The sequence below is a fragment of the Paenibacillus sp. B46(2026) genome (genome assembly GCF_056786355.1).
In genome coordinates, this window is the sequence record NZ_CM165907.1 from 5,594,133 (window position 1) to 5,651,803 (window position 57,671).

Here is a 57,671-nt window from a genome sequence, read left to right on the forward strand (position 1 = left end):
TATTTCTCTCATTATTTCATCAAAATAGCCATCCCAGATTCTTAATATATACTTATCTCCATTAGAGAGATGCCTTATAAACTGTATCTCTCCTTCGCCCTCATAGCCTTCATAGTATTTACTGTTTATAATTTCCATAATCAGTCTCCTTGTTATGGCGCTGGCCAGTGTCCATTTTCCAACAACTTATTTTGTTCTGCTGTTGCACTGCCATTCTTTCTAGCGTTAATAGCAGTCTGCCATTCATATCTCGGAGTCCATTGATTATCACCAGTTAAAATATGAAACGTCTTCTGCTGTCCAGTAGTATTTCCTGGTGTGGTTCGTTCAACAACCCAGGTATTACCTTGATTTTGAGGCGCTCCAGGTGTGCGCGTATGCCAACGTCCTTCATACTTGTAATCCCCGTCTGACCATTTAAACTGTATCTGCTCATATCCAGTCTTTGACTGTATTTTTACTGATGCAGTAGGAGGAATGCTTATAGGCGCAGATTGAGAGAGATTTGAGCGTATTCTCGCTTCTCTGTCCTGCGCTTTCCAATCATCACGTGTTGTTGTTCTTTCATCAGGTTGCGGTTTATACCCTCTATTTTCGAGACCTTGTCCCGTCCCTTCACACTTCATCAACCCTAACGGATCGATATAACTCACCGGATTACCATTCACATACACATATCGGTTAAACGTCTGCCCATCCTGAATTTCTCCACGAATTACGTCTCGATTCAGGAACCGCTTCAGCTTCGGATCATAGTACCGTGCTCGCATGTAATACAGTCCGTTCGCATCGGTCATGACCCCATCTCGACCATTATACGCAAATGGCTGCTGGGTTAATCCTTCATGTTGCTCCAGTTCGCCATATAATCCATACGTATAGCGGTCCGTCACCCGGTTCTGTTCATCCGTCAGCAACGTCGTACTGCCACGTAGATCGTAGTGGTAACTCAGATACGTTCCGTCGGCATCTTCGCGTCCGATGAGTCCCAGACCATAGATGTAACGGGATTTCACATTCCCTTCCCCATCCATCTCCATCAGCACCCGGCTCAGTTCATGTGCATCGTCAATGACATAGCGAGTCACTTGCCCTCGCTGCGCGAGTTCAATTCGGTCCCCCTGCGGGTTGTAGCGATACTTCAGCTTGCCTGCCTTCACCAGACGATTTCGGGCATCGTATTCGTAGGCCGAAGCGGTGCTGCCATCCGTTGCATACAGCAGATTACCGTTGGCATCGATCTCGACGGGATAGTCCCCTACCCGCTGAAGCCGGTTATCCCAGGTATAGTGCAGATGCTGCGTGGGTGAAGTACTCGTGAATTCCGTTTCAGAGGCCCCTACTTGTTCGGTTGTCAGGTTCCCCGATGGGTCATACGTGTAGTGTACAACACGACCTGGCTCGGCGCCACTGCGCAGGCGTTTCAAGGTATCGTACGTGTACTGTTTGTTTTCTTCCTTCAGCAGCAAGCCGCTTGGGCTGTATGCGTACTTGAATTGCTGTAAACGAATGCCTTGTCCGCTCGTATCCGTCAGGCGAGTCAGTTGGCCTGCGGCATCGTATTCCCGTTGCTCTTGGCTACCGTTCGGGCGCTGCGTGTCGATGAGCTTCCCGCTTGCATCATAACGGTACCGGGTCAGGCGACCGTTCCAGTCCTTCACTTCAACCAGTTCACCCGTGGCTTGGTAGCGATACTGCACCACTTTGCCATCCGGATAGGTCAGTGCCGTCATCCGGCCCGCCGCATCATACGCATATTGCAGCAAATGCCCGAATCCATCGGTTCGCGTGAGCAGGCGTCCTGCCGCATCATAGGTTCGTTCCTCATGCTGCTCGGCTTCGAGTACACGCGCCACTTGTCCATCGGGCGTGTAGGTCAGCACAATTTCGCCCGCTTCATCGGTTGCCCGGGTCAAGCGGCCCGCGGCATCATACGTGTAGCGGGTTTCCTGTCCCTTGGCATCCAGCTTAGCACTTAGCCAGCCACGATTATCATAAGTATACGCCGTCCTTGCACCTGCCGCATTCATTTCCTGCAACAAGCGACCACTGCGGTCATACGTTAGACGGGTCTCGTTTCCACTGGCATCGGTGTAGCTCGTATTCCGATCTTCCCCATCCCATGTCTGGCGATAGGTCACTTCATCTGCGCCTTCGCCTTGAATGACTTCGGTCAGACGGTGCGCGGCATCGTAGCGATAATGGCGGGTATGACCATCTGCGTCGGTATCTTCGACGCGTTGATGGAGGGCATTAAACCGCAGCCGCGTCATGTGGCCGAGTCCATCCTGCCAGGCAGTTGGGCGACCAGCCGCATCATAGGTCAACTGCTGTACCGTCCGGCCTTCGCCATCGACGACGGAGACCAGACGACCTGCACCATCATAGTGATACTTCGTGATGTGTCCCAACGCATCGGTCACGGACTGCAAACGACCTGCGGCGTCATAAGAAAGTTGAGTCGCTTCGCCGAGCACATTCGTCTCGGCGATCAGGCGGTTTTCGGCATCATAGGTATACTGCCGAGTGTGACCGAGCGCATCGGTGATGGTCGCGACTTCACCATTCGGCGTATACGTATACTGCATGGAGGCTCCAGACGGACGGGTCTCCCGAATGCGCTGCCCGCTGGCATCATACACAGTCTGCCACGTGAGGCCTAGCGGGTCGGTGATGGATGTCAGGCGATCTGCACCATCGTAGCTCCGGCGACTTACACTTCCTGCGGCATCCTTCAGTTCGACCAGTCGGCCTGCTTCATCCCAGCCAATCTGTAAACGTCGACCTTCCGGATCCAGCGTATGTTGCAGCTCGCCTGTCTCGCTGTAGGCATAGGTCCAGATGGCTCCCGTGAAGTCCTGGTACGTAGCCGTTTGTCCGGTTTCGGTGTAGGTCCACTTCGCTGTACTACCATCTGGAAGGCTCACTTCGGTCAGTCGTTGTTGTTCATCGTACTGGTAGCGGGTTACGCCACCTTCGGCATCCGTTTCACGCTCAACTTGGTGGTGCGCAGTATAGTGATATTCCGTTTCATGACCTAACGGGTCGATTTCGCGGATCAGATGCCCATCCTCATCATAGACATACGTCGTGGTTTCTCCCAGCGGATTCGTCGCACTGGCCATCTGTCCTCGTGGCGTGTAGGTATAACGAGTCATACCGCCATCTTCGGCATGCACTTCGAGAAGCTGTAAGGCGTCATCATGCACGAGGGTACGTGTTTGACCCAGCCGATTGGTCACAGTGGTCCACGTCTGACCCGGATGACTCTCGGTATCATACTGGAACTGGAATTGGCTTCCTGCCGCATCCGTCTGCTCCACAATTCGGTAAGATGCATCAAAGGTGTTCGTAAACTGGAGGATGCCACTCTCCGTCAGGGAGATCAACCGTCCATCCTCATCCGAAACCAAGTCGGTTACTACACCCCCCGGCTCGATCATGCGAACCAATACGCCCTTCGGGCTATATTCAAATGTTACACGCCGCAGGGCATCCTTCACTTCTTTCAGTTCGCCTGTCGAGGTATAGTCCAAATGTAGGGAACGCTGGGTTGCCCGATCGGTTAGGGTCATCAGGCGACCCGCTGCCTGATAAGCCATATCCAGCGTTAGGCCACTGGACTGCGTGTGACTGAGCAGTTGTCCTTCTTCGGTAAATCGATAGATCTCACGCGGCTCACGCGTTGTCAGTTTCCAACCATCATCTTCCCGTTCGAGCACATCCCAATACACATCGAGATCTGAACTTCGATAGGTTCCATCGGCTTGATAGATGAATTGGTTGTGACGTCCTGCTGTCCAATAGACGTCAACGGCAGGCGCGTGCTCAGCTGAATCCTGGATTGAAGAATGAACATGTAATCGCAGTCCATACTGGTGCGTCCAGGCAGGTCCCAGTTCCCCTCGTTGCAGTAGGCCTGAGTGGTAGATCAAGGTCAAGGGCCAATCGGTAGCCCCATGCAGCTTCAGGATATCATGGTTCATAAACTGATAACCGGTAGCCGCATGGATCGGATCACCCGGACAGCTTTCTTTGTTGGATTTGGTTACATTCTGCGTTTCGGTAGTTCGCCCTGTAGATGGTTGATGCGGCGAAGAATCGATATCCTTCGACTTGGGCGCCCCTGGTACCTCTGCGCCTTTCGGAGCGTTACCTCCGGGTGTCTTCTTTATCATCGAAGCGGCCGCTGCAGAGCCCGTTCCTGCCGCCGTTCCTGCTGCAGCCGCTGCTTTTTCGGCATCGGTGAGTCCCGTATCATGGCGTGTGGACCCGGCATCGCTTGGCGCATCGTCTGCTTTGCCCGTTGGTTTGTTACTGGTTATCGGCGCGTCACCCGTATCCCTGGAGCCTGCGGGGGCTTCGCCTGCCTTGGTCGACTTCGGCGTCGCTCCGGCAATATCCTCCCCGGCTTCTCGGGTCGAGTTCCCGGGCACTCCCGCCTTGTTCGGGCTGGTCGGGATCGCATCGATTGCATCATCGGCGTTACGCCCGACGGTTTTTGCTGCATCTACGGCGTCGTCCGCATGCTTCACCGCTTTCCCGGTCAGATCCATGGCTTCATCCGCATATTTAAAGAGGGAAGCCGCTTTATTGGCTCCTTTCCCCAACGGCCCCAGCACGGAGAGACCTCGTTCGTACCATGCGAGCTTCTCTCCGGTCAGCAGATCCCGACCCGTGATGGCCTCGATGATCCCTTTCACATTGCCGACGACAGGCAAGAAATCCAGCACCGTCCCCAATGCAAAGGTGAGGAAGCTCGCCAGCTTCCCCCAGTTGAATTTTTTGCCCTCCCGATCCGCTTGTTCATATTCTTCTCGTTTGCGACGGGTCAACTCCGACAACAGTTCCAGCTTGCTTTGCAAGCCGTCCAGTTCCCGCATCAGGTGGGTGAATGTACTTTGTACCCCGCCTTGACTGAGGGTTTTATAGCTTAGGCTGTTCATGGACCGATTCAGGTCCGCGCGCAGATCCCCCATCTCATCCGCGGCTCCGTTCAGACTTTTTGAGGTCCGCTTCAGGTCAGATAGGCTGACTTCCAATTTCATGGCTGTTCCTCTTTTCTATGTACAATGGATATACTTTTTCAATAGATACTTCTCATGATTTGCACCGCTTATTGTTCTAAAAAATGCGGTATACCGTAAGGCATACCGCAAATGAGTCTACAGTGTTCTCTTTAAAAATGACTTAGACTATATCATGTTATTTCTCATTTCTACATTTTAAAACTAATGCGGTACCTGCGCACTAAAATCATCCCGGCTCGAGCGATCGGCATGGTAGAAGACCACGTCTCCGTCCCGCAACGTAAAGCTGTTTCCGTAGCTATCCTTTACCTCACGCTGGAATCCTTCTAGCAACCATTGATTCATCAGCGGGGCATGGATATATTGCAGATGCGGCGCCGCCAGATTTCCTTCTCGAATGGACTCAAAGTTAAAGTTCACCACGATATACCCATCCTTCAAGAAGATTGGTGATTTAGCATCCAATCCGCCTGCGTACGTCCATACTCAGCCAAGTTTGTTCCCGCTTGCACCACATAGGGCTCGGCAGGTAGACTGTATTCCCCGTACCATTGTTGAATGGCTGCATTCGCACGCAGTACATCGGCACTGGCGGTCGTTGGAATATTGGTTTTGGGACCGATAAATGTCCGCAACTGTTCTGGCATCAAGAGTAGGCTGTATCCGCCTACTGGCGTTTTCATTTTCGTGAATTTGTCTCGATAGTACTCTTGGTACGCTCGTTCACTCATCATCCCCGGGTGGATTTCACCATATCGGTTGTATTTGTACGTCGCTGTATCTCGCAGTTGTTCGGACGGAACTTGACGAAGCCGATCATTCAGAATCACAAATCGTTTCACCTGATCCTCTGCCGAGCCGATGCGGATAAAGTTCCGCTGATTGGTCGAATAATACAAATCCACGGGCACACGGGTTTGGCCATCCTTGCTCACAAAATCAAAGGTCGGGGTCAGACGAATCCCGTCTCTCGGACCAAACATATTGCCTTTCGTTTTAAAATCAAACTTGAAGTGGTATCCCGTTTTCACCGCCACATTTTGGTATCCCTGTAGCGGATGGCTTCCCGGACGGATCGGTACGGTGAACTGCGAGAAATTGCCTCGCTTGTCCCCATCGATATCCTGCGTGCCTGTCCAGTAGCTAATCCACGTTGGGGCAATGCTGCCCTTGAAGCGCCGGAAAACAAGTTCCCAGTTGTAGTCCGCAATATCCGTGATTTCAAAGTCATACAATCGGCCAATAACCTCGACGGATACTTCATCGGATGCAACGTGGTAGTACAGATCGGTATTCGCATCTGGCTGAGCATCGACTTCTGACTGCATAGGGTACTCGGACGGTGCATTTTCCGCAATGTTGCGAAACTCGACCTGGTAATCTCCCTCATCCACCCAGACGGGTAAATAAAAGGTCGTATCCAGCACAGGAACCTCAATGTCAATCCACGTATTTCGTGGATAGAACTCTGTCCGGTCGGCACTATACACATCAAACGGGAAACGCACCTGTTTGATCCGATAATACTTCGCATAGTCCCGATCTCCGTATCCCGGATACGAGCCTGCATCCAGATGCTGGCCGCTCGTCGGGATGCGAACCGTGAACGGTCGCTCCAAAATGAGCGCGGACCGACTCATGTTCGGCACCGTTTTCTGATTATGCGGCTGATCATCCGAGACAAGCGAGTAGTTCACCACTGGGGTATGGACGGTGACGGTGTTGATCGGATCGACAGAGAACGTTTTTCCTCCACTGCCGCCTAAGGTGATTGGATGGAGGGCATATTGGATTTCCCCTGTGGACTCCGTATCCGCTTTATTCAAGAGTGTCCGGGGAATCAACAGCTGATCTTCATACAGCACCTGCTCCCCGGTATTTTTATACGAGCCGATCTTCGTTGGTGCCGGGATTTGCGTCGGATCCGGTCCATTTTCAACCACCGTGCTGCCATCCATGACGTTTGTCGTTGAACCCTCCCAGGTAAAGTCCAGCGCATCGTTCTTCACATCAGGCGGGCCCGTTTGACCCTCCGCTATACCTTTCAGTAATCCTTCATCGTTCGGGATCGGTAGCGGGGCATAACCAGAGCTCGCCAGTACATCCGGAACGTAGCTGATTTCCCCCGTTTCTTGCGGCATGACATGAATCTCCACATCTTCGTCATGCTCCATCTCCAGCTCTGGCGGTGTATATCCCTGGGGCCAGAGTGTAATCCGGCTTCCGTCAGGAAGAGCATAATTCTCCATCTTCGCCTGTTCGATCGAATACAGTTCGACGTTATTAATTTTCCAGTAGCTATAGTTTCGGTCAAAGCTGAACGTGTACTTCACATCAACCGTATCCGAATCCTCGGTATCGGGTTGCGGGATAGACGTACCATTCGGTCCTGGCAGGTTAGGCTGCTTCACTTTCCAGGTCCGGGCATACGTAAGGTCCGCGGTACAATCATAGGTAATCGTCCCTTGCTGTTTGCCAAAGGTATGCTGGAACAGATAATTCATCGCCCACGTATTGGCGTACAGGTGCTCCGAGGTCGGTATCCCCCGCGTGGCATCAAAATGAATTCCATTCGTTGGATCATCCGCCAAAATATGCCCTTGGGCACCAGGGTCCATAAACGCAGTTTCGGGTGCGGCTACCTCATTCGGTGGATTGATGGTATATGTACAGCCTGCAACTCCCCCTGGTGGGGCTGTCCCATCACCCACCGTGACTTTTAAGTATGCAATGAGATCATATTCATAGGCATCGTCACTTTTCCATTGCACAGAAATTGTTGCGATCCCGGGACTTATTCCTTTGATCTTGCCACTTGGGTTAACATCTACTACCCCACTTTGGTCTGATTTCCATGTCACACCAGAACGTGTCGATATATTTACCCAATTTCCATACCCACTAGCCCCGTTACTCATGGTGGCCACTTCACCTTTAAGATAGGCTTCTTCATCTATGGCTAATCGTTGGGTTCCCGTAAGACGAATTTTCTTTTGCTCAGTCCACTTGCCTCTCCATGTAATAGTCAGAGGAGTAAGATATAATGTACTATGTTTCATTTGCCCTTGGTTGTTCTTGCCATAATCATCAGTATACTGGGCTTCGTACAAACTTGAACTCTTTTTTCCCGTATCTGATATTAACGTCAAAGCTGTTCGGGATTCATCAAGTATCAAATTAGTAATTAACGATTTTTGCCCTTGAACTCCTGTTGTTTCAGCTTTAACGATATGAGGGTTGGGCACAGTTTCCCGAGAAACTTTTGTTCCAAATTTATCTCGATATTCATCTGGTACGTATGCTGAGTTTCCTGCCATTCGAATGTGATCTCTTACTTCTGAGACAATTGGAGCTGGTATCCCATTATAGATGACATTTGATGCTTTCACGTCTCCAAATGAGGACTCTGCAATCCACTCCAAACTGTCAATTTGATACCAATACACACCAGGATTTGCCTCTTTTATTCCTTCAAAAATTCTTACGACCTTTTGATAACCTGTTGGCCCCTTTGGTAGTGCTACAGGATCATCCAATTTAATTAATTCCATATTATCTTCCGCATCTGGACTCACAACCACTACTTTTTGGTCGGTTTGACTATTGGCCGCGTTAGCGAAACTCCCATTAATCAGAATTAACATAGCAACAATACTAACAATAAGAAAAAATACATACACTCTCGTTTTCTTCATTCGAATCATCTCAGTGGAAGGCTAAAGGAGGCGCTAGTTTTTTTATCAACGGTGAAAGACTTCCATGTTTCACTTAATGACCCATCTGTTGTTCGTTTTAAAAGAAATTGCATCCAAAATGTTCTTGGAGTTTCCTTCTTGAAGAAACCCGAATTTACATACTCTTCTACAGGTAGATTGATTATTCCAAAAGTTTCTACTTTTCCGCTTTTAAAGTTACTTACCGTTGTAAAAATACCAGCTACCGCTTGGTGGAATGCCAAATTTCTTAGATTGTCCCCAGTAGGTTTCACAGTTACTTCCAAAAAGACATCATAATATTCGTTATTCATAAAACCATAGTCTTGGTCTATAAACATCCTACCATAAAGATTTCGAATATCCGTCTTAGAATATGCATCGGCTACAATCATCCGATGCGGGATCAGGGTGCCTAAATTATTACGTAATTTAACCGTTTTACCGACAATTCGGTCAAAACTTGCACTCGTACCGTCTTCGTTTTTCAGATAAACATATGGCGTAGCAGACGTCAGATTGCTTCCCGTCAGACCTACCTCACGCATTTCATTCAAATCTCTGTAAGAATCGGCCTTACTTTCTTGCACTTGATCGTAACGGGATAAGATCACAGCCGCCTCTGCTCGTGTCGTTGTTTTTCCCGGACCAAACGTTCCATCGGGGTACCCACTCATTAACCCAGTTCCTAATACGACCGAGACGTAAGGATATAATGCTTTCTTCAAGCCACCCTTGTAGAACTCAGCTACAGGCACCAATGTGTTCTCTGTGTCCTTCAACGCTTGCTTGTAATCTTCATCCTGAGCTGCAAGTCCTGAGCTCAGCCACTTTGCCATCTCCTCTCGTGTTAAAGCCGAGCCTGGCTTAAACCCATTCGGATAATCCGAAGGCTTCAGAAAACCAAAGGATACCGCACGTTTCACTTCTGCCTCACTCCAATGCCCTGTCAAATCCTTAAACATATTAGCTCGCTCTGTTTCCGGCGTCCCTTTAGCCACTCGGGCCAGCAATACTGCAAATTCCGCGCGCGTCACTGTTGCTCCGGGCTTAAACGTGCCATCACTATATCCTTTGAAATAACCTTTTGCTACCGCTGCATCGATCGATGCTTTCGCCCAATGGCTCGTAGCCACATCTTTAAACGAGGTAACTGCTGCTTGACTCGTGTTTCCGGTGAAAGGGAATATTCCAATTACCAATACACTGCTTAATATGAGTTGTGTTACTTTTTTCAAATCTTTCACGCTCCAATTTTAAATTCTTCTCTCTTGATCTCTTGCTACTTATGTACTTTTTTAAGTCTAGATATTGAGACTTGTTTATCACCTCGATAATGTGGTTATAATTCGTTTTTATTTAAGACCCTCGTTAGTTTCAAAATGTTATCCTATGCCTAGGACATCTACAACCTAAGATCCAATCAAAAATGCCATTTATATGAATATTTTACCACTATAGACTCAAAAAATATAGGTCTATTGAATCAAATAAATCATTGATAACCCTAAGTAGGTTTTAATAAACGCTAAAATTAAAACAGAAAAACTTGAATGGAATTCATCTCCATCTAAGTTTCCATAGATCACATCTAATAATTTACTTATATTATTTGAGCCTGAGCGATCATCTGCATCTAACAAAGAACTACTTGTTTAAACGAGTTATACACCCTTATTCAACTCCACAAATATCCTGCATTCTTTTTTACATATTCATAAGATTACATCCATCTTAGTACACCACTAATTTCCCATTTTCTGGATAATACCCTTCCCATCCACATGGAAAATTGCCATTCTCGTAAACCAAGATTAAATCGAGGAAAAAATGTGGGATAGTTTTGCAATCACTATAAGCAAACTCCATAATAGCATGCAGCACATCCCATTTAACACAATCAATAAAACTATTGCCGAGATTGTATTTCTCCTCATAGCTCCATAGTTTATCTGATAATGACGATTCAATATACCCCTTCGCCTCGTTCACAATTTTATTCCATTCTGCATATTTATTTGGATATCTACTATTCAAAAATTCTGTTAACATATTTCTTGCCTCTAATGTGGTATCCTCCCATTTAGCATCTGTATACCATGTTTTGGCCTGTTCCCAATTTTCAACCTGAACAATACTTTGATTTATATTACCCGGAGCTAGTGGAGCACCACAATTCGTAAACCAATTAATTCTATCTATCCTGTCAAAGATTATTTTGTCTACTTTCAATGTAACTCACCTCTCTAAGGTGTTCGGGTTATTTTAATACTACCACTTATTAATTAAAAGGGGCTGTCCCATGTGTTGTGCAGAGTCTGTATGGGCGAACTGTCCACCATCTCCACTTCTGATGTACCTTAACGTTTGATCGTCAGGTCGTCCGGCGAATCATACGTGTAGTTGTACATCATGGTCCGGCTGGGCACCAATGCATAGGTACTTCAACTTATCATACGTGTTCTTTTAGTTCTCTTTCTGCAGTAGTAGATTCTTGGACTACTCATACTTGAATTGCTATAAAACGTATTACCGATACGTTCGTATCCGTCAGGCGAGTGAGCTGGCCCGCGGCATCGTATTCCCGCTGCTCCTGACTGCCATTCGGACGCTTCGTATCGATGAGTTTCCCGCTCGTATCATAGCGATACCGGGTCAAACGTCCGTACCAGCTTGGTAGCAATACTGCACGACTTGTCCATTCGGACAGTTCAGCGCTGTCATAATAGTATGATACCAAATTATTACCTGTAGAAGATGTAGAAGTTTAGTGGTTAAAGAAAGTCTTTTGCTGCTTTTTGTATCTCAACGTTACCCGAAATTAAACCTTTGTTGATAAATACACTAAGAAATTCCGGAATCATTCCCTTCACTAACTCTAACAATCTCAGGTACTCCCAATCGTCTTCAAAATCAATCGTTACATTGGACACCTCAAAAAATAAACTGTTAACCACACTAAAGATATTTCTTTTATTTTATTTCTTCCTAACATAATCACAGATAGGTTTTGACTCTGACAAGCATATTTCATTAATATAAAAAGTATATTTTTTCCGATCTCAATTGGGAAATTTTCAATATTTTTAATATTTTCGTATGCATTAGGTAGAACATTATCAAGAGCTTTGCTTATTTGTAACTCATAGGGATCTATTATATTACTATCTGTCATTTTTTACCTCCGTATTCCCATGGTAAAGATTTAAACAGTTTATTGAAATCATCAACAGTCATTGGGCGACTCGGGTAAATGGTATGATGCTTCCTCTTTTTATGTACTATGGAGTTGGAATGGATCCTTTATAGCTATTTCTCACAGCTTACTCCACTCATCGTTTTAAAAATGCGGTACACCATAAGGTATACCGCAATGGATCTACAATTTTCTTTGACTTGTTGGTCACATCGGTTATCATTTCTACCTCTGAAACTAATGAGGATGCGGTACCTGTGCACTAAAATCTCCCATCTGTAAGATCTGCAGGTAGAAGACCACGTCTCCGTCCCGAAATGCAACCCGATTTCCGTATTTATCTTCTACCTCACGCTCGAATCCTTCTAGCAACCATTCGTTCATCTGCGGCACATGGATACATTGCAGGTGCGGTTGAACCAAACGAATGTTTCGTCTAAACTCAGATAAGACTTTGACAAAGACTACCCACGAATATTTACATTAAAATACAATTTTTCCAAACTCATATTTACAGTAGTTTAGATTCAGAAATTTATATAACAGTTTTACAAGGGCAGGGTGAAGATCACTTCAAATGGATCTTTATCTTCGAAAAATTCATCATATAATTCCCTAACTTTAGTTGAATCTAGATCTTCTTCTTGCGTATTTATTAACTCATCCAACTTTTCTAAGGTATTCACTTCTTTTAGGGATAGTACATTTGTCTTAATAAGGGTATCTTTGTTGTTCGGGAGTAAACCTCTAGGCCAGCAATCCTCATATACGCCTTTGTATGAATCGTATAAGAAGTGGATTTTACTTATACCTGCATATTTTCTGATATGTGGATGAATCAATAATAGGAATTGAGCTATAATCGCTGAACGTTGGCTTATCTTTGAATATACCTTCGCTTCTTCAAGCCAATCTAATGTCTCTATTTCTAAATTACATGGGGCCTCCAAACTTAATCTAGAAAGTATTAATAGACAATATTCTTTATCCAACTTCTTGACCAATTTCGTCACCAACTCGTGCTCAGTGATTCCTATATGAAGAAATGAGGTTAAACAAAGGATACTATCATTTATACTAGTAGCATATTCACTCAAACACCAAATATAATCATTTAGTATTTCCTTATAGTATATTCTGTCACTTTCATACCAAAAGAAAGATTGTACAATCGCTTCTATTATCGAAGCTTTATCATACTTGTCAGTAACGTTGGGCAAGAGTTCCTTCAAATTATTAATGAACTCTTCTCCATAATATCTCATCAAACTAGGTTGATATTTAATCTTTTCTAGAATGACAAGAAAGGTTTGGTATTCTTCTGTATCCTTTTCATTCATTAAATACTTCAATAGTGCATTCATATATTCTCTTTTTTCATTCAAATTTAATCCCTCCTTCATACTAAGTTTTTAATTCATCTGTTAACACTTAATGCCATTGTACTATATTCCACTTAATCCCCTCAGAAGTTTGCTTATAAATAACACGCATGACTCCATTCTCACCATTTTCACCACGCACATAAACAGAATTCCAACCCCCATAATTTTGCCCACCTGTACTACTTCGGTTACTTAAAACATGGTCGTTCAAGGCCTGTAGGCGTTCTCTAGCACTTGCATTCCCCCGGGCTTGTGCAGCAATATCATCCAGTATTTGATTCGCTCTGTTAATTTCAAATTCATTTAAATTTCGACCTTTAGGATTCCCCCCCACTCCCGCTGTCGGTTTATCTAAAAATTGACGGTCGCCTTTAGTTTCACCCTTACACAACCCCAACGGATCAATATAACTCACTGGATTCCCGTTCACATACGCATATCGGTTAAACGTCTGACCATCCTGAAACTCTCCGCGAATTACATCCCGGTTCAGGAACCGTTTCAACTTCGGGTCATAGTACCGTGTCCGCATCAATACAGTCATAAGGATGTTAACAGTTTAATATAAGAAAACCTTGAACGGCTTAAAACAGCGCTCAAGGTTTTCTTATATATATTAATAGTAATTTAGATGCAGGCGATTCATTTATAATAGTTTACAATGGTAAGGTGAGAATCACCCAGGTTTGATTCATAATTGTAGGAACAAGCTTATAGTTAATGCAATTCTACTAATTCCTCTTAATATCCTCGCTAATTTGCCTTACCAAACAGATTTGCAATTTTATCTATTTTCGTATCTGAGTATTAATCAGAATTTTTTGATCATTTTTTTTAAATTTTTTATAAAAAATCGGAAATTTAATCCAACATTATAAATAAATCCCTCATCAAATTCATCATTTGCATCCCAGTAGAATACGCCACCATTTCCACTGATTTTTAACAAGATCTTCCCTCCTTCGGCAACTTCTCCGATAACTATAAATTTTTCTGGTATCTCTCCTTCATATTCGACTAAATTCCAATGTGCTAAATCGTATCTTTTATTTGGGTGAATTCCATAAAATGCTTCTAGAGGAATTGCTTCATTTAATTCTTCTACAATAACGAGACTTAAATGTACAATTGGGGTACCACCATTATACCGACTGAGGAAAACTCTATAATCTTCTGGTAACCTAAAACCCATCTCATTCTCCAATTTACTTATCATTTGTTCCGTAGCTGTTCCATAATCTTTTTTTAAATTTATAGAAGAATCCATTTCTATAGTTTTTAAATATTCCTCATATTCATTTATGAAATGTATCTTTTCATCGTCTGCAAGTTGATACGGACTAAACAACCACGATATATATTCGAATCGTCTACTTTTCGTCATTTCATCCCACTGAAACGGCTTATTTTTAATCATTATTGATAGAGATCTGGACCAAATCCATTCTTTTTTTTTCTCTAACCAATTTTTCCAACTTTCTATTTTGTAGGGGTCTGTTTCAGACTGTAAGCGCACTATAGTATCAAGTAAACGGGAAGCCAACTCAGCTGAAATAGGACTCGCGTTCATTCGCGAATCTGAAGAGATCAAACTGAATTTACTTTCCATTATTAAACTGTTAAGCATAAGTAACTCGGATTCTTTAACAATTGTCATCCCATGTTCTGATTCATTCATTTGAAGTCGTTCTCCTTTACTGTAAAATCAGCATGTTTTCCATTCCTAATAGAACCATTAAATATTAATTCATTATCCTGCGTTTCAACACCTATCCTATCATAAAAATCATTTTTCACTTTCACTTCTACTTCTATGTGTTATAACTACATCCGGTCTTTGACCAGCAAACAATACAGCATTAGCGTCTTTTGAAGAAACTTTCTGATCTGTAAGATAAACTTTACCATTTTTCGCACGAATAACTCCTGTATCTGAGATAATCTTAGCTCCCATCTCGTCAGTGTAATGATACAATGTATTGTCACCATCACCGCGGAGCATGCTTCCTTTGTTATCTCCAGCTGTCGGTTTATCTAAGAATTGACGATCACCTTTAGTTTCCCACTTGCTCAACCCTAACGGATCGATATAACTCACCGGGTTGCCATTCACATACGCATACCGGTTAAACGTCTGCCCGTCCTGAATCTCTCCACGGATCACATCTCGGTTCAAGAACCGCTTCAGCTTTGGATCATAGTACCGTGCACGCATATAATACAGTCCGTTGACATCCGTCATGACCCCATCTCGACCATTATATGCAAACGGCTGCTGGGTTAATCCTTCATGCTGATCCAGCTCCCCATATAATCCATACGTGTAACGGTCCGTCACCCGGTTCTGCTCGTCCGTTAGCAACGTCGTACTGCCTCGCAGGTCATAATGGTAACTAAGATACGTTCCGTCGGCATCTTCGCGTCCGATTAGACCCAGACCATAGATGTAACGGGATTTCACATTTCCTTCCCCGTCCATCTCCATCAGCACCCGGCTAAGTTCATGCGCATCGTCAATGACATAGCGGGTCACTTGCCCTCGCTGGGCGAGTTAATCCCACATCCCAATACACATCGAGATCCGCACTTCAATAGGTTCCATCCGTCTGATGGGCAAATCGGTTGTGACGTCCCGCTGTCCAGTAGACATCAACGAAAGGCGCGCATTCAACTTAAGGTTTTTGTTAGTAGCATAAAGTCCTACTACATGATCTACTTGATTTTAGGCATGCAAAAAGCTCATTCTTCCTCGTTATCCGAGTTGGAATAAGCTTTTGAATTAAAATCGTCCAGTAAAAGTAACGCCATAGGAGTTAATTCGCAGGTTAATATACAATAGAACTATCAAATCTCATGCTTTCTTGTTGACTGTATTGATAACATCAAGTAAATTGTTTTTTAAATCATCAAGCATATCTTCCACATACTGAAAGTACCCGTCTACCCCTCTATGAATTATTGCATTCATTACAGGATGGTAATCTTTACTTGTCGCTTTAATCAAATCCTCGGCAAAGTCTACTGCTTGCTTTTCACTATATTTAAACTCGTTAATTAGTAATGCAATTATCAGAGCATGTGCCTGTGGTTGATTAAAATTTCCCTTCTGAACAATAGCATTTAAAGCACCAAAACAAAATGCAGAAATAACTTGTCTCTCAACCTCTGATGTATCTTCGAACCGAATACCAATTATTTTAAATAGTTTAGATAAAAACAGTCGTAATTCGTTTGCAGCATCACTTACTTCTATCTCATCAAATTTTGAGTTTAAAAAGTCAGTCATTATTTATCCCCTTTCGCGTGTATTCTAAATAAGAATTTAGTAAATAAATAGCGTGCCTTTAGGCCATCTTCCACTCCATCCACATGGACAGTGACCGAGTTTAAACACTTCTAATAATTCACTGAAAAATTGCGGACAACCTTTAAACTCAGCAAATGTACGTTCAATACCTGCATTAAGCAACAACCAACTTAATGTACCCCCAAATTCTTCTTTAACCTGTCTATCCTCTATAACATCGATAAGATTAGCAATAGCAGTTTTATACTCAGGGGACTCTCTTACTGCAATAACAGTTGAATTGAATTCTCTAACACTATAACCTAATTTTCTCATAATAAATTCTGACAGTTGATTTCTACTATTCGAAATCACATCCTCCCATTCATCCTTCTCATCATATTCTTCTGCTTTTTCCCATCCATCAACTTGTTCTACCGAACAAACTAAATCAATTTCAATTGGTTTACCACAATTTGAAAGCCATTGAATACTTACAATCTCGTTTAATAATTCCTGACTAACTTTAATCTCTTTCATTGATCATCAGTCCTACTTTCCAATAATATTGTTAAAACTCATGGTTTATAATCTCTATAAACACCATAAATTCTACCCGGAATCTTAGGTGATCCATCTTTTCCAATCTTTAAAGGAGCGTCCATTCCACCAAGTAAACCATACTTTACTCTTTGATGAATTGCTTCTTGCAAAGTTTTCTTCACCTGATTAGGGGATAGACCAGCTGCCTCCAAGGATCTTTTTAATGCTCTAGTATATTCTAAATTTGTTGGGATTTCACCAACACGTGCACCTGCGGAATATTTTTTGGTAGCTGGTCTAAATTGATCCCAGAATTTTTCCATTTCTTGGTGAGCCTTGTAGTGTGGAGTACCGATAGGTCCACTAATGATGTTACCCTCAAGTTCAATAGTCACACCTCTATCAGTTGGAATTGATGAACCGTATGCTGCATCCTGGTTTAGATGATGCTTCTGACTTCCAGATCGATCGTTCTTCCATTCTCCATACTCTTTAACCACAATATCATCTGAACTACCTGTACTCTCAGAATTCGTTTCCTTCTTATACAATCCCAGCGGATCAATGTAACTCACCGGGTTCCCGTTCACATACGCATATCGGTTAAACGTCTGCCCGTCCTGAATCTCTCCACGAATCACATCTCGATTCAAGAACCGCTTCAGCTTCGGATCATAGTACCGCGCCCGCATGTAATACAGTCCGTTAGCATCCGTCATGACCCCATCTCGACCATTATACGCAAACGGCTGCTGGGTTAATCCTTCATGTTGCTCCAGTTCGCCATATAATCCATACGTATAGCGGTCCGTCACCTGGTTCTGCTCGTCCGTTAGCAACGTCGTACTGCCGCGCAGGTCGTAGTGGTAGCTCAGATACGTTCCGTCGGCATCTTCGCGTCCGATTAGACCCAGACCATAGATGTAACGGGATTTCACATTCCCTCCCCCGTCTATCTCCATCAGCACTCGGCTCAGTTCATGCGCATCGTCAATGACATAACGGGTCACTTGCCCTCGCTGCGCGAGTTCAATCCGGTCTCCCTGCGGGTTGTAGCGATATTTCAGCTTGCCTGCCTTCACCAGACGGTTTCGGGCATCGTATTCGTAAGCGGAAGCGGTGTTACCATCCGTTGCATACAGCAGATTACCGTTGGCATCAATCTCCACCGGATAGTCCCCTATCCGCTGAAGCCGGTTATCCCAGGTGTAGTGCAGATGCTGCGTGGGCGAAACACTCGTGGATTCCGTTTCAGAGATCCCTACTTGTTCGGTTGTCAGGTTCCCCGATGGATCATACGTGTAGTGTACAACACGGCCTGGCTCGGCGCCACTGCGTAGGCGTTTCAAGGTATCGTACGTGTACTGTTTGTTTTCTTCCTTCAGCAGCAAGCCGCTTGGGCTGTATTCGTACTTGAATTGCTGTAAACGAATGCCCTGTCCGCTCGTATCTGTCAGGCGAGTCAGTTGGCCCGCGGCATCATACTCCCGTTGCTCCTGGCTGCCGTTCGGGCGCCGAGTCTCGATGAGCTTCCCGCTTGCATCATAGCGGTACCGGGTCAGGCGGCCGTTCCAGTCCTTCACTTCAGCCAGTTCACCCGTGGCTTGGTAACGATACTCTACCACTTTGCCATCCGGATAGGTCAGTGCCGTCATCCGGCCTGCCGCATCATACGCATATTGCAGGAGATGCCCAAATCCATCGGTTCGGGTGAGCAATCGTCCTGCCGCATCGTAGGTTCGTTCCTCATGCTGCTCGGCTTCCAGCACACGGGTCACCTGTCCATCGGGCGTGTAGGTCAGTACGATTTCGCCTGCTTCATCACTTGCCCGGATAAGGCGGCCCGCGGCATCATACGTGTACCGGGTTTCCTGACCCTTGGCATCCAGCTTGGTACTTAGCCAGCCGCGATCATCATAGGTGTACGCCGTCCGTGCGCCTGCCGCATTTGTTTCCTGCAGCAAGCGACCACTGCGGTCATACGTTAGACGGGTCTCGTTTCCACTGGCATCAGTGTAGCTCGTATTCCGATCTTCCCCATCCCATGTCTGGCGATAGGCCACTTCATCTGCGCCTTCGCCTTGAATGACTTCGGTCAGGCGGTGCGCGGCATCGTAGCGATAATGGCGGGTATGCCCATCCGCATCGGTATCTTCGACGCGTTGATGGAGGGCATTGAACCGCAGCCGCGTCATGTGGCCGAGTCCATCCTGCCAGGCCACGGGACGACCAGCCGCATCATAGGTCAACTGTTGGACGGTCCGTCCTTCGCCATCGATGACGGAGACCAGACGACCTGCACCATCATAGTGATACTTCGTGATGTGTCCTAATGCATCGGTCACGGTCCGCAATCGACCTGCGGGGTCATAGGATAACTGCGTGGCTTCACCGAGCGCATTCGTTTCGGCGATCAGGCGGTTTTCGGCATCATAGGTATATTGCCGAGTGTGACCGAGCGCATCGGTGATAGTGGCGACTTCACCGTTCGGCGTATACGTATACTGCATGGAGGCTCCAGACGGACGGGTATCCCGAATGCGCTGCCCACTGGCATCATACACGGTCTGCCACGTGAGGCCCAGCGGGTCGGTGATGGATGTCAGGCGATCTGCACCATCGTAGCTCCGGCGACTCACACTTCCCGCGGCATCCTTCAGTTCGACGAGTCGGCCTGCTTCATCCAAGCCGACTTCCACACGTCGACCTTCGGGATCCAGCGTATACTGCAGCTCACCTGTCTCGCTATAGGCATAGGTCCAGATGGCTCCCGTGAAGTCCTGGTACGTGGCCGTTTGTCCTGTTTCGGTGTAGGTCCACTTGCCTGTACTGCCATCTGGACGGGTCACTTCGGCCAGACGTTGTTGATCATCGTACTGGTAGCGGGTTACGCCACCTTCGGCATCCGTTTCACGCGCAACTTGGTGGTGCGCAGTATAGTGATATTCCGTTTCATGACCCAGTGGGTCGATTTCGCGGATCAGATGCCCATCCTCATCATAGACATACGTCGTGGTTTCGCCCAGCGGATTCGTCGCACTGGCCATCTGTCCTCGTGGCGTGTAGGTATAACGAGTCATACCGCCATCTTCGGCATGCACTTCGAGAAGCTGTAAGGCGTCATCATGCACGAGGATGCGCGCCTGACCCAGCCGATTGGTCACGGTAGTCCACGTCTGACCCGGATGACTCTCGGTATCATACGCCATCTGCCCTGCTACACCGGATGGGTCGGTTTGCGCAATGATTCGGTACTTCTCGTCATAGGTATTGGTAAACTGAACAACGCCAGCTTCGCTCAGCGACATCAGACGCCCTTCGCCGTCATGGGTCATTTCCGTGATCGTACCGTCCGGTTCGGTTAGACGCACCAGGAATCCTGCGCTATCATAGCCAAATGTCGCTTCACGCAAGGCATCCCTGACTGCGGCAAGGTTTCCTTCCGCGGTGTAGTCCAGTGTCAGCACACGTCCCGTGACCCGGTCCTGCAACTGCTGGAGTTTTCCTTCTTCATCATAGACCAGATCGAGTGACAATCCGTCCTTGTTGATGTGGCGAAGTAGTACGCCATTGAGATCGAATTGGTACGTTTCGCGCGGACTACGGGCTGTATAGAGCCAACCCTGCTCGGTGTAGATCAGCTCGTCATGGTTCACATCCAGGTCATCACTGCGGTAACGGCCGTCCCCTTGGTGCGTAAATCGGTTTTTCCGTCCCGGCGTCCAGCAGACATCCACGATGGGTTGGAATGCATTACTAGCTTCGGCTTCGCTCTGAGAATCCTTCGGAGTGATGTCTAACCGCAGACCATATTGATGTGTCCAAGCTGGGCCTAGCTCTCCCCGCTGCAACAGTCCCGAATGGTAGATTAGGGTGAAGGGCCAGTCGGCTGCTCCGTGCAGCGTCAGCAGACGGTGATTCATAAACTGATGACCAGTCGCTGCGTGAATCGGATCCTCCACTTTACTTTCTGCATGTGATTTCTGAGGGTTCTGCGTTTCGGTGTTTCGACCCGTAGAGGGGGATTGCGACGAAGTTTCGATATCCTTCGACTTGGGCGTCGTGGTCGTTTCTACGCCTTTGGCGCCTCCAGTATTCGGTTTTTTGTCCAATATCTTGGCTGCAGCTGCACCCGTTGTACTTGCAACGCCAGCCATGCCTGCTTTCTCCCCATCGGTGAGTCCCGTATCGTGGCGTGTGGACCCGGCATCGCTTGGCGCATCGTCTGCTTTGCCCGTTGGTTTGTTACTGGTCATTGGCGCGTCGCCTGTATCCTTGGAACCTGCGGGGGCTTCGCCTGCCTTGGTCGACTTCGGCGTCGCTCCGGCAATATCCTCCCCGGCTTCTCGGGTCGAGTTCCCGGGTACTCCCGCCTTGTTCGGACTGGTCGGGATCGCATCGATTGCATCATCGGCGTTACGCCCGACGGTTTTTGCTGCATCTACGGCGTCGTCCGCATGCTTCACCGCTTTCCCGGTCAGATCCATGGCTTCATCCGCATATTTAAAGAGGGAAGCCGCTTTATTGGCTCCTTTCCCCAACGGCCCCAGCACGGAGAGACCTCGTTCGTACCATGCGAGCTTCTCTCCGGTCAGCAGATCCCGACCCGTGATGGCCTCGATGATCCCTTTCACATTGCCGACGACAGGCAAGAAATCCAGCACCGTCCCCAATGCAAAGGTGAGGAAGCTCGCCAGCTTCCCCCAGTTGAATTTTTTGCCCTCCCGATCCGCTTGTTCATATTCTTCTCGTTTGCGACGGGTCAACTCCGACAACAGTTCCAGCTTGCTTTGCAAGCCGTCCAGTTCCCGCATCAGGTGGGTGAATGTGCTTTGTACCCCACCTTGGCTGAGGGTTTTATAGCTTAGGCTGTTCATGGACCGATTCAGGTCCGCACGTAGATCCCCCATCTCATCCGCGGCTCCGTTCAGACTTTTTGAGGTCCGCTTCAGGTCAGATAGGCTGACTTCCAATTTCACATTGCTTCCCCCTTATTTCTTCTTCGCAGCAGCTGCGGCTGCCGCTGCGGCCGCTCGTTGTCTTTCGCGTTCCTGACGCTCACGTTCCTGGCGTTCTCTCTCTCTGCGCTCTTCTTCAAGATCTTCCTGCATGAACTGATTGGCTAACGCTTCCAGTCGTCGTGCGAATTGTTCCATTTCATCCGCTGTCTGCCTCATCCGTTGAGTTGTGTCCCTGAAATCGTCCATAAAGTGTTGATACACTCTACCCTTCCAGATCATGGACTGTACATTACTATTAATACTGGAGCGTTCATTCTCCAGCTTGTTGCTGTTGTTGCGTAATTTGGAGGCAATGCTCCGCAGTTTACCGACGTCAGGCCGAATTGGCATATGTACATCTCCTTACTTTATTGAATCTGCCTTACTGAATCTCTCGGAAATGGCTTTAAGCTCGTCCCCTACATCCTTCAGTACAGTTGATACACTTTCCAGCTGAACATGGGCATCTTTGTAAGAGGAATAGAAACGCTCTTGAGATTTCCCCTCCCATTCCCCTGTAATTCCATCGATCAATGACTTCAGCTCTCTGGACAAAGCAATACTTTCCTGACTGCTGGCCAGAAATCGGGTAGCAATCTCCTTAATACGTTCAGGTTCAATTTTGATACGGTCTGCCATTTATTTGACCCCTTTCCCATCCAGTTTTTCGATTTGATCCGCAAATCGTAATAATGCTTTTTTCAATATGGCCGGCTTGTATGGCTGGAATTGAAGTGTACCCTCCGTCAATTCAACCGCCAAATACAACTTGTCTCCCCATTGCGCATAGTGGTAATCCTCCTGATGCCACATCAGTCCATGCCTCTTCATAAACATCATAGAGCCTGAGCGCTCCCCATTACTGAAGATGTCTAACGCAAGCTCTGCCTGTTCTTCCGTATGTCCTGCTTGAACCAGTCTATTACGCTGGTCTACTTCGGTAAGCTGATTCCATTGATCCCACGTGCAGTCTTTGATGACCGCCTTTTTGGCTGCACTCTTATATTGAAGTGTCAGTGGAAAGAACCCTTTCATAGCTTCTAACGTTAACTGGGCATCTGCCACAGGAACAAGGACAATGCCTCCTAATTCATCTGCTGTTTGTTCAACAACGATTCGAGGAGTGAAATAGTAGTGACCTGTGTATTTCCCAGTACCCTCAATCTTCTTACTCACATGCATCACATCGGCACTGCCGCAAGCAGCAATGCAATAGGCGAGCATTTCATTCATATCATAGCCAGTCCCCTCTTGCTTCGGAACCAGATACCCTTTCTCCACAAATGTCTTTTCGATTACCTTATATTCCGCTTCCAATTCCTTAGCCAGATACCCGCGATAAGGATCATCAAAGTTAGCTATATGACGGACTCCTACCAACTGAGTCAAGAAGAAAAATTCTTCAGGAGAGAGTTGAAATGACCACTCTTCCGTTAATTCATTTTCCAAGATAAAGCACTCCTTCAATCACTATTTAAATAGACCAATAACATAAATAATCAGTGCAAAAACCAGCGCACCAACTGAAGCAACTATTACATAGATCCACATACGGTCATAGGTGGACTGTTTATTCTGCTGGATCAGTTGATACCAGCCTTTTTTCACGAGGGTCTGCTTAGGTTCAGGGTTAAAGACAGTCTGATCTATGCCTTCTTGCACCTGCTCCATGGCAATGGAGATTTCAACATGAAATGGCGAACGATCGTTAAATTGCTCAATCAGCTTGCCATATTCCCAGAAGGCTGATGTCAGATTCCCCTGACGTTCCAATTGACGGGCTCGAGACAATTGATTCTCTTGGGCGTGACTCAAAGCGTTAACAGCATACTCACTCGGCAAGTGAATAGATTCCTCTGCTGGTTGCTCCAACTCTATTTCCATTTCAGATGTTGAAATCGCCTCTTGCTCCACGAATTGCTTCGCTGAAGCCAGTGCAATCTGCCACTCTCCAAAGGTTGGGCATTGCTGTAGTTGCTCTGCATTCCACAACCGATCTAGCAATGCTGCTACTTCAGGGCCATACTGCTGCTCGAGCGTCGCTTGAAGAAGTACATAGCGCTCACTTTGTTGCTGGATTTCTTGTGGATCAAAATAACTATCTCCCCACGCTTGCTTACATATGTCTGTACTCGACCAAGCCAGCATCTCGGCAAGCAGGATTCCACCAGCAAATCGATCCGCAAGGGGACTCCAGTCCCCATACTCTCTAAGGAAAGTGGCGGTATATCCCGTTGCACCCTCTGGCAGATTATCGGGTTCCTCCAATTGCTTGGCGTACATTCCTTCCACATCAACTAATTCAACAGACATGTCCTCCGCCTCTTGATTAGGGCCCACGATCAGCAGATTAGAAGCTGACAAGTCGGCATGGGCTATGCCAGCTTGCTCCAATACAGCCATGGTAGATACCAAAACCATTGCCAATTTCATTGATTGTTCCCGAGATAGTGCTTCTCGGCCAAGCATTAATTCACTCCATGTCACACCATCAATCCATGGCATATGTGCACCGTAAAGTAATTCAGGATAATGTCCGAGCAACTCCATATCTTCTATCGGATTCAATATCGTTCGTGACCATACGCTCAGTCCCGAGTGGACTGTGAGGTCTGCCATGAGCTCTGTTAACTTCATGACAGAGGGCTGTCGGAAGGCTGGGCGGAACACCTTCAAGGCACTGTTTTCTCCCGAGCTGTTAATAAGCTTGTATACTGTGCCTTCCCTGCCCTCCTGACCATAAGGCATGCCTTCGAATTGAGGGTGCTGGACCAGTCTGTAAACTTGGTTTCTAATTCGTAGTTCTGTATTTATATCAGGTGGAAACACGATTCTTGCTCCCCTTTGCACAAAAAAAATGATTCGAAATTATATTGTTGAGAAGGAGTTAACCTGCTCAATGCGCAGATAGCTTCCATCCATTGCTTTTACATCCTCCAGAGACTGCTGAAGGTCCATGCTATTCCACTCGCTTCCATCACTGCTAAGATAGTAGCGATAGTTGGATGCTTGAAACGTAAGGGCCATACCTTCATTTAATCCTTTGAGCATGGGTTCAAGTAATTCATGCAGAGGTATCGTATTAGGTAGCTCTATATCTGTCTTTTTTCCAGTTGCATCAATAATTAAGGTCAATAATGTTCGATCCATGTGTTCTCCTCCTTACGGTTACATCGGGGTAGAAGCAGACATCTGCAGCCCTAGTGAAATTAGGTCTTTACTTGTACCAGGCAGCATCATAAGTGCACCCTTCTGAATCGAATATCCGGATTCCATCATCATTTCGCGATAGCTTTCGGGTACAACCGAAGACATTCGTTTTAATTTCTCCGAATAGGGGTCCACCACGAAGGAATCCGGCATCATACCTTTCCAAGCTCGTGTATCGCGAATCCGGCTAGTGGAAGCATCCTCTGTAATAAAAATATTTTCGACCAGCACTTGTCCATCAGGGACAGACATGGTTTTGATCCGTTCAACAATCGGTTCAGGATCTTCCCCTGTGTAAATGCCATCAGTCATATGACAGATCAGAGGGGCAGGACAGTGCTCCATGTTACGAAGCTCAGACTGAATAATCTTCTCCGCTTGTTTGAATGCCTTCGCCGTGTCTGTGAATCGTTTCGGGTATAGTGGTGGCAGACTTCCACGATTAGCGATACGATCAATAGATTTAACACCATCTAGTAGATCGTATACTTCATCACTGTAGGCAAGAATCGCGATTCGATAACGAGGAGACACTTTTGATCCTTTCGTTGATCGGTAGACGATCTGGCGAATAATCGTCTGAAGTCCCTCGTTAACAATATCCATCCTCCGTTGTCCTTCAAGCTCAAGTGTCATTGAACCGCTAATATCAATTAAATAGATTAGTAGAGCGGGGGTGCTTCCCGTCGCATGTACTGAATAACTCATAGGAATAACCTCACATTTTCATACTCTGGATATAGAAAAAGCCAGGTAAGTTTACCTGGCTTCTTATGTAACGACTACTGTTGGTCTGCTTGTCTGAAGCGAGTTGCAATGGATTTCAACTCTGTGCCTACTGCACGAAGCATTTCTACGTAAACTGTCATGTTCTTCTTGTCAGACTCAAATCTGTCGTAGAATCCTTGGGAAGTCATACCTTCCCATTGGGAGCGCATGGATTCCATCAAGGAATTCAATTGCTGAGCCAATTGCTCGCTTTCTTGTGCTGCTTGGTCAAACTTCGATCCCGCGTTATCAATTTCTTCGGGTGTAATTAAAATCTTTGCCATTCATATCTTCCCCTTTATACCATTTTTATAAATTTTACCCATTAACTATTGTATACAAAGAACTAGTGAATTGCCAAACATTTTTTGGGAAAAAAGACTCATATATGAGTCTTTTTTCCTTCAATGTCTTAATTTACGACAAGAACTGCGTTTCTATTTATTTCTGCTACTTGTTCTTCTACTTGAGCAACCCCATTGGCAAATGCATGTACTGCTTTCACACTTACGAATTTCCGCTTAATATAGTAACCTTCTCCATCCGGCAATACTCGACTGCCTGAGACATAAGGAACTTTAATATTGAACAGCTCAGTATCTGTAGATTCAGCTGTACCCAACAACCAACCGATCTGACCGGATTTAATCTCTTTCATCCACTCATCATAATTACGGTTAATGGCATTGGCTTGCCCAGAAACGATAATATAGACACCGTGCTCCCGTCCATTACGGGTGATGTATTCCAGATGACCTGTAATCGTTCTGGAGATACGCTTAGCCAGAAAATCAACATCGTCCATAATCAGAACCATTTTCGGAGCAAATTCATCCGGATCAGCAACTCTCTCTTCCAGTTTGGTACGCAGATTTTCGATCATTTCTTCCATCGTTGCTTCATTGGTTGCGAATGCCAACGTATGCTGTAGATCTTTCAGGGCTCCCAATCCTTGAGGCGTGCGTCTAAAGTCGCATAAATAGAGTTCAAGCTCATCCGGCGAATACTTCATGGCTGATATCAATCCTATCGTGACGAGCAATGACGTTTTACCAGATTCCATTCTTCCGGCAACTATGAAATATGGACCATCCGCTTCCATATCCCATCCCAACATTCTCAAGCTATCAATGTTCATATGAACGGGTAGCGTAGGATCAGACACAATATTAATATCTTTCAACACTTCTGGAATAGCAATGACCTCAGGTAATACTCGAATGGACTCTGGTTTAGCAGTCGTACAAGCAGCATCAAGTTCTGCAAACTGTTCGCGCAATAACTTGGCACGGGAAGACTCATTCACCGCATTAATGGATAATGCCGTTTGGAACTCATATGGAGGGATTGTTCCCTTCACAAAGGCCCTTCCTTCCGGCATCTGTGTTGGTGCTTTGTTCAGCCTTCCTACGGCATAGTTATAGTCCCCTGCATCTGCAAGCATATATGAGACAGCATTTGGGAAGTTACTGCGGATTCGTTCTAGCATGTCCGAAATCCGGTTAATGGTTGCGACAAAGTATATCCCTAATCCCGGTCCTTCACGAAGAAGGGGGTCCAGCTTCTCATGAAGCTTCTCGAACTGCCCTCGGAAACTAACATAGCTATCGATAATAACAAGTATGGCCGGCAGCGTATTTCCGGTTTCGGCGCAGTAAGACAATCTGGATTTCACTCCCGTTTCAGCAAACAGTGTTTTACGTTTACTAATGGTCTCTTCCAGATAATTGAACAATCGGTTCATCTTCTCTTCCTGATCATCCTGAATGACATCCGCTACATGAGGTAACAGTGTATAATCCTTCAGCATTCTTCCGAAATCGAGCGCATAGATATTCACATCATCAGGTGTTGTTTCCATTGCCAGTGAATAGAGCAAGGTCTGGATAAATGTTGTTTTCCCCGTACCTGGCATACCATATATTAGCCAATGTCCTGATTCCAGATCAATCCGAAGTGGAAATTGTCTTTGGTTCACTACATCATCAATAAGTCCAACCTGCGGATTCAAAATTTTACCTGGTTCACTTGGACTAACAGCCAGATCTTCCAAGGTCAAATGATTAGGCAGCGGCTCCAGCCAAGGACCTGGTAGACGCTGAATACCTTCGCGTTCTGCTTTCATCGCGATATGCTCAATAAGAACGTTTAATTGTTTTTTACTGAGCGTCTTTTCTTCAGAAGGTTTTGTTTCCTGAATCAACTCGAGCTGGTCTCTTAACTTGGTCTTGCGTCCATCCAATTCATAAGCGTACATATTGCGGTCAGATTGCGTAATACTCTGATCTGGTCGATACGGAGCACCGCTCCATGCGAATTGAACGGATTCAAATACTTCATTACTGCCGACCTGTAGAAAACCACGACCCGGGTTTGTAATATGAGCAGCATCCGGAATTCGGATCATCTCACGACTATCACTTTCGTCCTGAACTCGAAGACAGACTTTATAACGGGAGTTACTCCAGATTTTATCATCTACAACGCCGCCTGGTTTCTGAGTTGCCAAGAGCAGATGCACACCCAATGTCCGACCAATAGCCGCAATGGAAACCAGTTCACTCATGAACTCCGGTTGGTCTTTTTTCAGTTGTGCAAACTCATCGATGACAATGAATAGATGCGGGAGAGGATCCCGATCTTTCCACTCTGTAAGGTAATATTCGTCAATATGCTGAACATTACCAGCAGCAATGAATAACCGCTGTCTTCGTTTAAGCTCGGCTTTAAGAGAAACCTTAGAACGTTCGATTAACCCTTCTTCTTCCAGATTAGTTACTGTGGCAATAACATGAGGCAATTCCTGAAACGTGTTGGACATGCCCCCACCTTTATAGTCAATCAGCATAAACGCCATATCATGGGGATGATATTCAACCGCAAGTGATGCAATAATAGATTGAATAACTTCACTTTTACCTGAACCGGTTGTTCCTGCCATAAGTCCATGAGGACCATGTCCTTTACGCTCGATCTTGTCATGAAGGTTCAGCAGAACCGGCTTTTTCCCCCCTCTAACACCCACAGGGAAAGGCAGGGTATTAGGATATCGTGACTTCTGCCAATTGTTTTCCACATGAAACTGTTCTATATTTTGTATTCCAAATAGTTCAAACAACGTCAATACATTTACAATCTCATCCGCAGAATTTCGCTTGATCCGATAAGGAGCGATCTGACGCGCAAATTGATCTGCTTGTTCCAGTGTCATCTGATCTGATTTGAAGGGTTGCACAAATGGAATCTCATCCTTAGGCTTGGCATAGGTAGCATCGCCAGCGGAACCACCCGTTACATTCGTTGAACGCATGACCCCTTCAGCCGAATGCAAATCAATAACAAGTTCACATTCCTTCGGAAGAACGTCCTTGCTCGGTGCAAGGACGATGCTGCAGACGCCAATGACCTCTGAGCTCTTCATCATCAAAGGAAGAATAGGTTCATGCTCCAGCATCTCAATGAACGGCAGGAAACACACGTAAAACGGGAGTGCTTTCTCCCCCTTGTTCAACCATTGGCGACGCTGTAGCATCGTAAATAATTGCTCCATCAATTGAGGTTGATATCCACGTTCTTCGAACAGATATCTGCCCGAACGGGTGTCGTTCCACACATGCGGAATCCACCTCATCCAGTCCCAATTTTCTCGTTGTATCTTATTCATAAATACGGCCATCTTCAGCTCGTCAGGTGCATGATGTGCCGCAAGTTGTGTCACAATGGTACGACAGAACATATTCAGCTCTTCTTCATCACCAACAAGTCCGATAATGCGATATTTACTCAAGTCCAGCAGGGCGGGAGCATTCGTAATTGTAGTGAATTTCTCCGTCATTTCCCTCGCTTTTTCAAGCATTGGGTCCTTCTCGACTCCATTTTGCTTAGGCACTTTAATGTCGAAGTTACTTGGCACAGTTCCAATGCCGACACGGACTTTCAAGAAGTCAAAATCCTGTGGAATCCGCTCCCATACCGAAGAACTTCGCTCCTTGACCATATTGATACAAAATTGTGGATCCAAATGGGTTTGGTGCCAGTTCAAAATCAATTCGTTTTTCCAGTTCTGCAGCGTTTCTCTGTTCTCATTAATGTGATTGTCGTATAAACGTTCACGATCTTTAATTTTCTTGCGATGCTTCGCTTTACTCTGAAAATGAACGAGTACAGGTACAAAATATGAAACGACCATCATACAGAGGGAAATCATCTGTACGGTTACAAATTGCCCATTCCCCCGACTTTGGTAAAAAGTCATCATTGCCGCCCCACCTGCAACTGTAACCATGATGGGAACCATAATCGAGATAATGTTCAGTTGTGGTGGTTGAGGAAGTGAGGGCGGGGAGAAAATTTCCACTTCCTCTCCCGAGGTTTCCTTAATAATCCTAGGCGATCTCTTATAAAAAAAATGGGACATGCTCAGTCTGCCTCCTCTACAACGTATTTTTTTAGCGATTCATGCAGCCCTTCGGATAATAACCCGCTGCTGCTGCATCTCTTTCACTTGAGAAGGTCTCATCTTCCCGATAACCATAAGAACATGTACTAGGGTAATAATATTTAATACCGGTTGTCAGATCGACAGCGCCTTTAATCTCTGTTTTCTTGACCAGTCGGCCTCCACCAAGAGCATAGTTGTTATAGAATTGGTCCCCTATCGGAATTCCTTGGATAAATGCCATAATTCCAATATCATCGATGGAGTTGATCCACTCTTCCTGTGAAATCTGTGGAAGGCTAAAGGTATAATGGACTCCGTACCGAGTCGCGTACTCATTATGTTTGTTTATATAATAAGCCAGATCCTGTTGAATGCTCTTCACGATGACACTCTTTCGCATCGCTTCAAAATTGGCTGAATTGTCTAATAAAGGAATGTTGGTTGTGCCCTCCAAATCTTCACGGAACCCTTCAACCCAAGCCTTTGCGTAAGAATCATACGCATATACATAACTGTCCAACGTGAAATTAATACTGTTTCCTCTGTCGTCCGAGTACGAATATGGTTTCTTCGGTCTCCACATATGCTTGAATACCCTATCGCTATTGGCATCCCTGTACTCATCCACTGCGTACAAGTCATAGCCATCGTAATCGATGACGGCAACTGCTGGAATATATCCGGCAAGAGCCCCCTGTCTAACAGGGTCATTGACAACATCAAAATTCAAATAGAGTGTGCGAAAGAAAGTGTCCAGCGCTCTCTCTTTATTCGCAAAGAAGAATTTTCTCGACTGATAACCCGCCTCATATTCTTGGAGTACATTCATATTTAACATCTGAGAAGCATCCTGGACTGCAGTATGCAGTGAAGCTGAATATTGATCAGATAAGGCCTGAGCCGTTTTTTGGTCTCCTGTTCGGAAGTCCATAACCAGATAGAAAGGGACGAAGATACAGATAAAGAAAATCGCCCAATTAGTAATCTTCATTGATTACCATTCCCCCGTAAGGAACATAGACCTTAACGTTACCGTCCGTGATGCCTCCAGTAAAAACATCACTAAGAATTGTTGCCATAGTACGATTAACATTTTTCACTTTCACGGTGAAGAAGTCCCCTACCGCCATGACATATCTACGATTCAGATCAGATGCTGGGCTATTGGGAAACAACCTCTGCATAATTTCCTGATTATAATGACCATCGAAGTAGGTCGTGAAACTATCACGGAATGTAGCCGGATTAGCCGGATCGGTATATTCCGGATTATATTTCTTGTGTAAATGTTCCATCTGGATGTCATACTGATTACCCGTAGCTCCGAGCTTTTGGTTAAACTCTAGATACATCTCAGGAGTGATATACCCCTTGGTTCTAGCGGAATCCACGAATGTAGTCACAGCTGAGTGGATAACAATCTGAGAGAGGTCGTCCTGTCTTTGAGCCTGTTGGAACAACGGATACAAGAATAACAACACGATGGCAATGAAAATGCCTAATATTTTGGAGAAAGAGTTTTCCACACTAGCTCACCCTTTATGTAAAAACAATGGTTTGTACTTTGCCTTGACTGTCTCGAATATATGAAACAACATAGGTTCGATTGAGATCGACTCCTGATACATCAATACTTTCAATATCATCTGAACTATAGAAGTATTTATTAACTACACGAATATTGGCGTCCAAGGTTTTCATTTGTCTTATGCTTTGAAGAACCTCTGCACCCGTGTAGGTAACTTGCTCCGTAATTTCAAGACTTGTGAACAATCTTCGCTCTTCATTTACTGCGGATTTATGCGTAACGTTAACTGCTGCATCCTGAGACTGAATGCCTCCAAGAGCGAACATGCAAGCCACGATTAGAATGCTGATTTCAGCCGCGACCAGTATGAACTTTTCCATCGTTTCGCTCATTGGAGAACCTCCTTCTTAACTAAATTGAAGCAATTAACTATTGTTGCTTAAAAATGATACCTCTAATCATATTATTTGCGTCTCTAACTATAGAAGATTGAAATTTCCCACTCGGATTAATATACAAAGCACTTGATTGATCCTCAGCATAGTTTAAGTAAGTGTTTTTACCGCCAATCACTTCCGTAACCAAAGATCCGTCTATAGTAAACTTGTTACCATAGAATGTACCCTCAGTACCCTTTTGTTTCCCCGTAACAACTTGTATGCCAAACTGCTCCTGATTCATATACTGCCGCACAGCATTCAGCACTTGACTTCCTGACAATGTAGTATTGCTGTAAGTCTGGTACTCAGTATCCGACAGCTGTGTTGTAATTGATGCCATCTTCGTTTGTCCCTGTTTTGCCGCATCCTGCGACGAGATCGTAATAATAACTACAATCGTAATCAACATGATGGTGAGGAATATCCCCGCTGCGACCCGTATCCCGACGCCTGTATTTTCTTCCATGAAAAATCAATCCCCTCTTAAATGGTTTGTAATTGTGTTGATATATCACTTAGTTGTTTGAATGACATGTACAGGAATGGGAAGACCAGATATAGTGCAATCAGCAGTGCACCTGGTGTCCAGCCAAATAACTTGCCATACGATGTTTTCTTTCGAATCAAACGCTCAAGGCGTTCCTTCTTCTGCTCAGCATAGTACTCTTGTTCCATCTCCAGATCGTCAAACGCTTCACGTAACGAAAGCTTATCTACCGCTTGCATTAGGCGCTTCACGATTCTACCAAATGAATCAAACGGCGCATCCGATTTCAGCATTTTCAATGCTTCCTCTGCACCACTATCATAATTGAGCAGACATTTTTGCAGCGCTGGTCTGAAAATGATACTGTATCGTTCCATCCACTCAAGTACGGTCTCCACAGATATCCGTTCAAATTCACACAGAATCGAGATAAGTACATGGAACTGGTCCACTTCATTTTGCATTTCCAATGCGCGTAACCGACGCTGAAATTGTAAAATCCATATGGTGATGTAATACCCTGTAACTCCAAAGCCTATAGCGATAAGGAGTTCCCACCATTTCAGATACTCGTTGTTCACAACAGTTACTTTACCGATAATCCGATTGACAGTATTATTCATAGCCACATCTGTTAATGGCTCATTTGAATGAGTTTCTATGGACTGAACAACCTGTTCTCGCGTCAAATCTTTATTTGTCCGAAGATCTTCGATAATTTGGTTGTCCATTGTCGTTACCTGATTAGCACGCTCCAATTCATCTGCATTCATGTACCCAAGAATGTTCGTTGCTTCTGACGTCGGTTTGCTGAATATATGATGTACGCTGTTGTAATGTAAAAACACAGAGAACACAAGTACACCAATAAACGCGGAGACAGAGATAACGATTCGGTGGATATACAACCATTCCAATGTTAGATGAGAGTTTGCCTCCTTGAGTAGCATGTTGGTTCGATGATGCTTCCTCGTATTTGGTGACGGGACCAATCGATCCACGATCCACTTGACCCAAGACCAAGAATATGCTTTCTTTTCCCACTCTTTTCGCGGACCTTTAGCTACATATTTGGCTTCATCATTCTCCGATAATTTACGAATTAGCAAGTAACAGATTACAGCTGAAGCGTATATGAACATTCGAACTAAAAAACCAATTCTGCTGTCATAGAACTCTGTCGTAATTGGAAAATAGTTTTCCGCCCAACGCTGCAACGGAAACGACAGCAGGATTGGAATAAGTGCAAGTAAGGTCAATCCGCCTAATTTGTAACGTAATTTTTGCCTTCTCATCAGGTCATATCTGATCTCTTGCACAAATTTATTAATGGCATTCAGATACATGGAGCCCTTTTGAACGTTGCGATCACCATACTCCATAATCAAATGAGACACTCCGGAAAAAACTTTCAAATAACGGTTAGGCGCAACCGCATAGTATTTTTCCAGCTCTCGAGCAGGATCCTTGGATGTTATTACTTCGTGAATCCTCTCCGTCTGGAGCTTGATGTCATGCGGTGACGATTGTGCAGCCTGGTACAAGGCCTCATCAACCATCCGTACTTCCTGATAATGATGACGATCATCCTCCAGAACATTCGAGAACTGTTTTAACAGACGATCTTCAACCCGGTTCACAAAAATATCGATACACAATTCGTTTATAACGATAGCTACTAACGCTCCAAAGAATAATGCCATCCAACTTTTGCTGATTATTGCCAGTACGATAAGACCAATAATGATAGATCCTAGCGTCAAATAGGTAATTCGCATCGTTTCTTTACGCAATGAATACTCATCGTAGGTGTTGATCGCAGTCAGACGTTTACGAATCTTCAGAATCTGTGACTTGACGATCGGAACCTTGATCAGTTGATGATATGATTTCTGGTAAAATACCAACAATTGTCGTGGTGTTTTTCCTGTTACATTTTTAGAAGAAGGCCATACATTCTCACGATTCTTCTTCCGCTTGCGATCTTTGAGAATAAGATAAAGAAGTATTCCGCCCGAAATAAGCAGGGCACCGCCCGAAATGGCAAAAATCCATATCCACTTATTCATTGAGCCTGCCCCCAGTGTGCATTCAGAAACTGCCCGAAGTTCTCACGATCTTCCTCATTCATGTTAAACAACATTTTTTCGATTTTTTCAGGAGAAATTGGAGACACAGCAACGTATTCACCATTACGGTATTCAATAATATTTCGTGCATTCCATACTCTTCCGCTATTTCTTCTGTACACTTCTCTTTGAAGATTGACCAAAGCGTCCAACTTGCTCTCAATAGAATCATCTTTAGATAACACTTCTTCATGCTCCAACGTATCCGATTCAAATCGAACAGGTGTGATCTCTGTGATTCGCTCAATGTAACGTTTACCGTTCATTTCCTTACGCATGTGAACGTCCCATTGCACCGCATTTGCCACCTGTTCTTCTGCAATGCGTTCATTTTGAAACACACCGGTTTTGAGCAATGAGTTCCGCAAAGACCATACCAATTCACGTGCAGAGGTCGCATGATGTGTAAAGATCGTAAACAGACTTGCTACCTGCGACATCTGAATCATCCATGCTGCCACGGGGTCCGTAGCGACCTCCCCCAGAATGTTTACGGAACCGTCCGTTTTCTTCTGAAGGTCTAGTCCAGCTTGTCCAGCAATATTCTCGGTTTCTCGTAATGCCAGTGAGTTACGTTGTGGATATAGCCTTCTTAAATGCAGCTCAAATGTCATCTCTTGAATCCTCAAAGTTAACGTAGCGTATATGTATTTAACTGAGGCCATGACCAAAGATGTCTTTCCTGAACCCTGAGGTCCAGTAAATGCAGTAACCTGCGCACCTTTCATCAGGTACTTAATCATATCTCTAGCTAATTCAGCATTTACCGCATCTTTGGATGAGATCAGATGATCCAATTTCATATTAGGTAGATCAAACTTCCTAACAAAAAATGCCCAACTCTCTGCAAACGGCGGTCGAACAACCACGACCCTGGATCCATCTTTCATTTCATTGACTTTAAAACCGTTCGTCTCCGTTAGTTGACCTGGATTGTCATACTTATAGATGTTCTGACATACCCTTTTCAATTCTAGGTCAGTTTCAAAACTTAAAAACGATAAATGTATAGATTTACCTCGAAAGAAAATCCATACGCTCTGGTACCCCGGATGCTTGTATTGCTTCATTCCTTGCAGTAATGAAATCTCATCTTCCACAATCTGCATATTGGTAGGAACACCAGATACCCCACCAGATACGCCATCAATGGACATATCACGAATTTCGTCAATAACACCGAACCCTTTATAATGCTGGTATACACGCTGCACAACGATAGCTAACTTATCATCAAACTCCAAACCACCACGTGCTTCTTTGACAAAAATGGAGTCAATCTCTTCACCTGTAATTACGTATGAATCTACCGTTCCATCTTCAATAACTTTTTTCGGTTGATCCAATTGATACTTATCGATTAACTTGGATAGACCTTGAAATCCGTGCTTTTTTTTATACAAATGAAGCAAAATATCAAATTTATCTTGTTGTGTTAATTGATCTTCATCCTCAAAAGGAATGATTCTATCGATATTATCATCGTTAAATCCATAATTACGTTCCAAAAGATCAGATATAAATTGCTTAAGATAAATCTTCTCCTGTATATCACCTGAAGTCGCATTTTTCATGGCACTTCTTAGCTCAGCTACAACTCCCAGACGACGATTGTATTCCTCACTTGTCATTCCCATATCCAACAAGTTACTGTTTACGTACTCATTGATCATGGTTTTAACGTATTCAAGAAGATAATCGAATTGGAATCGTTCTTCATTCTCATTTTTCTGACGTGTTCCAACCTGACCAGGCTTTCTGTTCAGCTTCAAGAATAAATACGCAATTAAAACGGCTACGATCAAAACAATTGCGAGGAAATTAATGGTGAAATTCAGTCCCATCTTAATTCCCTCTTTCAATTCGCTTCAGTTTGGTGTTAATACCAATCTCATGCAGTATTGTTTTTGCAGCACGGCCAACTTCCTGTATGAAGTAATGATTTTCATGACTACTGCCAACAAATCGATTTCTAGCAAAGAAACCTTTAATGTCACCATCATTTAAATGATCTTTGAAGCTTGTATTATAGGGAATTGTCAATATAGGAGCTTTGAGCTTGTACTTGTTGGCTATATTTTTAATCTTATATTTTGACATAGGATCATACTGCGTCATAAGAAGCAGATGTGGCTTTTCTTCAAGTACCTCTGGCCAGTGATTCTTTTGACCGTCAAAATATTTTTCAAGTACACTTACATTTTGATTCACACAGATAACTACCAAATCTGCATCGCTAATCAGGCTATTCGAGACCTCGTTATCCTGCCCACTTCTAGCATCCAAAAGTGAAATGCCATAGTATTCTGCCGCCATACGAAATACCATATTCACAGCTTCGATCGAACCTTGTTGTGGTCGGTTAAGACGTTCACTTCCCCAAAGAAGGTCCAAACGATTCCGCTCTACCATTAGCGTATAATTTTTAACACTATTGCGTTCAAGCTTACTGCTCTTCGCAACACGTTCTAATGATTCCAGTCCCAATCCACCGATGGCAAAAAATTGCCGATTATATTGATTAATTGTTTTATTGAAAAAACGCTCCATATCACCGTCCGTCCGCTGCGGCTGAGATACTAAAGTTCTCACATCATACTCCAACCCAATAAATGCAGCCAAAGCAGCGGTTGCACTGGTTACGCCTAATCCATGCTGCATACCCCATAATGCAATTTTCCCCATGTTAATTACTCCTTTCGGCCCGCTTCCATAATGCGTTAACTTTTGACGTTTCCAATCCAAGGATGAACTCTATCGCCTGTTTAATGACCAGCTTGTATGGACTGGACATTCGTTTAACCATGACTGTATTTTTATATTGATTAATGATCTTCAGTGTCTGATCACGTTCATCAGGATAATAAACAAGACTCTCTTTCCACGATAAAGGTAGTTCATCCAGCAGACTATCCATATATTTTTCGTCCAAATGATTACTGACCTCATAAATAACCTTCGTTACTGGAAGGTTAACAGAGGATAACTTTTCTCCCTGGAAGTACGCGCGAATAAGGTTAACGTTTTTCTGAATAACAGGATTCTCATAGGAAGTCACAACATACACAAAATCCACTTCTGGCCAATCAACCAACGAAGCCTCGTCATTACAATCTATGAGTACAAAATCATATTTCTGTTCTTCCAGATTATGCATCAGGTCCTCATACGAGTGAACATCTTCCATAACATCAAATTGATCATGTGTGTTCATCGTGAGAGATTGATCAATTTTAGGGAATACGAACTCGTAATCCTTATTTTGGGTTGCATCTACAAGCAGAACCCGATGATCCATTGACAACAATTTACCAAGGTACATCATAAAATCCGTTTTATCATAGTGGCCCATAACAAGTATTTGTTTCATCTCGGTCTCCTTATTTACTGTGCAGGTTCACGTGTATTGCTATCTTTGAAAATACCACCTGAGTCTGAAGTTGCATTTGGTGCATTCCCAGTATTACTTTGCTGATTCATATCTGTTGAATTTTCATTCATTAGAGAGTTATCTTGCTGGGATGTTGGTGTGTTCCCTTGTCCTTCTGTCTCAGTAATATACTCCCTTGAGTTCATCTCCGTCGTATTTCGTCCACTGATGTACTTTTGTCTGTCTTCATCGCTCATGGACTGAAGATCTTGCTCTAATTTTGCTCTTACTTGTCGTTCGAGAGCCGTGGTTGCCACCCCTACAATATTAGGATTGGATTCAATAAGATCCAATACTTTAGGATTAGATGGATAGTTGATGATTGCACCATCTTGCATGTAAGGATCGACATAACTTAATGCATAGATAGAGGCATCATTGATGTAAGCATCCACAATAGCACTTGACATCGTCAAAATCTCTTTTTCATTCATCTCATACCATACTGTTCCATTGTTTAAATCCTCCACTTTTTTCTTAGAAAGTACTATGTAATCCTGACCTGTTGCGAATCGAATCCGAACATCTACAAATTCATCTTTTCTCAACTTTAGAGGAAGCTGTACGAGACTAAACTCTTGGTTTCTAAGGTCTTTCGGTGTTATTCCATCTTCGAACAACATTGGTGTGGTAATGATAGAGTTTTTCTGAAGGTCAATCTTAATTCTCTTGCCCACAACATCTGCTTGCTCTACTGTATTCTGAGGTACCGTACTCACCGGAACAACAAGAGAACTCACGTCATCTTCTGTAATTAAATCTCCGGCCTTATGATCATCATTCAGTACGATCACTTTCATCTTATCTTCATTCAACTTCTTCTGTGCATCTTGAAGTTGTTGCTCAATCTGAAGTGTTCGCTCAACATATCTTCCTTGAATATAGTCAATAATAAAATATCCAGCGATAACACAAACAAATAAAATAATTGCTCCTCCAATGGAAGCGGACAGAAGCAACTGCTTCTGCCTAAAACGAATCTTAGACATAACGAACTCCTCTCAATCCAACATGATTAAACTTAATTATTCACGACCAATAATATAATCAAAACAATAATAATAACGATGCACAATCCGAGGACGCCATACAATAATGCTTTTGAAGATATCTTCTTAGAGTCCCCCATGTAGCTCTTCATCAATTTGTTTAATACTGAATCTGTATCTCCCTGGTACTTATAGGGATCAGCATGTGGTGGAATTCGATATACGAGATTCCCTGGGAGATCTTTTCGAATATCTTGGATACTGAGATTTTCAACAAATGGTACACAATAAACCCAATTAGACTGATCCATTTTTTTATGCAAATCTCTGAATCTTCTAATCTTTCCTTGTCGCCACTCGCTACCCGCACCCAGCACAATGTTTACACTGGCTCTGTAGAACTCTTTACTCCAGTCACTCTCTTCAAAGCTACCGATATCCAAAATTAAGTAGTCATGTCCTGCTGTAATCAGATGGTTAATATCCAGTTTGTTATTATTCTTGTAATACTCCACGCCCTCTATAGAGAAGTGAATGTTATTGCTTTTGAAATCCTGTGTTCCTTCATATGCATTCTCAATACTTGTAAAGTCACTTGAACTATTTGCCTCTACTAAACCTACTGAGTAGCCTTTACGTTTTAAATAGTTTGCAATTAATATACTCTGATGAGTTGAACCGACTTTAGATTCAACGCCCATAACTGCAACTAAAATCGTTCCGATAATCCGATCTTTGAGAATGATTCTTTCTTGAATCGGCACATCTGGAAGTTCCAAATCCATGACATCTGAGGAGTCAAAACTACCTGCAGAGGTTAATTTCGCTGTATAGCGATAAATACGATCCTTTATCTTCTCAAGATCAGAATCTGTCGATTCCCAATCTTCTTGTCCATTCCCAGTTACCTCGCCTTGATTTGGCAATAAATTGCGCAGTGCTGGAATAATGGACTTCGGCTTCGTTCCTGGCGAAGTTGTAACAACATTGATCCCCATGTCTGCCAATTCATGAACGACTCCGTCATCCTCATAACGATCAAGAGCAATGACAATAATTCGAGTATTCGAACGCACAGTTCGATATTGACTAATTCCACGTAGAAAAGTCTGTGAATCAGTGCAGTCTAGATCAGTTATAAACGCATTGATGTTAATCCTAGCTACAGCTTCGCAAAATTCGATAAATTGACCACTCTCAAAGCGACCTACTTTTTCAAAACTAACATCTGTATTCCCTATGGCCTCATGTACTAGCGTAGAAGCTTTACTGGAAATGATAACCGCATTCACTATGGTTGCCTCCATTAATCCGCTAAAATTTTACTTTGGTCTAGATCAAAGATTCTATTAAGTCCACTTTGCTTCGTTCGAACAGCGCCTTCTTTCGCCTCACGGATATGATCATCCAGTGTAAATTCAGGCTTCGTGTCAATATACCCAATCAGTACAGTACTTGAGGCTTCACCATCAATTTTCATCCTTATGGAGTTAGCCAGCTCTGCTAATGGTAAATTAGAACTTGTTATAAGAGCTACAATGACATCACTTTGGTAACGTCCAGCAAATCCACTACCTTCCAAAGCCCTGCCTACGGCTCTTCCCGCTCTTTTAAAGGACTCTTCCTCAGAAATGTGGGCTGGATTCTGAATTTCTATGTATAAAATTCCTACCGTCTTCCTTTTGGATAAAGCTTGATTAGCTTGATGAATAAAATGTTTTTGCGTGAACAAACCTGTTACTTCATCCCGTGTTGATGTGTATGTTGCGGCTTGCATAACACTAATAATCTTTTCAAATATCATCGTGAATACAATGAAACTAGCAAAAACACTCAAAATCAAACTAAGTTCTGCCAATAGTTCATAACCTGTAAATGCGCCCGATAGATGCAACAATAGCTGCATTGCAAAAAGGATTGTAACCATAAAATACTGTGGATTTAGCCCGACATCCGGAAAAATCTTGACGAGTGTGTACAATGTCACACCTACTACAGAGAGAAACACTAAAAAGGAACTCATTTGTACGGGTAAAAATAAAGACATTGCGGCAGTAATCAAAGTGACAGCAGTTCCGCCTAAATGTACATAAAGTTTGTCTGTCCGTTTGTTGTAGTAAAGTCGAAATATCCCGATTTGAACAATTACCACTCCAGCTGCATAAAGGGATAAGAAAAACATATATACAGACATGAGCTTATGAGGCATGAGGGCCATGCCCACATTTGCGAATAACATTAAAGAAAAGGCCACCAAAAACTTCAGGTATGTTGAATTGCGCCATTTCCTATACATTAAAAGTCCAATGATAAATAAAACAATATTAATAGACAACATAGAACCGATTGTTAACTCCCCAAAATCCCCCATGTAGTTCTCTCAACCTACTTTCTTGAAAATTATGTAATTTCATGAATTTTACAATTCCAATTTTTCATTCATTTTTCCCATTTCAAATATAATCAAATTCTTATCTAATTTGGTTCTTAGTACCTAGCATTTGGATAAATAAGTAACAGTAGATTAAATAATAGACCCATTTCAGCAATTTTACAACATATTTTTGTTATTTATGACCAATTGTACCTAAGAATATAGTCCTTCATTTTCACAACAGTCCTAGACATTGTTTAGTTCAGATCCGAAATTTCCTTTTTCATTTCCAATTAAATTGAGAGGTATTGAAAAACAAGAAAATTTCCAAGTATGTATCCAACCAAAAAAACTGCCAGATCAATTGATCTAACAGCCTTTTCTTGGATATATCATCCACTTGTTCTATAGTTTTTCATATTGCTCTTATCACAAAATAAATGATTAAATAGTCTAAAAAACACTAGAAATTTGCATTAAAAATCCAACTTACTTCCGAGTGTAATACTCGAATCCTCGAAGTTGTCCACCGTCGTCTTTTTTTCATAAAAGTGTACGGCATGTTGCATAATTCCTTCTCTTGTGTAAAATGCGTCTTCCACCCCTAGTGGAAAAACAACCTTTTCTCCCGTACTTGCCGACTTATAGATACCCACAATCAGTTCAAGCGTATTCCGACCACTTTGGCCATCCACCAGAAGGGGAGATCCTGTCTCAATAGCATTTAACATATTCTCAACTTGCCCAGCGTGACCGACATGAGTGACCTCCGGTAATTCGTCAGCGAGCTTCTGAATCTGGAATTCCAACTCTCTATTCGGTTCCGGAAATCCGTTATTCCGCGCGGTAGAAGCAACCACTTTCCAAGGTGCAGATACCCGGGCTTCTTTGCCCTGAAAAATTAACTGCTGCTCCTCTCCGTGATGTACGACGGAACTGGTAATCATGCCAAGAGCCCCTTCTTGGAAGCGAAGCATCGCCATGGATATATCCTCAACTTCGGCATTATCATGTGCCGTATTTGCCATCATCGCCTGTAGCTCCACTGGAGGTCCCATCATCCAGAGCATGGCATCAATATGATGCACCGCATGATTGAGGGTACAGCCTCCGCCTTCTTTTTCCCATGTCCCGCGCCACCAAAGATCATAATAATTGTGACCCCGCCACCAGAACGAATCAACCTGCACATGTACAATAGGTCCCATCCGTTTACTGTCCAGCACACCTTTCAGCTTCATCATCGGTGTTGTAAACCGATTCTGTGCTACTACGGATAGTAACTTGCTACTTTCTTGCGCTGCTCTCAACATTAGATCCGCTTCCTCCAGGGAAGAAGCCATCGGTTTTTCGACCAACACATGCGCACCTGCTTGCATGAAATCACAAGCAATGGGAGCATGCGTATACGGTGGTGTACAGACTGATACCAGATCAATGTTTTGGGCGAGTAAATCTGTGTAATCCGTGACAGCTTGTGCACCTTCCAGACCATATTCATTAATTCGCTTCTGTGCTTTTTCCACGTAGATATCGACCACAGCAACAATCTGACATCGCTCAGGGAACGCCAAATATGCTGAGATATGTGCTCCACTAATTGCACCTGCTCCGATAATAGCCACTTTTAACATCGTTGCATACCTCCCTTATTCCCTTCACAATACACAATAATAAAGCGCTTTTATGCGTTCATCTTGTGCTAAAATAAAACTATCTTGCGCATGATAAGGGAGGCATTCATGATGTCCATCTTCCTGGGAGAACAATTTAAGCTGGTCTGTCGCCGTACATCCAACACTACGTTTCGAGAAGTGTTCCATGCTCATTCGCAGCTGGAGATAACCTATATTCACGAAGGATATGGGCAGTTGATAACCGAAGGTCAGGTTTTCTCCCTTGAACCCGGTATGCTCATGATTTTTCGACCTTTTCAATTGCACCACATCCAGATTCAAGTATCCAGACAGCAGCCTTTCATTCGAAATGTACTCATGGTTGAACTTAATCTACTGAAGGCACATTGGCCCCAATTTATCGTTACTCACGACTTCATACAGGATCTGCTGGAAGAGCAATCCCCCATTCAGCCCATCCGACTTGCTGCCACATCCCCACTCGTTCAACGAATGGAACAATATGCAGATACGTATCCAGGTCTGCTTCCTCACGAAATAGAGGAGGATACACACCTCTTTTTATTGGATCTGCTCGCACAACTTCGCTATCTGTGGCAGGACGGGCAGCAACACCGCTCCCAAGATGTACTCTCGTCCAGCGCAAACGTTCTTCACCCTCATGCCGAAGCCATCATGCAATGGATTGAGCAGCATTACCAGGAGCCTTTCCGTTTGGAGCATATCGCAGATACACTTCATCTGTCCCCCTATCATCTATCTCATGTATTCAAAAAAACGACTGGCACCACGATTGTTGCTTATGCTCAAGCCACCCGCATTCGTCATGCCTGTGTGTTGCTTACCCGTTCCTCGCTAACCGTTCCCGAAATCGGTCACCGTGTCGGTATGACCAGCCCCTCCTACTTTTGCAAAGTATTCCGTACTGCCACAGGTTCTACACCACATCAATATCGGCTGAAGGTGCAGGGGAGGAAGTAATGGATCACAACATAAAGAAAGAAGCGAAAGAATTCACTTCTCCGCTTCTTCTCGTACAAACCGTTTTTACTTGCTTCACCGCACATCAAGCCCCAACTTCTCCAAATACGGAATAAGTCGCTCTCTTAATTGCCTCAAATCATCCTTCTGTTCCACTGACAAGCGCTCATCATGAATGCTTCCATCCTTGTCCACCACCATCACTTCATACTCCTTCATCTGTTCATACACAGATTTGAACTGAGTAAACTCCTCTTTAGATAACATCTCCTCCGCCCGCGCCAACTGCTCCGTCCAGAATTGTTGCTCACTCATAGGATCCTTTTGTGAAGCAGTACTCACAGCTTCCAGCTTTTCAAAGAATGGTTCCAGCTCAGCTACAAGAAGGTTATATCGTTCTTGCTCTACTGTACTCCACTGCTCTGGATGTATATTGCCCCGAGAATCGGCATACTTCACGGCCATTTGCCCGAATTGCTTTAACAAGTCCATATATTGAACAAATTCTTCTTCACTAAAATGGGCCTTAGCCGTCTGCAGCTTCGCTTCCAACCTCATATAATCCTCAGCTGTTCCCCCCATAGCAGCGATATTCTCCTGTGAACCATATATTCCGTCTGCGAGATAGGTGTACCCTGCGTAGGCTCCGGTGGGAACAATGAGTACAGCAGCCAATAGCCCAGTGACCAGCCATTTTTTTCGATTTCTTCTGATGTGTGAATCATTTCGAATACCATCCATCAGTTTATGTTTAATTCTCGCAGGAACGGACCAGTCTTTGGTCTCTTCCTGGTAGGCTGTTCGCAACTGTTCATCGAGTTTCATGCAGATCCTCCACCTTTCCCCGCAACCTTGGATTCATCTTCTCTTTCTGTCTCAACTTCGCCAGCGCCGCATGTATACGCGATTTTACGGTTCCAAGCGGAATTTCCAATATGCCAGCAATCTCCTCTTGCGTGTATTCATTTAAATAATGAAGTGTGACCACCTGCTGCAGCTTATACGACAAACGGCGCACCTGTTCCAGCAAAGGACGATTTGCCAGTTTGTTGACCAGATCAGTGGAAAAATCATATTCTAGTCCCACGTCAGATTTTTCGATCCGCTTGCCAAACCGAAACTGCATCAATCTTTTGCGTCTATAACTCTTAACCTGTCGCATCGTTACACCCATTAACCAGGGACGAAAAGCACGCTCCGCATCATATCGCGCCAATGATCGATACGCCTGAATGTATATCTCCTGTACCACATCCTCCGCGTCAGACTTGTCCTTGATGAGAAATCGCACAGTATGATATATCCTCGTCACTGTTTTCTCATATAATTCTCCATATGCTTCTTCATGCCCCGCCCGTATTAACGTTACAAGTTCTATGTACTCATCTTGCTCACTCATTATCCATCCCCCTCCTCCTTACACTATATATTGGCATGCCAGCAATATTTCGTTCGATTTATTTAATAAATATTTCTAAAAAACTAAAGAACCTATTGGTGTTTATAATGATATAATATACCTAATTTTGATATAAATGGAGGTTCTACATCTGAATCATCTAGCGAAGGATGGACTACTGTGATGAAGTTTTTCACCAAATTGTACTCAGAATATCTCCTGATTCCACGACCTCTACGTTTGTTGTTTATATGGGGATGGATTGTTTTGTTTTTTGTTGCTGGTACCAAATTCGGATGGTTCTACTTCCTACAATAAACTGATTCCAAAATTGTAAGTTCTCATGGGACATAAAGAAGAGCTGAGTCGTCATTACTTCTTTTATGCTCATCTCTTCCGTGCAGATAAAGATATAGGTAATCAATCCGAGATCGCTTATAACGTTCCTTTTCGAGATCGGAAATTTGCTCTCATTACATATTCCAGTGCTTTGCTATGGAGACCATCACCTATTTTACAGCAAACATGAAGAACCCCAAACGAGTAGGCAGTCTCCTGCCCAGTTCCAAATATCTAGCCCGTGAAATCGTCCAGTCTGTACAATGGGATGAGGTTTGAACCATTGCTGAGCTGGGGCCTGGGAGAAACCTGATTTTAGTAACGCTAACGAACTCAATTGATTTATGCATAACATGTTTTTACCTTCTCATTTTACAGTTTCCAGCCATTGGAAGGCTTCATCTATATCTTGAAATTCCTGAGATGGATTGGATACATTTATCCCCGAGAGCATTCGGTTTATACTCGATTTAGCTATCGCTTTATGGGGAACAAGCAGGGCTGAATACTTAAGTCCTGCTGTGAGTGATCTCGGATACCACTTTTGTGCAACCCATTCTTGGTCATCTGGTGAAATAACGGCCAAGTGACGGCTATCGTATAACGCCTTATTCGAGTGTTTTTGCACCGCTAACTCCAATAATATATTTAGTGGTGTACGATATTGTTCACCTTGCACAAAGCTCTTCCATTGCAAAACAACTACCTTATTTTCCTCATTCCATGATACGGTTGCTTGGGGGGAATCATAAAATCAAATCGACCAGCTCCTTTTTATGTTTAATGTCCTGTCTTGTCCTGTGAGGATCTAATTATGCGAGTCATCATCTTACGCGGTAACAAGCGCGGCATAAATGCAATGAATCGATTACGAGCCCCTGGCATAATTAACGTCTTGCCACGCAAGAAGCCTTGATATCCTTCTTCCGCCACCTGTCCCGCTTCCATGATCGGGCCTTGCAGCATCTTCGAGACACCCATACCCGAACGATCAACGAATCCGGTAGAGGTCAGACCTGGACACAGTGCCGTCACCGTAACACCAGTACCGCTCACTTCGTTCTCCAAAGCTTCGGTGAATGATAGCACATACGCTTTCGTCGCATAATATACCGACATCATCGGCCCAGGGAAAAAGCCTACCAACGAAGCCACATTCATCACGCCGCCGTGCCCACGTTGGATCATCCCCGGCAAGAACAGTTTTGTCATGACGGTTAAAGCCGTTATATTCACGTCAATCATATTGACTTCTTGTTCCATATCCGTTTCCATAAACGTTCCGAACAGACCGAAGCCTGCATTATTGACAAGATAGTCAACAACAATGCCCTTTTCCTTCAGCTCATTATAAATCTCCTGTGGTACCCCAGGTGCCGCTACATCTTTGGCAATAACCGTCGCCTGAATGCCATACTTTTTCTGATACTCCTGAGCAAGATCCTGTATTTTACCCTCGCTTCTTGCTACCAGCACAATATGATGTCCACCTTTGGCAAACCGATCTGCTAACTCTTTACCAATCCCACCCGATACCCCTGTGATTAGAACTGTCTTTCTCATGTCATTACCTGCCTCTCTTTTCTATAAAATATGTTTCATCTGGAACATCAATATTGGAACAAACGTTCTATAATAGTAAAAAAAATAGACTACCTCCGTATGAGCTCCATGGATAGCGTCGCTATACGAAGAAGTTTTTCCTTGGTCATTGAAGTCTTGGCCATCACCCTTAATCCAACACCTACATTATGCAGATATTCCGCCAATACCTCGGCGTTGTACTCCGTTGTGAATTCACCTTCTTGCTGTCCCCACACAATAATGTCCTTGATTAGTTTCTCCGTATTTGCAAACATCTCCGTCGATCGGTTATTCATGTCGTCATCCCGTGCCGCCAATTCTACCGTCGAATTGACAATGAAGCAGCCTGATGCTGGAGGTTCCTCTCCATGAATTAAAGAAAGAAATATAAACTGAAGTGCTTCCGTTGCCGTTTGAGAACGCTTTACGCCTGCTGCAAGGGCGGAGCTGATTTTGTGACCATACAGATCTACTGACTTTAGAAACAAGGTATGTTTGTCGCCAAATGTGTCATACAAGCTTTTACGATGAATTCCCATATGATTGACCAGATCCGTCATAGACGTCTTCTCATAGCCTTGTTCCCAAAAAAGTCTCATTGCTTTATCCAGTACAACTGACTCTTCGAACTCTTTGCTTCTCGCCATTGGCTTCCCTCCTGTTCAGAAAACGAACATTGAATAGCATGAGCATCATCTTAACGAGCCTTTAAAAGGTAACAATGACTTTGCCCTGAGAGTGACCCGTTGATACTTTAATCAATGCCTTTTCAATGTCCTCAAACGTATACGTAGAATCGATCGAAGGTTTAATGTCTTCTTTTTCTACAAGAGCTGTGATTTCTTGCAATTGAATCCCACTGGAATGCACAAATAAAAAACGATATTCATTTTGATTCTTACGCGCTAAAGAATCCAGGCGTGCACCTACGAGACCGAACAATGCTCTTTTCCACAACGGGAATTGACTGTCCACTGCAAAGCGATAATTGGGTCCTGCCTTCAAAGAGACTAATTTCCCCTGTGGTTTCAAAATGCTCAATTCAGCTTTGATCTCGTCCGCACCCAAAGTGTCAATGACATAATCGATATCGGACAGGATATCAGCATACTGCTCGGTCTTATAATCAATGAATTGATCTGCTCCAATGGATAGAGTACGTGCTCTGCCCCTCTCACTGCCACTTGTAATAACCGTTAATCCCATGGACTTGGCAATCGGGATGGCCATCGCACCGAATCCCCCGGTTCCGCCAGGTATAAACAGCTTTTTATTCGGTTCAGCTCGAAGTACATCATGCAATGCTTGATATGCGGTCAGGGCAGTAAGGGGTACGGCAGCAGCTTCGATAAAAGACAGATTCTCAGGAATTATGGATAAAGCATCCTCATGTACAGCCGCGTATTCAGCAAAAGCACCAATTTTATTCAGAGGTAACATTGTATAGACCGAATCCCCCACTTTAAAATTCAACACATCATCACCAACGGCTTCAATGACACCCGATAATTCATTCCCTAAAGTTAAAGGCAACGTATAGTCAGCAATCATCCGAACACTGCCATTCATATTCAATATATCCAGCGGATTTACACCCGCAGCTTTTACTCTGACGAGGACCTCATGGCTCTGAATCTGAGGTGTCTCAATATTATTAATTTCCACTTGGATTTGTTTGGAGTATTTCTGAATTTGAGCTGCTCTCATCATTTATCCTCTTCCTTTACTTAGAAGCTAGGAACATGGCGCACAATGTTCAGTTGTACGCCACGTTACATGCTTTGTGCTAGTGTAACCCTCTTGCGGCGTTAATTCTTCCAACGCAGGATAATCCGTGTAGCCCTTACTTGCCAATCCAAAGAATGTTGTCGGATCTGCTTCATTCAGTGGCGCACCTTGTTGAAGTCGTTTCACCAAATCCGAATTGGGTATTTATAGATGTATTAATTCAATTCTGAAATGACCGGATAGATTGCGCCTCTCAGATGGAAATCATAGTTCTGATCTACAATCCCTACAACTACATCGTTATGATCATAGAGATCCACCATAAATCCAGCCATTTCTTTGGCCGTGTGGTATTTGGACATATTTGCTTTGTAATCAAATCCTTCAGCATCTATTGATTTTTGTACAAATTCTGTTTCCGTGATCGCTGGTGCCAGGATCTTCGCTTTTAGTTTTGCACCTTTCAGTTCCAGTTCTTTGGCAAGACCTTCTGTGAAGGCACTAACGTAGTATTTCGATGCAGAATAAGCAACACTGCCAACAGCAATCGCATATCCGAGTGCCGAGGAGACGTTAATCAATTGAGTACCTTCAACATCCGCATAATCTCGCACATACAGTGTAGAAAGGATGGTCAAAGATTCGATGTTAACACGTAGCATGGTCTCCACTTTATCCAAATTCTGTTCAGCAATGAACGAACCTTCTCCAAGCCCCGCATTATTGATCCAAGTTTCAATCTGATATTCCTTCAAATCGTTATACAGTGCGTACGCCTCTGCGGTAACAGACAGGTCGCTTGTGTGAACGACAACATTTACTTTAGGATCGATACCCTGAATAGTCGATTTAAGCTCTTCAAGCTTATCCAATCTTCTAGCTACCAAAATCAAGTTTTTCCCACGTGCTGCAAATGCCAATGCCGTCTCATATCCAATCCCTGAACTTGCTCCTGTAATCACTGTGTATTTCATCATATTCTCTCCCTCAAATTCTCTAGATTAGTGTAATTTCAGTTTTTAGAACGATCATTCTTCAATCCATAAAAAAAACAGTTAGATCTAACTTGCTGTTAGCATATCATTACTAGAACGAACAGTAAATAATTATTTTTAGCCTAACATTTCATTTTGAGTTGTGTTCATTAGAAAAAGACTGGAGAATTGGTTGAGTGAATCGTCAACCAGTATCCAGTCTTTGTTACGTTTGATTGCAGATATTTATTTTACTACCTATCCCATCCGCTGTCTCATAGCCTCAAACAGCAAAATCGTCGCCGCCATTGCCGCATTAAGCGACTCAGCCTGTCCCTGCATCGGGATCGTAATCGCATCATCCACCAAACGTGCCGTAGCATCCGAGATGCCTTTACCTTCGTTACCAATGACAAGCCATACTGACTGCGTAAAATCATAACTATAACATGAATGCTCTGCCTGCAAAGAAGTACTGACCAACTTCACGCCCGCAGCCTTCACTTCGGGAAGCAAGGATTCCAACTGGCCCTCCACAATGGGCAAATGGAACAGTGACCCCATCGTCGAACGAATCGTCTTCGGGTTATATACATCAGCACAGCCCACGCCAAGTACAACTCCAGCTGCTCCAGCTGCATCCGCACTACGGATGATTGTCCCCACATTACCTGGGTCCTGCACCCCATCCAGCACAACAACAAGCCCACGCGCTCCTGCGATCAGGCTTTCCAGTGGTTCGCTGCCTTTACGTACAATCGCGAATACAGGCTGAGGAGTCATCGTATCTGTACATTTGGCGATAACCGCAGGAGATACACTGACCCACTCTACATGCTGTAGCGGGTTCTCAAGCCCTGCAAGCTCAATCGGTACGCCTTGCTCTCCGTCGTACACAATGCACTCCAGATCCGCTCCGGCGCGCAATGCTTCCTGGACCAGATGAATGCCCTCAATGATATATTTATGTTGACGGGTACGATGCTTTTTCTCCAGCAGCTGTGCCCATTCTTTTACACGTGTATTTTGCGGTGATACAATATCCATCTTTCCATCCTTCCCATCTGCATCCATCACTTCGGATACGCAAGCTCCATTTTCGTCAAATGATCCTTGTGACCCACAATGATCAGCACATCTCCAGCTTCGATCTGGTCCTCAGCGTACGGCGAAATGTTCATCGAGTTCCCACTGCGGATCGCCATCACGTTACAACCGAACCGTGCACGGATATTTAATTCCATCAGGTTCTTGCCGATCATTTGCTCGGAAGCTCTCATCTCCAAAATGCTGTAATCCTCAGATAACTCGATGTAATCGAGTATATTAGGCGAGGTCAGATGATGGGCTACGCGCAGTCCCATATCCCGCTCAGGATAGATCACCTTATCCGCACCAATCTTTTGCAGTACTTTACCATGAAGCTCATTTTGAGCTTTTACGATTAGTACCGGTACACCCATGTCTTTCAATATCAGTGTTGTCAGGATACTCGCCTGAATATCTTCACCAATTGCCACAACGACAACGTCGAAATTCCGTATGCCCAGCGCACGCAGCGCTTCTTCATCTGTTGAATCTGCCGATACCGCATGGGTCACCACATTGGACATTTCCTGAGTCCGCTGCTCGTCCGCATCAATTGCCAGCACGTCGAATCCCATGCCGCTCAGTCCATTGGCAACACTTGATCCGAATCGTCCCATACCAATTACGGCATACTGTTTCTTGGCCATTAGGGTCTTAACCTCCCACTGCACTTCAGCATGACGCATCATTACGGATACCCATGCTAACGTAAATAATCCTTCGTAGTATACCACAAAGCCTGATAAACTTGAATGCGCTCGCGCTTACCAGGGAACAGTATTAGAGCAGCGAATATACGAGGAGGGAATTGCGATGCCCATTACATTAAGCCTGCGTGAAGCGATTGTTCATAAAGTTCATGACAAGAGTGATGATCAGCTCAGGGAGATGATTGAAGGTTCAGTAGATGGACCGGAAGCTGCATTACCTGGACTTGGCGCCATTTTCGAGATGATCTGGAAGAACACAGAACCTGCCAAGCAGGAAGAACTCATTCACATCGCGCAGGAGCATCTGCACACCATTCCCGTTCAACCGCTTCGTTAATCGAAGCATTGGAGGGTAAGGTAACCATCATTACGTTTGTTCTGTCTGCAAAAGAAAGCTTTCCCTTATTCGGCTGGCTCATACCCGCCCATAAGTAAGGTGTACAGCAATAGATCCCTCCGCCAATCGGCGGAGGGATCTTATTTTTAACAAGCTCTATCTCATCGCATGAACTTGTCACGTTCAACTAACCCTTCAATGATTCCCAAGGAATACGTCAGTCTTCACTTAAGGCGCAGTCTCCAGGAATTGAGCTGTAGGATTTTTATCCATAGCCGTTCTCATTGCGTACTCATTTTCGAAGAGCACTACATAATTCCCTTTTTTATCTTTGACAAGCGCAGAGTTAATCCGGAATTTACTTGCGTCCAGATTCTCGTCCACGATCCAGCGAGCGAACTGATACGGCATACGCTGCAATTGCACGTCTACCCCATACTCACCTTTCATCCGGTATTCAAATACCTCGAATTGAAGTTGACCAATTACACCGAGGATTGTCTCGTCGAAACTTGCCGTCTGGAACACCTGAATGGTTCCTTCCTCCGTCAACTGATCAATTCCTTTTTGGTACTGTTTATGTTTCAATGCATTTTTCACGGTAACTTTGGCGAAAATCTCTGGTGAAAACGTTGGCAACTCCTCAAAGACAACCTCGCTGCCTTGGCTCAGTGAATCGCCAATCCGGAAGATACCCGGATCGAACAAACCGATAATATCACCAGCATATGCCTCTTCAACAATATCCCGGTCTTGTGCCAGGAATTGCTGTGGCTGTGACAGCTTGATCTCTTTGCCCACACGAGTATGCTTCACACTCATTCCACGTTGGAACTTGCCTGACACAATACGCAGGAAAGCAATACGATCCCGGTGTGCAGGGTTCATGTTTGCCTGAATCTTAAATACATAACCACTGAATTTCTCATTCGTTGGCTGAATTTCTCCTACCGTACTGCGACGTGGCTCAGGTTTCGGTGCCAGTTCCAGGAAATTCTCCAAGAAGGTCTGCACGCCGAAATTGTTGATCGCACTACCGAAGAAAATAGGGGTCAGTTCACCGCGTTGAACTTTCTCCATGTCAAACGGGTCACCCGCGATATCCAGCAACTCCAGATCCTGACACAACTGATCATGCAGATATTCTCCAGCCATCTCACGAATAATTGGATCTTTGTAGCCATCTACCTTTTGTACTTTAATCGTCGAGTGATCGTCCCCTTGGAACAATTCCACCTGATTTTTCATCCGGTCGTACACACCGCACAGCTCGCGACCTGTACCAATTGGCCAGTTCATGGGAACTGAACGAATACCCAGTACATTTTCAAGCTCTTCCATCAGGTCAAATGGGCTTTTACCCTCACGGTCGAGTTTGTTGATAAACGTAAAGATCGGAATACCGCGCTTCGCACACACCTGGAACAATTTGATCGTTTGTGCCTCGACACCTTTTGCCACGTCAATCAACATTACCGCGCTATCGGCAGCCGTCAGTGTACGATACGTATCTTCACTGAAATCCTGGTGACCCGGTGTATCCAGAATGTTGACGCGGTGATCCAGATAATCAAATTGCATTACGGAAGAGGTAACCGAGATCCCCCGTTGTTTCTCAATTTCCATCCAGTCACTTGTGGCGTGTTTGCTTGCTTTACGAGCTTTTACCGTTCCCGCAAGGCGAATCGCGCCCCCGAACAGCAACAGTTTCTCGGTTAATGTGGTTTTACCCGCATCCGGGTGAGAGATAATGGCAAACGTCCGGCGTTTGTCCACTTCGTGTTGAAGAATATCATTTGCAGCTTTGCTCATAGGTTTAATCCCTTTCGTCCGTTCATTCACGTTAATCCGGCATGGCCGGTCCATCATTCAATCTTTATGCAATCCGGCGAGGCCGGTTGATTGTACACTGGTCATTTTGCATACGAGGTATTTACACACTAGATTAATTTTACACATTTACAATGGAGTTCATCCTCCTCAAATCTGTGCTTTCATCCATACCCTGAACTGCTTCTTAACTCAACTCTCCTATTGTACCATAATCTGTACCGAAAATAACCGATTACTACAGCAGATTCTTCTCTTTTCCCTTGCAAAAAAAGCACCCTTCAGCCATAATCATGGCATCCAGGCACTCCTCATTCATTTCTCGTTATCGAGTTTAGAAAATCAATGCATCCAGCGCGTATTGTCCGCCACCCGTCAGAGCCAGTGCTACACCAACTACCAGAATCGCTAGATTATATTCGAATCCGTTCTGTGTGGACCAGTAACCGTTCGCACCATGGACTTTCACAATCGCAATAACCATCGTCAGTGCAATCAGAATGCCACCTACCGGTGTGAGCAGACCCAGAGTCAGCAACAGTCCACCACCGAACTCAGCGAGTCCAGCCAGTAACGCTACCAATGCACCTGGTTTCATCCCCATCGATTCAAACCAGCCGCCTGTACCCTTGATCCCGTAACCTCCGAACCATCCAAACAGCTTTTGTGCCCCGTGCGCCATGAACGACAATCCAATCACCAAACGAATCAACAACAATCCTAAGTCCAACATCATTTTCTTTTCCTCCATTCAATATATACAAAATAGTATTCTTAGATTAAAGATATTATGCCAATTTTTTTTCTTCATGATGTAGTGTCGAAACCCCTTCAACTGGTTCACATTTCATCTCATGAATGGTGCACTTATCCGAAAAGTTCATCGGGTTAAGTTTGTCATTTGCGTAACTCTTTATCTCTTGTGTTGAGTATAAGTTATATACTTACTTTTTGTCAACAACTTAATTTAAATATATTTATCCAGTCGCATTCCCTCCATCTTCTCGCATCAAAAAGAAGCCCGGAAAGTTCGCTTCATCCGCGCTCTTTCCAAGCCCCTTAATCATTTCACCTTATGAACGATTAGCATTAATTGTTGACTTGCCAGATCACACGATCCTCATCCTGACCATTCACCGGCCACCAGTGGAACCCGTCCTGCTCCAGCAGTTTATCTGTCGCTTCTGGTCCCCAAGTTCCAGCAGGGTACGTATGGAGCTCTCCTTGATTTTGTCCCCAGGCTGCTGCGATCCGATCCACAAAAGACCATGCCGTCGCCACTTCATCCCAACGGGTAAAGTACGTAGAATCCCCCTCTGCTGCATCATGCAGCAGACGTTCATACGCTTCAGGTGAGTTAATTCCGATCATGCAGCTCTGACAGAAATCCATCGCGAGCGGCTGAATCTCGGAATCCGAGCCCGGTTTCTTGGCATTTATTTTGATATATATGCCTTCCATCGGATTCACCCGAATGACCAGCAGATTTGGTTCAAGCTTATATTTTTTCCCAAGGTACACGTTATTCGGCATCGACTTGAACTCAACTACGATCTCTGTTGTTTTCACCGGTAGACGTTTGCCTGTCCGAATGTAGAATGGCACACCTGCCCAGCGGAAATTATCTACAAATACACGTGCGGCAAAATACGTCTCCGTATTCGACTGTGGGTCAACCTTGTCTTCCTGACGATACCCCGGAAGTTGCTTGCCACGGTACTCCCCTTCGGCATACTGTCCCCGCACAACGTTGTTGCTCACTTCCTCATCCGAAGTAAAGGCCCGCAATGAACGTAATACCTTCACCTTCTCATCCCGAATGTCTTCCGGGAATAGGCGACTCGGCGGTTCCATCGCAATCATCGTCAGCATTTGAAGCATATGATTCTGCCCCATGTCACGCAGTGCACCGGAGTGATCATAATAACCACCACGTTCTTCCACGCCTACCGTCTCACCCAGCGTAATCTGAACGTTGGCAATATGTTTGTTGTTCCAGAGCGGTTCGAAAAAAGCATTCCCGAAGCGAATCACTTCGATATTTTGCACCATTTCCTTGCCCAGATAATGGTCAATCCGATAGATTTCCTCTTCACGGAACACCTCACGAATCTGCTCATTCAGATGTTCGGCCGATTGCAGATCATAACCAAATGGTTTTTCAATCACCAATCGGTTCCATCCCCGGCTTTCTAACATGCCACCGTCCCGCAAACTGTACGAGACACTGCCAAACAGCTCCGGTGCCAGTGCCAGATAGAACAGCCGATTCCCGGGCGTGTTAAACTTTGCTTCCAGATTCTCCGTCTGCGCACGCAGCTCTTTGAACCCTTCTACATTATTGATATCCAGTGCTTTGTATTCAAAATGATCGACAAAAGCGTTCCACTCATCAGGTTCCCCCGCTGGATAACGGCAGAATTCCTTAATGGATTCATAGATGTCTTCCCGGAATTCTTCTGGGGACCTCGGACGACGTGCTACACCAATAACCGCAAAGTCTTTGGCAAGCTTGCCTTCGCGGTAAAGACTGTAGATCGCCGGAAATAACTTCCGGCGGGCCAAATCACCCGTTGCTCCAAAAATGAAAAATACTGCGCCTGGTGTCTGTACTTCATCTTGCGATTGTTTTTCGACCATGGGCTCCTCTTTCTTCCGGGAAGATAACCTTCACGCTCTCCCCGAGCTATGTAATGGTGTTATATATGCACGACATACAACTGTCAATTACCAGCAAGTTCCTTCTTGGATGTGATGCCATTTTAGCATATCAACTGAACGGATGCACTATTTCACACTCATTTTCTGATAAAGATTCTCACTATCCTGTCCATATTCAGAAAAAATTTATCCCTTAATATTCAATCGTAATCACCGGAAACCCCACCGTAATTCGATTGTCGACCTCGTCACCAACTTGGTGAACTGCGAGTTGCATATTTAACATGTGTGAGCCACTCTTAATCGACAGGGGCAGCTCAGCCGCCTCATAAGAGACACTTGCAGTGCCTGCATCTGTATAACGTTCAACGGAAGCGATATCCACATTATTGGACAACTGTTTCTCGATCAGTGCCAACTGCTCACTCGCATCAGATTCAGTAGCAGTAACTG

At 44.5% G+C, this 57,671-nt stretch carries 53 protein-coding genes (2 of these 53 cut by a window edge); 2 read left to right on the top strand and 51 right to left on the bottom strand.

Annotated features, from left to right (window positions below; all coding sequences use genetic code 11):
* From AC1S8V_RS24790 to AC1S8V_RS24970, 37 genes are all read right to left on the bottom strand, one after another.
* A protein-coding gene (locus AC1S8V_RS24790) for a dihydroorotate dehydrogenase (quinone) (RefSeq protein ID WP_482071169.1) crosses the window boundary here: on the bottom strand, positions 1-138 show its beginning. 228 nt of this gene lie to the left of the window's left edge; only the first 138 of its 366 coding nucleotides appear in the window; the start codon lies at positions 136-138; the stop codon falls past the left edge of the window.
* 14 nt (positions 139-152) lie between these two features.
* Positions 153-5,048 carry an RHS repeat-associated core domain-containing protein gene (locus AC1S8V_RS24795; RefSeq protein ID WP_482071170.1) on the bottom strand — a complete coding sequence of 1,632 codons (4,896 nt, stop codon included), beginning with the start codon at positions 5,046-5,048 and terminating at the stop codon, positions 153-155.
* A 183-nt stretch (positions 5,049-5,231) separates the two neighbouring features.
* Positions 5,232-5,495, bottom strand: coding sequence for a hypothetical protein (locus tag AC1S8V_RS24800; protein ID WP_482071171.1), 264 nt, complete (start codon positions 5,493-5,495; stop codon positions 5,232-5,234).
* The gene (locus tag AC1S8V_RS24805; RefSeq protein ID WP_482071172.1) at positions 5,468-8,725 is read right to left on the bottom strand and encodes a DUF5704 domain-containing protein; all 3,258 of its coding nucleotides are present in this window, start codon (positions 8,723-8,725) and stop codon (positions 5,468-5,470) included. The genes AC1S8V_RS24800 and AC1S8V_RS24805 overlap by 28 nt, the downstream gene beginning before the upstream one ends.
* Positions 8,726-8,730: 5 nt before the next feature.
* Positions 8,731-9,990, bottom strand: coding sequence for an S-layer homology domain-containing protein (locus AC1S8V_RS24810; protein ID WP_482071173.1), 1,260 nt, complete (start codon positions 9,988-9,990; stop codon positions 8,731-8,733).
* Positions 9,991-10,221: 231 nt separating this feature from the next.
* Complete coding sequence (locus AC1S8V_RS24815) at positions 10,222-10,386, bottom strand: hypothetical protein (RefSeq protein WP_482071174.1); 165 nt, start codon at positions 10,384-10,386, stop codon at positions 10,222-10,224.
* A gap of 91 nt (positions 10,387-10,477) precedes the next feature.
* The gene (locus AC1S8V_RS24820; RefSeq protein WP_482071175.1) at positions 10,478-10,975 is read right to left on the bottom strand and encodes a hypothetical protein; all 498 of its coding nucleotides are present in this window, start codon (positions 10,973-10,975) and stop codon (positions 10,478-10,480) included.
* 271 nt (positions 10,976-11,246) lie between these two features.
* Positions 11,247-11,483 (bottom strand): RHS repeat domain-containing protein, encoded by a 237-nt coding sequence (locus tag AC1S8V_RS24825; protein ID WP_482071176.1) that lies wholly within the window; start codon positions 11,481-11,483, stop codon positions 11,247-11,249.
* Between the two features lie 180 nt (positions 11,484-11,663).
* Positions 11,664-11,918, bottom strand: a complete 255-nt coding sequence (locus AC1S8V_RS24830; protein WP_482071177.1) for a hypothetical protein — start codon at positions 11,916-11,918, stop codon at positions 11,664-11,666.
* A gap of 258 nt (positions 11,919-12,176) precedes the next feature.
* The gene (locus AC1S8V_RS24835) at positions 12,177-12,323 is read right to left on the bottom strand and encodes a hypothetical protein (RefSeq protein WP_482071178.1); all 147 of its coding nucleotides are present in this window, start codon (positions 12,321-12,323) and stop codon (positions 12,177-12,179) included.
* Between the two features lie 164 nt (positions 12,324-12,487).
* Complete coding sequence (locus tag AC1S8V_RS24840; protein ID WP_482071179.1) at positions 12,488-13,324, bottom strand: hypothetical protein; 837 nt, start codon at positions 13,322-13,324, stop codon at positions 12,488-12,490.
* Between the two features lie 46 nt (positions 13,325-13,370).
* On the bottom strand, positions 13,371-13,868 hold the full coding sequence (locus AC1S8V_RS24845) for an RHS repeat-associated core domain-containing protein (RefSeq protein ID WP_482071180.1): 498 nt from the start codon (positions 13,866-13,868) through the stop codon (positions 13,371-13,373).
* 267 nt (positions 13,869-14,135) lie between these two features.
* Entirely contained in the window at positions 14,136-15,002 is an 867-nt protein-coding gene (locus tag AC1S8V_RS24850; RefSeq protein WP_482071181.1) for an SMI1/KNR4 family protein, read from the bottom strand.
* A 108-nt stretch (positions 15,003-15,110) separates the two neighbouring features.
* Positions 15,111-15,857 (bottom strand): RHS repeat-associated core domain-containing protein, encoded by a 747-nt coding sequence (locus tag AC1S8V_RS24855; protein WP_482071182.1) that lies wholly within the window; start codon positions 15,855-15,857, stop codon positions 15,111-15,113.
* 318 nt (positions 15,858-16,175) lie between these two features.
* Complete coding sequence (gene imm48 / locus AC1S8V_RS24860; protein ID WP_482071183.1) at positions 16,176-16,610, bottom strand: Imm48 family immunity protein; 435 nt, start codon at positions 16,608-16,610, stop codon at positions 16,176-16,178.
* A 36-nt stretch (positions 16,611-16,646) separates the two neighbouring features.
* On the bottom strand, positions 16,647-17,150 hold the full coding sequence (locus AC1S8V_RS24865) for a hypothetical protein (protein ID WP_145153958.1): 504 nt from the start codon (positions 17,148-17,150) through the stop codon (positions 16,647-16,649).
* Positions 17,151-17,188: 38 nt separating this feature from the next.
* The gene (locus AC1S8V_RS24870; RefSeq protein ID WP_482071184.1) at positions 17,189-22,132 is read right to left on the bottom strand and encodes an RHS repeat-associated core domain-containing protein; all 4,944 of its coding nucleotides are present in this window, start codon (positions 22,130-22,132) and stop codon (positions 17,189-17,191) included.
* Between the two features lie 12 nt (positions 22,133-22,144).
* Complete coding sequence (locus AC1S8V_RS24875) at positions 22,145-22,504, bottom strand: WXG100 family type VII secretion target (protein WP_339298013.1); 360 nt, start codon at positions 22,502-22,504, stop codon at positions 22,145-22,147.
* A gap of 12 nt (positions 22,505-22,516) precedes the next feature.
* Positions 22,517-22,792, bottom strand: a complete 276-nt coding sequence (locus AC1S8V_RS24880) for a WXG100 family type VII secretion target (protein ID WP_150364197.1) — start codon at positions 22,790-22,792, stop codon at positions 22,517-22,519.
* Positions 22,793-23,602, bottom strand: a complete 810-nt coding sequence (locus AC1S8V_RS24885; protein WP_482071185.1) for a hypothetical protein — start codon at positions 23,600-23,602, stop codon at positions 22,793-22,795.
* 21 nt (positions 23,603-23,623) lie between these two features.
* Positions 23,624-24,982 (bottom strand): hypothetical protein, encoded by a 1,359-nt coding sequence (locus AC1S8V_RS24890; protein ID WP_482071186.1) that lies wholly within the window; start codon positions 24,980-24,982, stop codon positions 23,624-23,626.
* Positions 24,983-25,021: 39 nt separating this feature from the next.
* Positions 25,022-25,303, bottom strand: coding sequence for an EsaB/YukD family protein (locus AC1S8V_RS24895; RefSeq protein WP_076210973.1), 282 nt, complete (start codon positions 25,301-25,303; stop codon positions 25,022-25,024).
* Positions 25,304-25,321: 18 nt separating this feature from the next.
* On the bottom strand, positions 25,322-26,071 hold the full coding sequence (locus AC1S8V_RS24900) for a vWA domain-containing protein (RefSeq protein WP_145153652.1): 750 nt from the start codon (positions 26,069-26,071) through the stop codon (positions 25,322-25,324).
* Between the two features lie 74 nt (positions 26,072-26,145).
* Entirely contained in the window at positions 26,146-26,415 is a 270-nt protein-coding gene (locus tag AC1S8V_RS24905; protein WP_186812447.1) for a WXG100 family type VII secretion target, read from the bottom strand.
* 128 nt (positions 26,416-26,543) lie between these two features.
* Positions 26,544-30,548: a type VII secretion protein EssC gene (essC, locus tag AC1S8V_RS24910; protein ID WP_482071187.1), complete on the bottom strand. Its 4,005-nt coding sequence runs from the start codon at positions 30,546-30,548 to the stop codon at positions 26,544-26,546.
* A 31-nt stretch (positions 30,549-30,579) separates the two neighbouring features.
* Entirely contained in the window at positions 30,580-31,563 is a 984-nt protein-coding gene (locus AC1S8V_RS24915; protein ID WP_482071188.1) for a hypothetical protein, read from the bottom strand.
* Positions 31,550-32,098, bottom strand: a complete 549-nt coding sequence (locus AC1S8V_RS24920) for a hypothetical protein (protein WP_145153661.1) — start codon at positions 32,096-32,098, stop codon at positions 31,550-31,552. The genes AC1S8V_RS24915 and AC1S8V_RS24920 overlap by 14 nt, the downstream gene beginning before the upstream one ends.
* Before the next feature lie 13 nt (positions 32,099-32,111).
* Complete coding sequence (locus tag AC1S8V_RS24925) at positions 32,112-32,492, bottom strand: hypothetical protein (protein ID WP_340912938.1); 381 nt, start codon at positions 32,490-32,492, stop codon at positions 32,112-32,114.
* Positions 32,493-32,529: 37 nt separating this feature from the next.
* The gene (locus tag AC1S8V_RS24930) at positions 32,530-33,006 is read right to left on the bottom strand and encodes an ABC transporter permease (RefSeq protein ID WP_482071189.1); all 477 of its coding nucleotides are present in this window, start codon (positions 33,004-33,006) and stop codon (positions 32,530-32,532) included.
* 17 nt (positions 33,007-33,023) lie between these two features.
* A complete protein-coding gene (locus AC1S8V_RS24935; protein WP_482071190.1) occupies positions 33,024-35,096 on the bottom strand; it encodes a hypothetical protein in 2,073 nt (690 codons plus the stop codon).
* Complete coding sequence (locus tag AC1S8V_RS24940; protein WP_482071191.1) at positions 35,093-37,000, bottom strand: P-loop NTPase family protein; 1,908 nt, start codon at positions 36,998-37,000, stop codon at positions 35,093-35,095. The genes AC1S8V_RS24935 and AC1S8V_RS24940 overlap by 4 nt, the downstream gene beginning before the upstream one ends.
* Before the next feature lies 1 nt (position 37,001).
* A complete protein-coding gene (locus AC1S8V_RS24945; protein ID WP_482071192.1) occupies positions 37,002-37,841 on the bottom strand; it encodes a hypothetical protein in 840 nt (279 codons plus the stop codon).
* A 1-nt stretch (position 37,842) separates the two neighbouring features.
* On the bottom strand, positions 37,843-38,526 hold the full coding sequence (locus tag AC1S8V_RS24950; protein WP_482071193.1) for a hypothetical protein: 684 nt from the start codon (positions 38,524-38,526) through the stop codon (positions 37,843-37,845).
* 14 nt (positions 38,527-38,540) lie between these two features.
* A complete protein-coding gene (locus AC1S8V_RS24955) occupies positions 38,541-39,575 on the bottom strand; it encodes an SAF domain-containing protein (protein WP_482071194.1) in 1,035 nt (344 codons plus the stop codon).
* A gap of 32 nt (positions 39,576-39,607) precedes the next feature.
* Positions 39,608-40,867, bottom strand: coding sequence for a hypothetical protein (locus AC1S8V_RS24960; RefSeq protein ID WP_482071195.1), 1,260 nt, complete (start codon positions 40,865-40,867; stop codon positions 39,608-39,610).
* Positions 40,868-40,881: 14 nt separating this feature from the next.
* The gene (locus tag AC1S8V_RS24965; RefSeq protein ID WP_482071196.1) at positions 40,882-41,946 is read right to left on the bottom strand and encodes a nucleotidyl cyclase domain-containing protein; all 1,065 of its coding nucleotides are present in this window, start codon (positions 41,944-41,946) and stop codon (positions 40,882-40,884) included.
* A 479-nt stretch (positions 41,947-42,425) separates the two neighbouring features.
* Entirely contained in the window at positions 42,426-43,583 is a 1,158-nt protein-coding gene (locus tag AC1S8V_RS24970) for a Gfo/Idh/MocA family protein (protein WP_482071197.1), read from the bottom strand.
* Between the two features lie 108 nt (positions 43,584-43,691).
* On the opposite strand from AC1S8V_RS24970, the gene AC1S8V_RS24975 reads away from it, so the two are divergent.
* Complete coding sequence (locus tag AC1S8V_RS24975) at positions 43,692-44,567, top strand: AraC family transcriptional regulator (protein WP_482071198.1); 876 nt, start codon at positions 43,692-43,694, stop codon at positions 44,565-44,567.
* A 75-nt stretch (positions 44,568-44,642) separates the two neighbouring features.
* Here AC1S8V_RS24975 and AC1S8V_RS24980 read toward each other — a convergent pair whose 3' ends face one another.
* From AC1S8V_RS24980 to AC1S8V_RS25025, 10 genes are all read right to left on the bottom strand, one after another.
* Positions 44,643-45,392: a DUF3600 domain-containing protein gene (locus AC1S8V_RS24980; protein WP_482071199.1), complete on the bottom strand. Its 750-nt coding sequence runs from the start codon at positions 45,390-45,392 to the stop codon at positions 44,643-44,645.
* On the bottom strand, positions 45,379-45,966 hold the full coding sequence (locus tag AC1S8V_RS24985) for a sigma-70 family RNA polymerase sigma factor (RefSeq protein WP_482071200.1): 588 nt from the start codon (positions 45,964-45,966) through the stop codon (positions 45,379-45,381). Before AC1S8V_RS24985 ends, AC1S8V_RS24980 begins: the two co-directional genes overlap by 14 nt.
* A 706-nt stretch (positions 45,967-46,672) precedes the next feature.
* Positions 46,673-46,984 carry a hypothetical protein gene (locus AC1S8V_RS24990; RefSeq protein ID WP_482071201.1) on the bottom strand — a complete coding sequence of 104 codons (312 nt, stop codon included), beginning with the start codon at positions 46,982-46,984 and terminating at the stop codon, positions 46,673-46,675.
* 101 nt (positions 46,985-47,085) lie between these two features.
* The gene (locus AC1S8V_RS24995) at positions 47,086-47,868 is read right to left on the bottom strand and encodes an SDR family NAD(P)-dependent oxidoreductase (protein WP_482071202.1); all 783 of its coding nucleotides are present in this window, start codon (positions 47,866-47,868) and stop codon (positions 47,086-47,088) included.
* 89 nt (positions 47,869-47,957) lie between these two features.
* The gene (locus AC1S8V_RS25000; RefSeq protein ID WP_482071203.1) at positions 47,958-48,536 is read right to left on the bottom strand and encodes a TetR/AcrR family transcriptional regulator; all 579 of its coding nucleotides are present in this window, start codon (positions 48,534-48,536) and stop codon (positions 47,958-47,960) included.
* A 61-nt stretch (positions 48,537-48,597) separates the two neighbouring features.
* Positions 48,598-49,596 (bottom strand): NADP-dependent oxidoreductase, encoded by a 999-nt coding sequence (locus AC1S8V_RS25005; RefSeq protein ID WP_482074579.1) that lies wholly within the window; start codon positions 49,594-49,596, stop codon positions 48,598-48,600.
* A 27-nt stretch (positions 49,597-49,623) separates the two neighbouring features.
* Complete coding sequence (locus AC1S8V_RS25010) at positions 49,624-49,806, bottom strand: hypothetical protein (protein WP_482071204.1); 183 nt, start codon at positions 49,804-49,806, stop codon at positions 49,624-49,626.
* A 26-nt stretch (positions 49,807-49,832) separates the two neighbouring features.
* Positions 49,833-50,591, bottom strand: a complete 759-nt coding sequence (locus tag AC1S8V_RS25015; RefSeq protein ID WP_482074580.1) for an SDR family NAD(P)-dependent oxidoreductase — start codon at positions 50,589-50,591, stop codon at positions 49,833-49,835.
* 258 nt (positions 50,592-50,849) lie between these two features.
* The gene (locus AC1S8V_RS25020) at positions 50,850-51,638 is read right to left on the bottom strand and encodes a TrmH family RNA methyltransferase (RefSeq protein WP_482071205.1); all 789 of its coding nucleotides are present in this window, start codon (positions 51,636-51,638) and stop codon (positions 50,850-50,852) included.
* A gap of 26 nt (positions 51,639-51,664) precedes the next feature.
* Positions 51,665-52,366 (bottom strand): potassium channel family protein, encoded by a 702-nt coding sequence (locus tag AC1S8V_RS25025; protein ID WP_482074581.1) that lies wholly within the window; start codon positions 52,364-52,366, stop codon positions 51,665-51,667.
* 127 nt (positions 52,367-52,493) lie between these two features.
* On the opposite strand from AC1S8V_RS25025, the gene sspI reads away from it, so the two are divergent.
* Positions 52,494-52,727, top strand: coding sequence for a small acid-soluble spore protein SspI (gene sspI / locus AC1S8V_RS25030; RefSeq protein WP_105409946.1), 234 nt, complete (start codon positions 52,494-52,496; stop codon positions 52,725-52,727).
* A 228-nt stretch (positions 52,728-52,955) separates the two neighbouring features.
* Here sspI and AC1S8V_RS25035 read toward each other — a convergent pair whose 3' ends face one another.
* The 4 genes from AC1S8V_RS25035 to AC1S8V_RS25050 all read right to left on the bottom strand — a co-directional run.
* The gene (locus tag AC1S8V_RS25035; RefSeq protein WP_482071206.1) at positions 52,956-54,539 is read right to left on the bottom strand and encodes a peptide chain release factor 3; all 1,584 of its coding nucleotides are present in this window, start codon (positions 54,537-54,539) and stop codon (positions 52,956-52,958) included.
* Between the two features lie 352 nt (positions 54,540-54,891).
* Positions 54,892-55,290: a DoxX family protein gene (locus AC1S8V_RS25040; RefSeq protein ID WP_482074582.1), complete on the bottom strand. Its 399-nt coding sequence runs from the start codon at positions 55,288-55,290 to the stop codon at positions 54,892-54,894.
* 356 nt (positions 55,291-55,646) lie between these two features.
* Positions 55,647-57,197 carry a glucose-6-phosphate dehydrogenase gene (gene zwf, locus AC1S8V_RS25045; RefSeq protein ID WP_482071207.1) on the bottom strand — a complete coding sequence of 517 codons (1,551 nt, stop codon included), beginning with the start codon at positions 57,195-57,197 and terminating at the stop codon, positions 55,647-55,649.
* A 214-nt stretch (positions 57,198-57,411) separates the two neighbouring features.
* Positions 57,412-57,671: the 3' end of a YwmB family TATA-box binding protein gene (locus AC1S8V_RS25050; protein ID WP_482071208.1), read on the bottom strand. Its footprint extends 490 nt past the window's final position; 260 of the gene's 750 nt are visible here — the last part of the coding sequence; its start codon lies beyond the right edge, outside the window; it ends in the stop codon at positions 57,412-57,414.

Excerpts from the sequence above, each read along its gene's own strand:
- AC1S8V_RS24940 (WP_482071191.1), bottom strand. The coding sequence starts at position 37,000 with ATGGGACTGAATTTCACCATTAATTTCCTCGCAATTGTTTTGATCGTA.
- AC1S8V_RS25000 (WP_482071203.1), bottom strand. The coding sequence starts at position 48,536 with ATGGCGAGAAGCAAAGAGTTCGAAGAGTCAGTTGTACTGGATAAAGCA.
- AC1S8V_RS25005 (WP_482074579.1), bottom strand. The coding sequence starts at position 49,596 with ATGAGAGCAGCTCAAATTCAGAAATACTCCAAACAAATCCAAGTGGAA.
- AC1S8V_RS24895 (WP_076210973.1), bottom strand. The coding sequence starts at position 25,303 with ATGGATCGAACATTATTGACCTTAATTATTGATGCAACTGGAAAAAAG.
- AC1S8V_RS24995 (WP_482071202.1), bottom strand. The coding sequence starts at position 47,868 with ATGAGAAAGACAGTTCTAATCACAGGGGTATCGGGTGGGATTGGTAAA.
- AC1S8V_RS25035 (WP_482071206.1), bottom strand. The coding sequence starts at position 54,539 with ATGAGCAAAGCTGCAAATGATATTCTTCAACACGAAGTGGACAAACGC.
- AC1S8V_RS24830 (WP_482071177.1), bottom strand. The coding sequence starts at position 11,918 with ATGACAGATAGTAATATAATAGATCCCTATGAGTTACAAATAAGCAAA.
- AC1S8V_RS24835 (WP_482071178.1), bottom strand. The coding sequence starts at position 12,323 with ATGAACGAATGGTTGCTAGAAGGATTCGAGCGTGAGGTAGAAGATAAA.
- AC1S8V_RS24805 (WP_482071172.1), bottom strand. The coding sequence starts at position 8,725 with ATGAAGAAAACGAGAGTGTATGTATTTTTTCTTATTGTTAGTATTGTT.
- AC1S8V_RS24950 (WP_482071193.1), bottom strand. The coding sequence starts at position 38,526 with ATGAAACAAATACTTGTTATGGGCCACTATGATAAAACGGATTTTATG.
- essC (WP_482071187.1), bottom strand. The coding sequence starts at position 30,548 with ATGTCCCATTTTTTTTATAAGAGATCGCCTAGGATTATTAAGGAAACC.
- AC1S8V_RS24970 (WP_482071197.1), bottom strand. The coding sequence starts at position 43,583 with ATGTTAAAAGTGGCTATTATCGGAGCAGGTGCAATTAGTGGAGCACAT.
- AC1S8V_RS24930 (WP_482071189.1), bottom strand. The coding sequence starts at position 33,006 with ATGGAAGAAAATACAGGCGTCGGGATACGGGTCGCAGCGGGGATATTC.
- AC1S8V_RS24955 (WP_482071194.1), bottom strand. The coding sequence starts at position 39,575 with ATGTCTAAGATTCGTTTTAGGCAGAAGCAGTTGCTTCTGTCCGCTTCC.
- AC1S8V_RS24980 (WP_482071199.1), bottom strand. The coding sequence starts at position 45,392 with ATGAAACTCGATGAACAGTTGCGAACAGCCTACCAGGAAGAGACCAAA.
- AC1S8V_RS24875 (WP_339298013.1), bottom strand. The coding sequence starts at position 22,504 with ATGCCAATTCGGCCTGACGTCGGTAAACTGCGGAGCATTGCCTCCAAA.
- AC1S8V_RS24915 (WP_482071188.1), bottom strand. The coding sequence starts at position 31,563 with ATGAAGATTACTAATTGGGCGATTTTCTTTATCTGTATCTTCGTCCCT.
- AC1S8V_RS25015 (WP_482074580.1), bottom strand. The coding sequence starts at position 50,591 with ATGAAATACACAGTGATTACAGGAGCAAGTTCAGGGATTGGATATGAG.
- AC1S8V_RS25020 (WP_482071205.1), bottom strand. The coding sequence starts at position 51,638 with ATGGATATTGTATCACCGCAAAATACACGTGTAAAAGAATGGGCACAG.
- AC1S8V_RS24985 (WP_482071200.1), bottom strand. The coding sequence starts at position 45,966 with ATGAGTGAGCAAGATGAGTACATAGAACTTGTAACGTTAATACGGGCG.
- AC1S8V_RS24925 (WP_340912938.1), bottom strand. The coding sequence starts at position 32,492 with ATGAGCGAAACGATGGAAAAGTTCATACTGGTCGCGGCTGAAATCAGC.
- AC1S8V_RS24795 (WP_482071170.1), bottom strand. The coding sequence starts at position 5,048 with ATGAAATTGGAAGTCAGCCTATCTGACCTGAAGCGGACCTCAAAAAGT.
- AC1S8V_RS24945 (WP_482071192.1), bottom strand. The coding sequence starts at position 37,841 with ATGGGGAAAATTGCATTATGGGGTATGCAGCATGGATTAGGCGTAACC.
- AC1S8V_RS24975 (WP_482071198.1), top strand. The coding sequence starts at position 43,692 with ATGATGTCCATCTTCCTGGGAGAACAATTTAAGCTGGTCTGTCGCCGT.
- AC1S8V_RS24865 (WP_145153958.1), bottom strand. The coding sequence starts at position 17,150 with ATGAAAGAGATTAAAGTTAGTCAGGAATTATTAAACGAGATTGTAAGT.
- AC1S8V_RS24900 (WP_145153652.1), bottom strand. The coding sequence starts at position 26,071 with ATGAGTTATTCAGTACATGCGACGGGAAGCACCCCCGCTCTACTAATC.
- AC1S8V_RS25040 (WP_482074582.1), bottom strand. The coding sequence starts at position 55,290 with ATGTTGGACTTAGGATTGTTGTTGATTCGTTTGGTGATTGGATTGTCG.
- imm48 (WP_482071183.1), bottom strand. The coding sequence starts at position 16,610 with ATGACTGACTTTTTAAACTCAAAATTTGATGAGATAGAAGTAAGTGAT.
- AC1S8V_RS24880 (WP_150364197.1), bottom strand. The coding sequence starts at position 22,792 with ATGGCAGACCGTATCAAAATTGAACCTGAACGTATTAAGGAGATTGCT.
- AC1S8V_RS24845 (WP_482071180.1), bottom strand. The coding sequence starts at position 13,868 with ATGACTGTATTGATGCGGACACGGTACTATGACCCGAAGTTGAAACGG.
- sspI (WP_105409946.1), top strand. The coding sequence starts at position 52,494 with ATGCCCATTACATTAAGCCTGCGTGAAGCGATTGTTCATAAAGTTCAT.
- AC1S8V_RS24965 (WP_482071196.1), bottom strand. The coding sequence starts at position 41,946 with ATGGGGGATTTTGGGGAGTTAACAATCGGTTCTATGTTGTCTATTAAT.
- AC1S8V_RS24850 (WP_482071181.1), bottom strand. The coding sequence starts at position 15,002 with ATGAATGAATCAGAACATGGGATGACAATTGTTAAAGAATCCGAGTTA.
- AC1S8V_RS24935 (WP_482071190.1), bottom strand. The coding sequence starts at position 35,096 with ATGAATAAGTGGATATGGATTTTTGCCATTTCGGGCGGTGCCCTGCTT.
- AC1S8V_RS24905 (WP_186812447.1), bottom strand. The coding sequence starts at position 26,415 with ATGGCAAAGATTTTAATTACACCCGAAGAAATTGATAACGCGGGATCG.
- zwf (WP_482071207.1), bottom strand. The coding sequence starts at position 57,197 with ATGGTCGAAAAACAATCGCAAGATGAAGTACAGACACCAGGCGCAGTA.
- AC1S8V_RS25025 (WP_482074581.1), bottom strand. The coding sequence starts at position 52,366 with ATGCGTCATGCTGAAGTGCAGTGGGAGGTTAAGACCCTAATGGCCAAG.